The 54,641-nt window shown below is 43.6% G+C and carries 75 protein-coding genes, 1 tRNA gene and 1 pseudogene; 5 read left to right on the forward strand and 72 right to left on the reverse strand.

The window, feature by feature from the left end; translation table 11 throughout:
- Positions 1–187: 187 nt before the first annotated feature.
- Complete coding sequence (locus tag BCI01S_RS21390; RefSeq protein WP_061801003.1) at positions 188–1,003, reverse strand: helix-turn-helix domain-containing protein; 816 nt, start codon at positions 1,001–1,003, stop codon at positions 188–190.
- Between the two features lie 123 nt (positions 1,004–1,126).
- Between BCI01S_RS21390 and BCI01S_RS21395 the strand changes: the two genes are divergently transcribed.
- Together BCI01S_RS21395 and BCI01S_RS26070 are read left to right on the forward strand one after the other, a co-directional pair.
- On the forward strand, positions 1,127–1,333 hold the full coding sequence (locus BCI01S_RS21395) for a helix-turn-helix domain-containing protein (protein WP_061801004.1): 207 nt from the start codon (positions 1,127–1,129) through the stop codon (positions 1,331–1,333).
- Positions 1,334–1,388: 55 nt separating this feature from the next.
- A complete protein-coding gene (locus BCI01S_RS26070; RefSeq protein ID WP_235844550.1) occupies positions 1,389–1,784 on the forward strand; it encodes a helix-turn-helix domain-containing protein in 396 nt (131 codons plus the stop codon).
- A gap of 22 nt (positions 1,785–1,806) precedes the next feature.
- On the opposite strand, the gene BCI01S_RS21405 is transcribed toward BCI01S_RS26070, so the two are convergent.
- The 39 genes and pseudogenes from BCI01S_RS21405 to BCI01S_RS21585 form a co-directional block, all read right to left on the reverse strand.
- Positions 1,807–2,151, reverse strand: coding sequence for a YolD-like family protein (locus tag BCI01S_RS21405; RefSeq protein WP_061801005.1), 345 nt, complete (start codon positions 2,149–2,151; stop codon positions 1,807–1,809).
- Positions 2,144–2,308: a hypothetical protein gene (locus BCI01S_RS25695; RefSeq protein WP_167555744.1), complete on the reverse strand. Its 165-nt coding sequence runs from the start codon at positions 2,306–2,308 to the stop codon at positions 2,144–2,146. The genes BCI01S_RS21405 and BCI01S_RS25695 overlap by 8 nt, the downstream gene beginning before the upstream one ends.
- Positions 2,309–2,310: 2 nt before the next feature.
- Complete coding sequence (locus tag BCI01S_RS21410) at positions 2,311–4,929, reverse strand: hypothetical protein (protein ID WP_061801006.1); 2,619 nt, start codon at positions 4,927–4,929, stop codon at positions 2,311–2,313.
- A complete protein-coding gene (locus tag BCI01S_RS21415) occupies positions 4,911–5,144 on the reverse strand; it encodes a hypothetical protein (protein WP_061801007.1) in 234 nt (77 codons plus the stop codon). Before BCI01S_RS21415 ends, BCI01S_RS21410 begins: the two co-directional genes overlap by 19 nt.
- A gap of 20 nt (positions 5,145–5,164) precedes the next feature.
- Positions 5,165–5,515, reverse strand: coding sequence for a hypothetical protein (locus tag BCI01S_RS21420; protein WP_061801008.1), 351 nt, complete (start codon positions 5,513–5,515; stop codon positions 5,165–5,167).
- A gap of 149 nt (positions 5,516–5,664) precedes the next feature.
- The gene (locus BCI01S_RS21425; RefSeq protein WP_061801009.1) at positions 5,665–5,883 is read right to left on the reverse strand and encodes a hypothetical protein; all 219 of its coding nucleotides are present in this window, start codon (positions 5,881–5,883) and stop codon (positions 5,665–5,667) included.
- Positions 5,867–6,691, reverse strand: a complete 825-nt coding sequence (locus BCI01S_RS21430) for a ParM/StbA family protein (protein WP_061801010.1) — start codon at positions 6,689–6,691, stop codon at positions 5,867–5,869. The genes BCI01S_RS21425 and BCI01S_RS21430 overlap by 17 nt, the downstream gene beginning before the upstream one ends.
- A gap of 281 nt (positions 6,692–6,972) precedes the next feature.
- The gene (locus BCI01S_RS21435) at positions 6,973–7,230 is read right to left on the reverse strand and encodes a transposase (RefSeq protein ID WP_235844551.1); all 258 of its coding nucleotides are present in this window, start codon (positions 7,228–7,230) and stop codon (positions 6,973–6,975) included.
- Positions 7,231–7,358: 128 nt separating this feature from the next.
- Positions 7,359–7,766, reverse strand: coding sequence for a hypothetical protein (locus BCI01S_RS21440; RefSeq protein WP_061801012.1), 408 nt, complete (start codon positions 7,764–7,766; stop codon positions 7,359–7,361).
- A gap of 97 nt (positions 7,767–7,863) precedes the next feature.
- The gene (locus BCI01S_RS21445; RefSeq protein WP_061801013.1) at positions 7,864–8,052 is read right to left on the reverse strand and encodes a phage holin family protein; all 189 of its coding nucleotides are present in this window, start codon (positions 8,050–8,052) and stop codon (positions 7,864–7,866) included.
- 602 nt (positions 8,053–8,654) lie between these two features.
- A pseudogene (locus BCI01S_RS26470) lies at positions 8,655–9,224 on the reverse strand (glycoside hydrolase family 25 protein); the annotation flags it as partial.
- Positions 9,224–9,436 (reverse strand): BhlA/UviB family holin-like peptide, encoded by a 213-nt coding sequence (locus BCI01S_RS21455; protein ID WP_061801015.1) that lies wholly within the window; start codon positions 9,434–9,436, stop codon positions 9,224–9,226. The gene BCI01S_RS21455 and the pseudogene BCI01S_RS26470, both read right to left, overlap by 1 nt.
- 21 nt (positions 9,437–9,457) lie before the next feature.
- A complete protein-coding gene (locus BCI01S_RS25440; protein ID WP_156485477.1) occupies positions 9,458–9,637 on the reverse strand; it encodes a hypothetical protein in 180 nt (59 codons plus the stop codon).
- Positions 9,634–11,505, reverse strand: coding sequence for a phage tail spike protein (locus BCI01S_RS21460; protein WP_061801016.1), 1,872 nt, complete (start codon positions 11,503–11,505; stop codon positions 9,634–9,636). The genes BCI01S_RS25440 and BCI01S_RS21460 overlap by 4 nt, the downstream gene beginning before the upstream one ends.
- A gap of 6 nt (positions 11,506–11,511) precedes the next feature.
- Positions 11,512–12,675: an SGNH/GDSL hydrolase family protein gene (locus BCI01S_RS21465; protein ID WP_061801017.1), complete on the reverse strand. Its 1,164-nt coding sequence runs from the start codon at positions 12,673–12,675 to the stop codon at positions 11,512–11,514.
- 68 nt (positions 12,676–12,743) lie between these two features.
- The gene (locus BCI01S_RS21470; protein WP_061801018.1) at positions 12,744–14,453 is read right to left on the reverse strand and encodes an SGNH/GDSL hydrolase family protein; all 1,710 of its coding nucleotides are present in this window, start codon (positions 14,451–14,453) and stop codon (positions 12,744–12,746) included.
- Positions 14,454–14,469: 16 nt separating this feature from the next.
- Entirely contained in the window at positions 14,470–15,276 is an 807-nt protein-coding gene (locus BCI01S_RS21475) for a phage tail domain-containing protein (protein ID WP_061801019.1), read from the reverse strand.
- The gene (locus BCI01S_RS21480) at positions 15,277–17,589 is read right to left on the reverse strand and encodes a phage tail tape measure protein (protein ID WP_061801020.1); all 2,313 of its coding nucleotides are present in this window, start codon (positions 17,587–17,589) and stop codon (positions 15,277–15,279) included.
- Positions 17,576–17,959: a phage tail assembly chaperone gene (locus BCI01S_RS25445; protein ID WP_156485478.1), complete on the reverse strand. Its 384-nt coding sequence runs from the start codon at positions 17,957–17,959 to the stop codon at positions 17,576–17,578. The genes BCI01S_RS21480 and BCI01S_RS25445 overlap by 14 nt, the downstream gene beginning before the upstream one ends.
- Complete coding sequence (locus BCI01S_RS21490) at positions 17,905–18,270, reverse strand: tail assembly chaperone (protein ID WP_061801022.1); 366 nt, start codon at positions 18,268–18,270, stop codon at positions 17,905–17,907. The genes BCI01S_RS25445 and BCI01S_RS21490 overlap by 55 nt, the downstream gene beginning before the upstream one ends.
- A 44-nt stretch (positions 18,271–18,314) precedes the next feature.
- Positions 18,315–18,749 (reverse strand): phage major tail protein, TP901-1 family, encoded by a 435-nt coding sequence (locus tag BCI01S_RS21495; RefSeq protein WP_061801023.1) that lies wholly within the window; start codon positions 18,747–18,749, stop codon positions 18,315–18,317.
- Positions 18,749–19,096 (reverse strand): hypothetical protein, encoded by a 348-nt coding sequence (locus BCI01S_RS21500; protein WP_156485479.1) that lies wholly within the window; start codon positions 19,094–19,096, stop codon positions 18,749–18,751. Before BCI01S_RS21500 ends, BCI01S_RS21495 begins: the two co-directional genes overlap by 1 nt.
- 91 nt (positions 19,097–19,187) lie before the next feature.
- Complete coding sequence (locus tag BCI01S_RS21505) at positions 19,188–19,529, reverse strand: HK97 gp10 family phage protein (protein ID WP_061801025.1); 342 nt, start codon at positions 19,527–19,529, stop codon at positions 19,188–19,190.
- Positions 19,526–19,924 carry a hypothetical protein gene (locus tag BCI01S_RS21510; RefSeq protein ID WP_061801026.1) on the reverse strand — a complete coding sequence of 133 codons (399 nt, stop codon included), beginning with the start codon at positions 19,922–19,924 and terminating at the stop codon, positions 19,526–19,528. Before BCI01S_RS21510 ends, BCI01S_RS21505 begins: the two co-directional genes overlap by 4 nt.
- A 1-nt stretch (position 19,925) precedes the next feature.
- A complete protein-coding gene (locus BCI01S_RS21515; RefSeq protein WP_061801027.1) occupies positions 19,926–20,714 on the reverse strand; it encodes a hypothetical protein in 789 nt (262 codons plus the stop codon).
- The gene (locus tag BCI01S_RS21520) at positions 20,711–21,082 is read right to left on the reverse strand and encodes a hypothetical protein (RefSeq protein ID WP_061801028.1); all 372 of its coding nucleotides are present in this window, start codon (positions 21,080–21,082) and stop codon (positions 20,711–20,713) included. The genes BCI01S_RS21515 and BCI01S_RS21520 overlap by 4 nt, the downstream gene beginning before the upstream one ends.
- Positions 21,083–21,094: 12 nt before the next feature.
- A complete protein-coding gene (locus tag BCI01S_RS21525) occupies positions 21,095–21,271 on the reverse strand; it encodes a hypothetical protein (RefSeq protein ID WP_373694337.1) in 177 nt (58 codons plus the stop codon).
- A gap of 8 nt (positions 21,272–21,279) precedes the next feature.
- Positions 21,280–22,296, reverse strand: coding sequence for a major capsid protein (locus BCI01S_RS21530; protein WP_061801030.1), 1,017 nt, complete (start codon positions 22,294–22,296; stop codon positions 21,280–21,282).
- Between the two features lie 39 nt (positions 22,297–22,335).
- Complete coding sequence (locus BCI01S_RS21535; protein ID WP_061801031.1) at positions 22,336–22,695, reverse strand: head decoration protein; 360 nt, start codon at positions 22,693–22,695, stop codon at positions 22,336–22,338.
- Between the two features lie 24 nt (positions 22,696–22,719).
- Entirely contained in the window at positions 22,720–23,289 is a 570-nt protein-coding gene (locus BCI01S_RS21540) for a hypothetical protein (RefSeq protein WP_061801032.1), read from the reverse strand.
- 45 nt (positions 23,290–23,334) lie between these two features.
- Positions 23,335–24,903 carry a phage portal protein gene (locus tag BCI01S_RS21545; protein WP_061801033.1) on the reverse strand — a complete coding sequence of 523 codons (1,569 nt, stop codon included), beginning with the start codon at positions 24,901–24,903 and terminating at the stop codon, positions 23,335–23,337.
- A gap of 21 nt (positions 24,904–24,924) precedes the next feature.
- A complete protein-coding gene (gene terL / locus BCI01S_RS21550; RefSeq protein WP_061801034.1) occupies positions 24,925–26,631 on the reverse strand; it encodes a phage terminase large subunit in 1,707 nt (568 codons plus the stop codon).
- 16 nt (positions 26,632–26,647) lie between these two features.
- Complete coding sequence (locus BCI01S_RS21555; protein WP_061801035.1) at positions 26,648–27,082, reverse strand: phBC6A51 family helix-turn-helix protein; 435 nt, start codon at positions 27,080–27,082, stop codon at positions 26,648–26,650.
- Between the two features lie 62 nt (positions 27,083–27,144).
- Positions 27,145–27,699 carry a recombinase family protein gene (locus BCI01S_RS21560; protein ID WP_061801036.1) on the reverse strand — a complete coding sequence of 185 codons (555 nt, stop codon included), beginning with the start codon at positions 27,697–27,699 and terminating at the stop codon, positions 27,145–27,147.
- Between the two features lie 780 nt (positions 27,700–28,479).
- On the reverse strand, positions 28,480–28,866 hold the full coding sequence (locus BCI01S_RS21565; protein WP_061801037.1) for a helix-turn-helix domain-containing protein: 387 nt from the start codon (positions 28,864–28,866) through the stop codon (positions 28,480–28,482).
- Between the two features lie 252 nt (positions 28,867–29,118).
- Positions 29,119–29,361, reverse strand: a complete 243-nt coding sequence (locus BCI01S_RS21570) for a hypothetical protein (RefSeq protein WP_061801038.1) — start codon at positions 29,359–29,361, stop codon at positions 29,119–29,121.
- Positions 29,358–29,915 carry a hypothetical protein gene (locus BCI01S_RS21575; protein WP_061801039.1) on the reverse strand — a complete coding sequence of 186 codons (558 nt, stop codon included), beginning with the start codon at positions 29,913–29,915 and terminating at the stop codon, positions 29,358–29,360. The genes BCI01S_RS21570 and BCI01S_RS21575 overlap by 4 nt, the downstream gene beginning before the upstream one ends.
- Before the next feature lie 241 nt (positions 29,916–30,156).
- Complete coding sequence (locus tag BCI01S_RS21580) at positions 30,157–30,546, reverse strand: hypothetical protein (RefSeq protein ID WP_061801040.1); 390 nt, start codon at positions 30,544–30,546, stop codon at positions 30,157–30,159.
- Positions 30,543–30,908: a sigma factor-like helix-turn-helix DNA-binding protein gene (locus BCI01S_RS21585; RefSeq protein WP_235844553.1), complete on the reverse strand. Its 366-nt coding sequence runs from the start codon at positions 30,906–30,908 to the stop codon at positions 30,543–30,545. The genes BCI01S_RS21580 and BCI01S_RS21585 overlap by 4 nt, the downstream gene beginning before the upstream one ends.
- A 124-nt stretch (positions 30,909–31,032) precedes the next feature.
- Here BCI01S_RS21585 and BCI01S_RS21590 point away from each other — a divergent pair, with 124 nt between their 5' ends.
- Positions 31,033–31,395, forward strand: coding sequence for a hypothetical protein (locus tag BCI01S_RS21590; RefSeq protein ID WP_061801042.1), 363 nt, complete (start codon positions 31,033–31,035; stop codon positions 31,393–31,395).
- Between the two features lie 9 nt (positions 31,396–31,404).
- On the opposite strand, the gene dcm is transcribed toward BCI01S_RS21590, so the two are convergent.
- From dcm to BCI01S_RS21720, 28 genes are all read right to left on the reverse strand, one after another.
- Positions 31,405–32,673, reverse strand: coding sequence for a DNA (cytosine-5-)-methyltransferase (gene dcm / locus BCI01S_RS21595; protein ID WP_061801043.1), 1,269 nt, complete (start codon positions 32,671–32,673; stop codon positions 31,405–31,407).
- On the reverse strand, positions 32,674–33,222 hold the full coding sequence (locus BCI01S_RS21600) for a nucleoside/nucleotide kinase family protein (protein WP_061801044.1): 549 nt from the start codon (positions 33,220–33,222) through the stop codon (positions 32,674–32,676).
- Positions 33,215–33,664, reverse strand: coding sequence for a hypothetical protein (locus tag BCI01S_RS21605; RefSeq protein WP_061801045.1), 450 nt, complete (start codon positions 33,662–33,664; stop codon positions 33,215–33,217). Before BCI01S_RS21605 ends, BCI01S_RS21600 begins: the two co-directional genes overlap by 8 nt.
- A gap of 1 nt (position 33,665) precedes the next feature.
- Complete coding sequence (locus BCI01S_RS21610; protein WP_061801046.1) at positions 33,666–33,923, reverse strand: hypothetical protein; 258 nt, start codon at positions 33,921–33,923, stop codon at positions 33,666–33,668.
- Between the two features lies 1 nt (position 33,924).
- A complete protein-coding gene (gene thyX / locus BCI01S_RS21615; protein WP_061801047.1) occupies positions 33,925–34,713 on the reverse strand; it encodes an FAD-dependent thymidylate synthase in 789 nt (262 codons plus the stop codon).
- Positions 34,714–34,905, reverse strand: a complete 192-nt coding sequence (locus tag BCI01S_RS21620; protein ID WP_061801048.1) for a hypothetical protein — start codon at positions 34,903–34,905, stop codon at positions 34,714–34,716. It abuts the gene before it with no gap.
- On the reverse strand, positions 34,906–35,370 hold the full coding sequence (locus BCI01S_RS21625) for a pyrophosphohydrolase domain-containing protein (protein WP_061801049.1): 465 nt from the start codon (positions 35,368–35,370) through the stop codon (positions 34,906–34,908).
- Between the two features lie 24 nt (positions 35,371–35,394).
- Positions 35,395–35,682 (reverse strand): hypothetical protein, encoded by a 288-nt coding sequence (locus BCI01S_RS21630; protein ID WP_061801050.1) that lies wholly within the window; start codon positions 35,680–35,682, stop codon positions 35,395–35,397.
- Entirely contained in the window at positions 35,676–36,329 is a 654-nt protein-coding gene (locus BCI01S_RS21635) for a PhoH family protein (protein ID WP_061801051.1), read from the reverse strand. Before BCI01S_RS21635 ends, BCI01S_RS21630 begins: the two co-directional genes overlap by 7 nt.
- 159 nt (positions 36,330–36,488) lie before the next feature.
- Complete coding sequence (nrdF, locus tag BCI01S_RS21640) at positions 36,489–37,466, reverse strand: class 1b ribonucleoside-diphosphate reductase subunit beta (protein WP_082810120.1); 978 nt, start codon at positions 37,464–37,466, stop codon at positions 36,489–36,491.
- 19 nt (positions 37,467–37,485) lie between these two features.
- Positions 37,486–39,576 carry a class 1b ribonucleoside-diphosphate reductase subunit alpha gene (nrdE, locus tag BCI01S_RS21645; protein ID WP_061801052.1) on the reverse strand — a complete coding sequence of 697 codons (2,091 nt, stop codon included), beginning with the start codon at positions 39,574–39,576 and terminating at the stop codon, positions 37,486–37,488.
- Positions 39,551–39,922 (reverse strand): class Ib ribonucleoside-diphosphate reductase assembly flavoprotein NrdI, encoded by a 372-nt coding sequence (gene nrdI / locus BCI01S_RS21650; protein ID WP_061801053.1) that lies wholly within the window; start codon positions 39,920–39,922, stop codon positions 39,551–39,553. Before nrdI ends, nrdE begins: the two co-directional genes overlap by 26 nt.
- A 270-nt stretch (positions 39,923–40,192) precedes the next feature.
- Positions 40,193–40,516 (reverse strand): hypothetical protein, encoded by a 324-nt coding sequence (locus tag BCI01S_RS21655; RefSeq protein ID WP_061801054.1) that lies wholly within the window; start codon positions 40,514–40,516, stop codon positions 40,193–40,195.
- A 5-nt stretch (positions 40,517–40,521) separates the two neighbouring features.
- Positions 40,522–41,016: a crossover junction endodeoxyribonuclease RuvC gene (locus tag BCI01S_RS21660; RefSeq protein WP_268874881.1), complete on the reverse strand. Its 495-nt coding sequence runs from the start codon at positions 41,014–41,016 to the stop codon at positions 40,522–40,524.
- The gene (locus BCI01S_RS21665; RefSeq protein ID WP_061801055.1) at positions 41,013–41,228 is read right to left on the reverse strand and encodes a hypothetical protein; all 216 of its coding nucleotides are present in this window, start codon (positions 41,226–41,228) and stop codon (positions 41,013–41,015) included. The genes BCI01S_RS21660 and BCI01S_RS21665 overlap by 4 nt, the downstream gene beginning before the upstream one ends.
- Positions 41,228–42,226 (reverse strand): hypothetical protein, encoded by a 999-nt coding sequence (locus tag BCI01S_RS21670; RefSeq protein WP_061801056.1) that lies wholly within the window; start codon positions 42,224–42,226, stop codon positions 41,228–41,230. Before BCI01S_RS21670 ends, BCI01S_RS21665 begins: the two co-directional genes overlap by 1 nt.
- On the reverse strand, positions 42,227–42,853 hold the full coding sequence (locus BCI01S_RS21675) for a beta clamp domain-containing protein (RefSeq protein WP_061801057.1): 627 nt from the start codon (positions 42,851–42,853) through the stop codon (positions 42,227–42,229).
- Complete coding sequence (locus BCI01S_RS21680; protein WP_061801058.1) at positions 42,854–43,066, reverse strand: hypothetical protein; 213 nt, start codon at positions 43,064–43,066, stop codon at positions 42,854–42,856.
- Positions 43,063–45,264: a DNA polymerase gene (locus BCI01S_RS21685; protein WP_061801059.1), complete on the reverse strand. Its 2,202-nt coding sequence runs from the start codon at positions 45,262–45,264 to the stop codon at positions 43,063–43,065. The genes BCI01S_RS21680 and BCI01S_RS21685 overlap by 4 nt, the downstream gene beginning before the upstream one ends.
- Before the next feature lie 197 nt (positions 45,265–45,461).
- Positions 45,462–45,857 carry a group I intron-associated PD-(D/E)XK endonuclease gene (locus BCI01S_RS21695; protein ID WP_061801061.1) on the reverse strand — a complete coding sequence of 132 codons (396 nt, stop codon included), beginning with the start codon at positions 45,855–45,857 and terminating at the stop codon, positions 45,462–45,464.
- On the reverse strand, positions 45,857–46,012 hold the full coding sequence (locus BCI01S_RS25450; RefSeq protein WP_156485480.1) for a hypothetical protein: 156 nt from the start codon (positions 46,010–46,012) through the stop codon (positions 45,857–45,859). Before BCI01S_RS25450 ends, BCI01S_RS21695 begins: the two co-directional genes overlap by 1 nt.
- A gap of 16 nt (positions 46,013–46,028) precedes the next feature.
- Positions 46,029–46,823, reverse strand: a complete 795-nt coding sequence (locus BCI01S_RS21700; protein WP_061801062.1) for a hypothetical protein — start codon at positions 46,821–46,823, stop codon at positions 46,029–46,031.
- Between the two features lie 249 nt (positions 46,824–47,072).
- Positions 47,073–47,140 (reverse strand) — tRNA-OTHER (locus BCI01S_RS21705).
- A 139-nt stretch (positions 47,141–47,279) separates the two neighbouring features.
- Positions 47,280–47,480 (reverse strand): hypothetical protein, encoded by a 201-nt coding sequence (locus BCI01S_RS21710; RefSeq protein ID WP_061801063.1) that lies wholly within the window; start codon positions 47,478–47,480, stop codon positions 47,280–47,282.
- A gap of 185 nt (positions 47,481–47,665) precedes the next feature.
- On the reverse strand, positions 47,666–47,842 hold the full coding sequence (locus tag BCI01S_RS25455) for a hypothetical protein (RefSeq protein ID WP_156485481.1): 177 nt from the start codon (positions 47,840–47,842) through the stop codon (positions 47,666–47,668).
- A gap of 153 nt (positions 47,843–47,995) precedes the next feature.
- Positions 47,996–48,595, reverse strand: coding sequence for a sigma-70 RNA polymerase sigma factor region 4 domain-containing protein (locus BCI01S_RS21715; RefSeq protein WP_061801064.1), 600 nt, complete (start codon positions 48,593–48,595; stop codon positions 47,996–47,998).
- Positions 48,596–48,825: 230 nt separating this feature from the next.
- On the reverse strand, positions 48,826–49,002 hold the full coding sequence (locus BCI01S_RS25460; RefSeq protein ID WP_156485482.1) for a hypothetical protein: 177 nt from the start codon (positions 49,000–49,002) through the stop codon (positions 48,826–48,828).
- Positions 49,003–49,015: 13 nt separating this feature from the next.
- Complete coding sequence (locus tag BCI01S_RS21720) at positions 49,016–50,176, reverse strand: AimR family lysis-lysogeny pheromone receptor (protein WP_061801065.1); 1,161 nt, start codon at positions 50,174–50,176, stop codon at positions 49,016–49,018.
- Between the two features lie 132 nt (positions 50,177–50,308).
- Between BCI01S_RS21720 and BCI01S_RS21725 the strand changes: the two genes are divergently transcribed.
- The gene (locus BCI01S_RS21725; RefSeq protein WP_061801066.1) at positions 50,309–50,509 is read left to right on the forward strand and encodes a helix-turn-helix domain-containing protein; all 201 of its coding nucleotides are present in this window, start codon (positions 50,309–50,311) and stop codon (positions 50,507–50,509) included.
- Between the two features lie 51 nt (positions 50,510–50,560).
- Positions 50,561–50,770, forward strand: coding sequence for a helix-turn-helix domain-containing protein (locus BCI01S_RS21730; RefSeq protein ID WP_235844555.1), 210 nt, complete (start codon positions 50,561–50,563; stop codon positions 50,768–50,770).
- 17 nt (positions 50,771–50,787) lie between these two features.
- On the opposite strand, the gene BCI01S_RS21735 is transcribed toward BCI01S_RS21730, so the two are convergent.
- The 4 genes from BCI01S_RS21735 to BCI01S_RS21750 all read right to left on the reverse strand — a co-directional run bounded on the left by BCI01S_RS21735 (position 50,788) and on the right by BCI01S_RS21750 (position 54,525).
- Complete coding sequence (locus BCI01S_RS21735; RefSeq protein ID WP_061801067.1) at positions 50,788–51,783, reverse strand: toprim domain-containing protein; 996 nt, start codon at positions 51,781–51,783, stop codon at positions 50,788–50,790.
- A 409-nt stretch (positions 51,784–52,192) separates the two neighbouring features.
- Positions 52,193–53,539: an AAA family ATPase gene (locus tag BCI01S_RS21740; protein ID WP_061801068.1), complete on the reverse strand. Its 1,347-nt coding sequence runs from the start codon at positions 53,537–53,539 to the stop codon at positions 52,193–52,195.
- Between the two features lie 214 nt (positions 53,540–53,753).
- Entirely contained in the window at positions 53,754–54,335 is a 582-nt protein-coding gene (locus tag BCI01S_RS21745; RefSeq protein WP_061801069.1) for a YodN-related protein, read from the reverse strand.
- Positions 54,307–54,525, reverse strand: coding sequence for a hypothetical protein (locus BCI01S_RS21750; protein WP_061801070.1), 219 nt, complete (start codon positions 54,523–54,525; stop codon positions 54,307–54,309). The genes BCI01S_RS21745 and BCI01S_RS21750 overlap by 29 nt, the downstream gene beginning before the upstream one ends.
- Positions 54,526–54,641 lie beyond the last annotated feature (116 nt).

The following is a 54,641-nucleotide window of genomic DNA, read 5'->3' on the forward strand; positions in this document are numbered from 1 at the left end:
TATGACTGGATTCGCAAGCACTTTCGGTTCGTATTATTCGAACGTGGTGCGTACTATCCGGTTTATTGTCGATCATCGCGCGTCATATCATACGAAGCTATGTCGTTACGTAATCGAATCGTGCGTAATGAACAATTAATAATATATCATCACGCGTATGAAGTTGTCAACGGTTAATTTCGAAATTTTATTCGTCAAACCATTCCGCAAATCTACCCGCCATGCTGTTCGCCTTTTCGCGTATCCTTTTCGAAGTCAAGGTCGCCTGCTTCCAACTCGCAAATAAGTAATCGTCCATGCGTTTTACCTTGCGTTGTTTCGCTTTTAGTATCGTAGCATTCCACGCCTCAATGAACGGCGCTTCGTTATCTTCGATGACTACGGTCGGATCCACGCTTGCTTTTGCTCGCAATAGAATTCCGTAATATTTATAAATGGACTCGGCGTTATGAAAATATTTCACGATTGCGTTATATATTCCGCTAGGCAGCACGTTTTTTAATGCGTTTGGCTCCACCGCCGTATCTAATACGTAATTGCCTTTTAAAGGCTTAATAAAATTCGATGGTTCATTTCCGGAATTGCTTGCCTCCGCCTTACTCTCCGTTGGCTTGTCGCTGCCTGCCCGATTGGACACGCTCGACTGGACATGTTGCTCCGCACCATTATTTCGCTCGCCTCCCGCCGGCAATATCCGCAGTATATTAGCGCCTTTGCCTCCGTTCACCTTCCGCGTTGTTGCAACCTTTTCGATGATTCCTAATTCCGCCAGCTTGTTAACGATGCGCCTTGCCGTCTTTTCGCTGCGATCGATTAACTCGCTGATAGTTGACGCTTTTAAGTGGCACGCGCCTGCAAACTTAACGCAATAGCGAGCGATCATTTTCAGCGCCTTGCGGTCCGTTTCGTTTAATTCGTATGTATGATTGCGTATATGTTCGTATACTGCTGCGTTTAATTGCGCGGTAGAATCGAACGTAGAATGTTCCGCTAAATAGTGCATACTGGTTTCTCCTTTCGTTAAATACGTAATTACGTACAACTCATACATCTTATTATAATACGTAATTGCGTAATGTCAATAATTGTTTTATAATATTAATAGTATTAGATGGGAGTGGTTTTGATGGAAATATACGTTAAAGTTAAGGAGATTTTAGAAGAAAGAAATATTACACAATTACAATTAGCTGAGATGACAGGAATACGACGAGCGGGGATTAATGAGATATGTCGCAATCAGACTAAAGCAATCAATCGTGACCATATTGTAAAAATCGCTGAAGCTCTAAACATAAAAGATTTGTCTGAAATTATTGAATTAAGGGGTTGAACGCAATTACGTAATAGTGTACAATTAAGATATCAATTAATAGGAGGTTACGTTAATGAAGTTATCCCTTTCAGATTCCCAACATGAAACTACAGAAGTATATGTAAGAACTAGTAGTGGAGATTTAAGTTTAATTGGAGAGACTAACCTAACCAATGTGCAAAAAATTTATGATATGGTAGACGCGACACCTGAGGATAAACCTATTGTTAGAAATAAACATACTTTTAATATAGAATTACGTCTAAAAGATATATTAAAAGAGCGTAGAATTGAGCAACAGGACTTTGCTAGATTGACGGGTTTATCTACTCGTACGGTAAGTGAATTATGCACTGGAAAAATGAAAAGGTATCCTAAGGACGCGTTGGAAAAAATAATTACTGAGCTAAAAATAACAGACATGAATCTTCTATTTAATATAACCACAAAAGAAGCCTCTTCCAACTAAGGATGGGGCTTTTACACTAACATTAAATATCTAACACTTTAACGCCAATCACGTCCGACATATAAACCCGATCTAGCGATTCGTATTTGTCGAGCAACTTTATGCGGAAGTTCTTGCCGACGGCATCTACGTAATGAACGCGACCAACCGCAACGGAAACATAACCGTCATGCCAAGACGTAAACTCGACCGGATAGTTATATTCCATTGCGTATTCAATTAACGAATCAAATTCCGCTTGCTGATATTCGTCAATGATCGGCTTATCTGTGCGGTACTCTTCCTCGTATATTGCGTCGCGTAATTCTTCGATTAGTTCCGGTAGCATTATCGAAGTCCATTTCTTTGTTCCTCGGTCTTTAATCACGCCTAACACCTCCGAAGGCTTTTTCGTCATTATAACCGAACGTAAGTTCGCAGTCAAGGCGTCCGTGATTCACTTCGTAATAATAAATCATCTGCGCCACGTCTTCAGGCGTGAGCCCACGTTCTTCTAATATCGCAATGAATTCCGACCAAGTCATCGTTACACCTCCCCGCTTGCTAGTAGTTTTTCAACCGTTTGCCAATGGCGCCCATACATTCGCGAATGCCTTTTCGTTAAGAATGAATTATCGTATTGCTGCACACGTTGACTTGCCGGCGGTAACGCACGCATTAAGAACGCATTTTGCCTTCGACCTCCAAACCGTGCCAACACAATCGCATCGTACGCTTCGATTCGCAACGCTAAGTCAACGTCGAATGTCGGTTTCAATTGCGCTTCCAGCCGTTCGAACACCTTACGATTGTCATTGGCGAATAAGAACCAGTTAATGCCGCCGCTGATTAAATCGTCGTCTAGGCCGTATCGCAATAAATCGAAATGATGAAATGCGAATATGCCAGCGAGTCGCCACTTCGGTCCTTCGAGCACGATACGTTGCATTAGCGCTTTAAGCCCTGGCGTTAGGAATTGATGCGGTTCGTTAAATACGATGAATGCGCCGCCGTCGTTCGGATCCATTAATAGCTTCGTCATGAATATTTTTAGCGTAATCCAATGAATCAATGTTTTCGCCGACAATGCGCCTAGTTTCCGATTCGGCACGCGTAATATAACGACCTTGCCCTCGCGTATCCAATTTGCGAAATCAATATCCGCCGATGCTGGTTGCGCAAAAATACGGAACAACATATCGTCGCCAAGCATTTCGTCGAGCCGGTTGAGTATCGCGCTTGCTTTGCCGTCGATCGCCTTTTGACCGTCGCGTATTAACTTCGGATTGCCCTTTGCATCTACGCCCCATTCTGACGTGTATTTCTCGATGAATTCCGCAGTCCTTACGTTACCTTGTTGCCGTAGTTCATTCGCCTTTTCTGCACGATATCCCTCGTCTTCGAGCAATCGTTTAATCGCAAATAATGAGCCGCCACTTGCCTTCGCAAATTCTCGCAAGATTGCACGCGATTGCCCCATCGATTCCATGTCGCCAAAGAAGTCGATTAGTTCCTGCGCAAAACGATTCGCACCATTTGCGCCAAGCTGCTCGACTATTTCCGTAAGGTCCATCGGCACGGGGTATTCTGCGTCTGACAAATCGATATCAATTATGCGATCAGGCGGTAACGAATCCCGCACTCCGTCCGCAAATCCGCGTTCTCCGTCTTCCATTATTGCGTCGATAACAAACGAAGCTATGTCGTGCTGCAATGCGCCTTCAATGACGACATTTTTCGCTAATGTATCTTTACCCATTCGAGGCGCTCCGACTAACCCGTAACTGCGGAATGTTTCGTCGAGGTTGTTCGTCGGCAATCCAATCGGATACTGGATGCCCCGCACTTCGCTATGTCCGACGAGTATGCCGTTTATTTTACGGCGGTTTACAGGCAAATCAGCGCCTTTTCGCGTTATGTTACATTCGCCTATACTAATGCGGATTCCTTCTATTTCGACATATTTTTGCGCTGGTTTATGTAGCATCACTTTTGGCAGGTCCGTTTCTACTCGGCGATTTGTTGCGAGTTCTTCTTCGTAACGTTGTTGCACGATTGCAGTCGGCATTTGTAGCGCTACTTTCGCCAGTTCATCGCATGATAGCAACGAAACGTCCCCGTCGGCTCTTGTTCGCGCGGAAAGATGCAGCGTATTTAATTCGTCGAGTATTTCTTGCTTACGCGCTTTCATGCGAACCTTAAACGGAACCAATTCGTTATTGCCCGCTAATTCCCCAAACGCGCTACTTATCGTATTCGCTACGAGCTGACCGCGTAGAATTTCTTTCGTGCTAGCAACAACGCGAACGTGCGATTTCCAAACCGCTTGGTTTATTTTATCGGCAGACTTGGCACTTAATTTATTCGCCTGGATTTCTTCGATCAATGCGTCGGGCTTATCAATTGCCTTGCGCTTTTCAAAGCCGCCAGCACTTTTAAAGAATACGTTACTGATTGCGTGTAGTGTGTCGTTTACAATATCGTATATTTCGTTTAACATCGTAGCGAGCGCCTTACCTAGCGTTTTATACGCCTTGTCTGCCGTTAGTTTAGCACGTTGTGGTACTTTGCCCTTCGTTAACTTTTCATGCGCATATGAGGCGTTCTGTGACCACTTACGACGGTCTAGCGTTTCGGAACAAACGGACAGCCTTGCGTAATCTCCGTCTTCCGCAATATCATCGAGCGCGGTTAAAATTGAAGCGACCGGCGAAGTCTGTTCGGCTGCATTCGTTTGTAGAGCAAATATGTCATGGCGGGCAAGGCGCAGTTCATTCAGCGTTACTTCGTTCCCCGCCGGCACAACAAGCGCTGATTTGTCCGCAACTTCGACCGTTACATGCATAAAGTTTTCGACTATCTCGCGAAACTTCTTCGCCCATATTTGCGACGTACTGACGTAATACTCAACCGACTTCACGCCGGCAACCTGGCGAAACACTACGTCAAACCAAATCGTATCTTTCTCGCGCATCGTAAATCGAAATCCTTCGCGTGTTAAGCGCGTTGGCATGCGATCATATATTTCGTACATTTTATGCAACACTCGCCACATCTTTGCGTTTTGATTATTCGTTACATTGCTGTGTGGCGTGATTCGGTACGTTATCATTTCGTTGCGTTGATAAGCGAAGAACTCGCGCAAGCTCATGCGTTGAGTAGCCATATAATCGCACCGCCTACGCCGACCGCCATTCGCCCAAGCCATTTCGGAACATCGCCCGTTATCATTATCATAACGCCACAAACTAATACGACCCCTGCGCCTATTTCCGGCATAGTTGCCGTTAGGATTTCCGTTAAATGATTTGCGCCTTCTACTAACGCCTCGCCAATCGGTTTTAGTACAACCTTTTCGCTAAAATCTTCGAACCATCGCATTTCGTCCGCCTCCTTCGTATTTACAACGCTTTAAGAAAATTACGCATATCAATCGCATGCCTGGCGAGTATATAGCCGGCTGCCCCGCCGATTAACAATTCGAGTGCCTTCGTGCGGTGTCCGAACATCCACGACACGCCAGCGAATATAAATACGCCAACAACGATCCAGTCAACCGTATTCATAATTGCCGACCATATATTGCCGAACGTTGCGTCTGCCGTCGCTGCAAGCGCATGTCTTGGCGCCATAACTGCGAATAGTTTTCCGCCTAGCGCAATTACTTTATAAACGTTGGTGCCTTCGCTTCCTTTCAGTTCCGCCGGGCGCATAAACTCGCCAATAGTCCCGACCGTTTGTAACTTTCGCATTTTTCTTCGCCTCCATGAATACGTACGCGACTTAACGTACATACTATCATTATAACTAGCCGAAGGAGTGAGTCGCATGAATTTTCTTATAGGCGCTGGCATTGGCGCATTAGTTGGATTGTTTACGTTGATTTTCGGCTGATTTACCGTTAGATAAGACCGTGCAGCATATCGATATTAACACCGCCGTCCTCCACATCATCCGTCTGCTGCTCGTTACTTATATGACCGCCTTCCATGTCGCGTTGAATTAACGACTTTATATACGCCGAGTAGTTCGAATATTGTAAAGTGTGTTCGTATAACTTGCGTTGGTACGGGTCGTTAATATTAAACGAGACGGGGCGGTTTTTAATTTGTTTTGGCATATACAGCGCTCCCTATTGCGTATGAGCCAACCGCATTAGCAAATATCGCGTCGAGCCTTTCGCCCTTAAACATCGGCGTTATTTTTCTAGCGTTCGGATAATACGCTTGTAATATTGGCGTAAGAACTGTTGCCGCTCCACCCACTACGTAAATTAAATCGCCAGGATTCCATTTCTTCGAAGTTTGCGTCACAACTCCGCGCACTAATTCGTTAGGGTCGGCGTTTTTAACCGTGTTCAGTCCGAACGGCAACGTAAAGGAATCGCGGTCGATGAATCGCTTATTATTAAACGTTGCGCAATTTACCGTGCCACCGCCGACATCAATCACGCGCACAATGCCCGCTCTAGGTTCCGCTAAGAAAGCCGCTCCGCCTTCCGCCGCAATTACTACGTCGTTAATGCGAAAAGTCCGCTCGATATTATTCACCGCGATTTTGTGCTCGCCGATTAACATTGTCCGAATCGCTGCTTTTTCCGCATCGTCGTGTTTGCTTATCGGTTGATTTACGACGAGATTATATACGTTCGATGCGCCGAGTCTATGTAACGCAATTAACACGCGCAACTTTGCGTCTACGTGCGCTTTACTTTCGCCCATGATTGCACCACCGTATTCGGATTCATAAAGCGCTAGTGTGCCAGCGAATCCTTTGCGTCCTTCATATTCGTAGATAATGTCGTCCTTGCCGTGCTTCTCCTTAATATTGCGCTCGCGGTATTCACCTATTGCGGACGGAAATCGATCCACTCCGTAAGCACTTACCGTTTTAACATCGCTATTTCCTGCGTCTACTGATACTATCATTTCGTTTCACCTCGCGTTAAAGTACGGTTGATATCTAGTTGATAACCGATCGTTTTCGGTTGATACGTAGATGATAACCACCGCCTACTTTAAATATACGTGAATTCACGTACTCTATGCAAGTCCTAGTAAAAATATTCGCAAAATAAACAAAAAAAACGCCGTCTATCTTTCGAGGTAGACGGCGCGTAGTTCTCCTACGGACGCTTTATCGCGTTGCACTTACGCTAAAGCATATGCGGGCGCAGGCGAATTAATGCAAGTACCGGCGGATATTTTTATTATTTCCAATCGATAACGGTCAATTGACGACATTTTGAACACGTAAAATTTTCCGCTGTTTTTATAACTGGCGATTTCTTACCGCAATGAGGGCATGCGACTTTCTGCTTTCCCATTGCCGCGTAAATGATTCCGAGCGACATTCCGAATAATCCAATCGCAGGCAATATGCCGATAATCGTTACAAATAATATGCACGAAATAAGTACGCCTAATCCTCCGACGATAAAGCCGATCATGCGCCCGACGAATCCCATTGCGCTACCTTTTTTGCGTTCTACTTCTATTCTTGATAACTCCACTATTTCTCACGCCCCTTTTTCCGAATTATACCATAAGAACGCAAAAAATAGGCGCATAGTTTTTATACTATACGCATCCCATTTTATTTGTTTTTTAAAGGTCCTGTAAAATCATAATCACCAGGTTGTGGTATTTCTAATAACTCTATTACCTCTTCGTACTTCTCTTTTTCTATATAACTTTTAATTTTATATAACTTAGTAAGATATGATTTGTTTACGTCTAGTTTTTTTAGTTCATTGATATAATTATCGGTGAAATCTATATAAGGCTTATTTACCTTCGAAGAATAATTAGTTAATTGCGATTTAGAGAACGCCAAAATCGTATTTTCATAAGCTGCGGATTCTCTTTCATCTAAAAATACGCTTTCCTCATTACTTTGTGTGTAGGGCTCACCTTCTACAACATTGCTCTTTTTTATATCAGCTATTATAAATATAGCTATAGTTAGTGAGAAAATAATCAATATTTTATAGATATTCTTCATCACACAACACGTCCTTTTTCCCTTATTTTACCTCTATAACAATATGTACGCAAGAAAAAACAAAAAGTTTCGTTTTTTCTCGCTTTTTTTCGTTTATTTATTCGTCTTTAAATCCGCTTCCGATTGAAGGGTTATTAATTACCCCTGCAAGGATTAATACGTAAAGGATTTTCTCTACGTATCCATTAAATACCGTCGTGTCCGGAATAAACCCGAAGTCCACCAATGCCATACCAACAACCGCTGCCACTGCAATCCATAATGCGTAATTCTTAAAACGTTTCATTCCGTTTCCTCCTTCGTTTGTTTGCGTTACTTGACTCGTAATTTTTGTCCGGGATAAATCGTATAGTCACTGTCGAGTTTATTCCACGCTTTGATTTGCGCAGAAGTTGACCCGTATTTAACCGCTAATTTAGATACAACGTCGCCCGACTTAACGGTGTGATATTCCGCCTTTGCTGCCGATTTCTTTGCCGGCACTTTTAACTTTTGACCTGCGTAAATAACATTCGCATTTTTAATTCCGTTCAGCTTTTGCAATTCCGCAGTAGTCGTTCCGTGATTCGCGGCGATCTTACTCAAAGCATCGCCCGCTTTAACGACATATGTGTCGGTGCTGACTTTCGCTTGCGTCGTTTTCTTCGGCGCGCTAAATCGCAATTTCTGACCTGCAGCAATTACGTTTGGATTAGCGATATTGTTCCACGCAACTAAATTCGCAGTAGAAACGCCGAAGTCCGCCGCGATTTCGCCTAACGTGTCGCCTGCAACAACGGTATACGTGCCGTCGCTGTTTTTCTTGCGCTTAGACGCTGGCTTAGGAGCCGGCTTCTTTACGACTTCCGCTTCGACTTTCGTCGCCGGCGGTTTAACTACGCCCACTTTGCCGGTAAACCATTCGAGCGATTTATTGCCGTTTAGCTTGTTTAAGTCTACGCCACCATTTACGCCGCCAACTTTTCCGCTTTCGGTATACTGCCATAAGTCGCAAGGATAATCAGGCTTTTTCGTGCTATAGCGTGGAATCCACGTAAAGTCCAAGCCGTCCACTTTGTCGAGTCCCAGCGCTTTATACGTATGGTGTCCGAAGTAACCGCCGACTTTCTTAGCGCCTAGTTTACGTAACTCATCTACATATGCTTGCGTTCCTGCCGTCATATCACCCATCGTTTTTACTTCGACGTCGGCGACCCAAAACAACGCATCTTTGTCGCCTCGTGCGTAGAAATCTTGCGCCTCTTTGCGCGCGTCGGCAACCGAAACAAATCGGCAAAATGCGTAGTGGCCAAACGGAATGCCTCGTTTCTTTGCTTCGGCGACATATGTTTTGTATTCGCGGTCGATTACGGAACTACCGTCTTGTACGCGAATGATTACAAGCGCAACCTCTTTCGCGAATTTATCCCAATCGATTTTACCTTGCCAATGCGAAATATCTACGATTTTTTTCGTCATTATTCTTCGTCCTTTCCGCCGCTTAGTCGGCTTTTAATATCGCGAAGCTCGTCAATTACAACGTCATATTTATCGCTAAATTTTTCGAGCAAATCATGCAGGCGGGCTTCGCGCTCGGTATTGCGTTTCATTACGTAAAAAAGGAGCCATACGAATAACACTGCGAATGGCCCCTGCGTGATAAAAAATTCCGTTACATTTATTCCGTCCATGCTACACCGCCTTTCTGAACGTTATTCTTCAACTTTTACTACTGATTTAACGTCAATTCGCGAAATAATTACATCCCCGAATAACACAGTAATAATCGAGTTATTATTTATATCTGCATTTATTTGTACCGGGTCGTATTCTGCAACTTCACTTCTATAAACCTCACCGCTATGTGTTTTAATTTCCAATTTAATCATCAATAATCGCCTCCCCCGCGGCTTTGTAAGAACACTTGCGAAAATACTTGCGCTGTAATCCGTGCAAGTTTGTTCGGTTTAATTTGAATCGTATGCCATCCGCGAGTAACCTTTCCGCTTGAATCTACGTCAAGATACGGAATTAAATCGATAAGATCCGCGCTTGTCGATGTAACTGGAACGATGTTTCCGTCGACTATTATTTGCACCGCGGTTGCTACTTCGTCCAACTCGAAAATACCAAAATCGATACCGTGCGTATGATTTGGCAACGTAATTTCATGCGTATGATTCGGTACAGTAACAGTGTGGGTATGATTAGGAACGTCGAATTCATGTGTATGATTCGGTATCGTGACACTGTGGGTATGATTTCCGCTAGATCCTGCTGTGTAAATATCTCCACCGCTTCCCTCTACCTCAATAATGCCTCCACCATTAGCTCCTCGATATCTAGTAGGTTGAACAGGACCCACGTAATCGGCTGCCGTTAAGACTAAATGGTTATGATCTCCACCAGCTCCGGAAGATTCTACATTACCTCCACCACTTGCAGTCGATTTACTAACTCCCCCGCCGCTTGAACTTGTTTGTGTTGAACCCCCTCCGGCACTAGTTGTATCCACCGAAGCACCTCCGCCTTTAATTGCGCGTTCGTAGGCACGGAATTTATCGGTCTTATGCGACATAACAAGCTTGTTTATACGCACCAACTCATCCGGCAAATAAAATTTAATCTCCGCAGGATTGTCGGGATCGGCATTATCCGCAAAATTATGCGAATCGATATTCGTCGCACCTTGCGCATAAACTTCGTTGATTTCGCGCGATCTTTCCAAGCCGGCGATCGAATCGGCAATATCCTCGTATTTATTCGCAATTTCTAACGATACATCTTCCGGCGTACCTCTTACATCGCTTCGAGACTCGCTCACAATTCGCTGTTCGAATGTGCCGAAATCCGGGTCAATAATTCGTACGACTTTCCCGCATCTAAACTCGTCTGAACTAACGCCGGTAATCTTCGATAAGTCGGCAGCCGTTACGCTATACATTAATCTTGGCGTGCTTGATTGTTTCAATAACGCCTTTACCGTCGCAAATAAAGTCTCCGCATCTTCTACTGCGGTATCCGCATATACATACGATTTGAGACCGTATTTTTCGATCGATGCGTTATCTTCTACGTAAGGCTTACCGCCGTTTACTTTTTCGATGGTTAATTGATTTATACCCTCACCGTAACCTAATGCGTAAATCCGATTCGTTATATTGCTTGGATCATCTTCGCGTGTAATTCCGATAAGATTTTTCGCGTACCTAATTTCGCAAGTAGGCGTGCTGCTTGGCTTAATTAAATTCAACGTCCACGGATACGAAGATGTGTCGTATGTCCATTCGTAATTTTCATCGAATGGTTCCGCGATAGAATGTATCGGACCTAATAATCCGTTCTCATTTTCCCATTTATAGGCGAAATACTTTTCGAAAGCACACTCGCCAAGAACCCAATTCTTTGTTGTTTGGTGCGAAAGAATATATTCGATATTGTAGCGCGTTGTGCGATTCGTCGTTTGATGGTAGCGAAATAGCACATCGTCGAGCAACGTAGCGAGAACGTGTTCCAATTCGAATGTTATTGCGCTTGTGCTTTCGTTTCGTTGCGCTGAATTAGGCATAATTCGAAATAACCCGTAGTCAGGAATATCGACGTAATAGAACGGTTTACACTCCGCCACTTTCGGATCATTTAACGGCAAAGAAAAAGAAGCCGACGGAATTTCGTTCAGCTTCTTATCATAGGATACTGCGTATGCATTTTCGAGATATGCGACCGGTTGTTGGTCTGTGTTTAAAACTTTCAGGAGCAATCTTAATCACCTCTCGTTTGTTATAATTCTTCTTATGAATATATTCTTACCTTTCGTTGGTTTACCTTTATAATCAAAACCATATTCACCTGAAGCCTCAAGCTTAATGGTATGTTTACCTTTAGATAAATCATTAGATATTATTATTTGTTTCTCCCGTGGTTCAGCAGTATACGGATTGACTTGTTGTTTAAGTTCTCCATCAATATATACATTAATTAAACCACTATCATCAGTACCTAACAAAGTGAAACCAATCATGTTACCAACAAACTCTTTTTCAAGATACGAGCCCTTCTTATTACTCGTGAAGTAATTATTATTACTGAAGCTATAATTCTCAAACCCTTCATTAGTATCAAAGTTTGAATTAGATATTAGCTTAGTGTATTGATTTTCTAGATACATTAATTTTTGATTCAATTCAGCTGGTTTTTTCTTTTGATCTATACTTTGTTTAAGTGCTTTAAAAATTACATCAGCATAAATTTCATAACCCTCATTTGTCGGGTGAATTGAGTCAACAGTCATTTCGGCTTTAGTCTTACCATCAGCCCAAAATTCATCTCGAGTATCAATTAGGATTGTGTTATGTCTTTTGGATAATTTTTTAGCAGTATCTGCAAATTCTTCATCTTCAATACTACTTTCTATCAAGGAAACAATTTCTGCTTTTGGGTTATTCTCTTTAATACTTCTTATTAAATTTTCATAAAATATTCCGTAATCTTTTGGAGACATAACCGCTTGGTCGTTTTGTCCAAAACATATAAAAACTAGGTCATATGCATGTACAATATCTGTCGGAAAATAATTAACATAACCATCAAAAATTGTAGCTCCACCAGCAGTGATCTTTTTGGTAGTGATAAAGTTTATATTGAATTCTTTTTTTAACTTTTCATTTAGTAAGTTAAACCAAAAGTAGTCTTTATCACCAGTACCACTACTTTGTCCAATACTATCACCAATAATCAGATAGTTTATATCTTCCTTTTTAGATACTTTTTCATAAAAATCGGTGTATTCTATATTGTATTTTTCCTTATCAATATTAGAAACACCGCTAGGGTTCTTCGAGTTATTAAAATTTAGCCATCCTATTACGATAACAACGATTAGTAATAAAATTAGGATAGGCAGTAAAAAAGCTTTTATTCTTTTTTCCATAACTTCCTCCAATTAATATCTTGTAAGGAAAATTATACAATAAATATTTCTTTAAAAAAACAATCTTATTACAAATTCTTGATAAATGCCGCTATCTGCTTACCAATTTTTTCGTGTCCAACATCGTTAGGGTGTAGACCATCGACAGTTAATTCATCTAAATTTAAATCAGTAAAACCAGAAGTGTGATACAAATCTAAAACAGGGACAGCATACCTCGCACAAACTTCCTTAATTGCATTTACAACATCTACTAGTTTATATCCCAATTCATTAACTGTAGTTTCACTCCAACCATTCAATGTAGTGGTTGGACTAGTTTTAAAGTTTCTTTGTAAAGGAGTTATAAAGAACAATTTAGTTGTTGGTGCATTTGTAAGAACTGTTCTTATAATGCTATCAATCGCTCCATAAACAGTTGTTTTTTGGGTATCTCCTATTTGACCTAATGGTTTTGCTGGTATGTTTCCCCAATCATTTGTACCGCCACTTATACTAATTACATCTGCTGTAAAGTCCATGTTCGTTACTCTATACGCCATAGAAGTAGTATCATTTTCATCTGTAGAAGCTAGACACGTTCCACCAATACCATAATTATTTATCGTCTTAAACCCTATTACTTGGTTTATTACAGCTTGGTATTTACCTGCAGCAGTGATTGAATCTCCCATAGAATTGTATTTTTTTAAAAAGAATTGATTTTCTAACGACTTACCATTTACGGTTAAAATTGCATTCAACTTATTTTGATAAAAGTTATTTAACCAAAACAGTCCAATGAATAACAATGATTCAGAGCTAGCTGCTGTTGCAGTTCTCGCCTCCATTATTCCTGTATCACTGTTAAAAAATAGAATCGCAACACCTGAATATGAACTAAGATCTAAAGTACCTGCATATAACCTTGTTCTCGAAAGACCGCTTCCAAAAACATACGTATCACTCCAACTTAACGTTTTTGTTGTTGGGTTGTAATCTATAGGATCAGAAATAAAACAATACCGACCAAATGGAGTTCTTTGAGTGGATAGTGTTTTTACATCTACTCCATTAACAGTTAATTTGAAATTTAGCAAACTTCTTGTGAAGTTATTTAACCACAGAATACCTAAAGTAATGTGGTCTTCAGAAGCAGATTCCAATGCGCTTTTTGCGTTAATAGTTCCTGTTGAACTATTGAAATAAATTATAACCGAACCTGAAAAATTGGTTAAATCTACAGACCCCGCGTTTAAAGGTGTCCTAGATAGTGTGCCTCCAAATACGTAGGTTGCATTCCAACTTAGAAGTTTTGTTGTTGTGTTATAATCTACGGTATCAGGAATAAAAGCCCAGCGACCAAATTTCGATATTTGATCCGAAGTAATTAATGGAATACTCCCGTTTACTTTCAATTTAAAATTAAGGATACTGCTTTTTAAATCACTTAAATACATGATACCTAGTAAAATATCCGTATCTGTAGATGTATCGGTAGCGAATCTAGCAATGATCACACCATTTTTAGAGTCAAAAAATAAAACGACTGAATTATTTCCAAATTTAGTCAAATCGATTTCTCCACTACGTAAGGGAATACGATTTGACTTAGTGCCAAATACATATGTGTCTGGCCAACTAAGTATGTGACTAGTTGTATCATAATTCAAAGCATCTGAAATGTTTATATAGTTCCCAAGTACTTTATTCCGGATATCATCCATACCAAGAATTACGGTGTTAATCTTGTTTCTACCTACGTTTAACGAGTCCTGGGCATTTATTAAATCAGCCATCTACTTTCCTCACTCCTTAGATAAATTGATCTCGGAATTTTGTCGCGATTGTCAGATTCAGATTAGTTCCGCTGATACTTATGGAGTTATCTCCGTTGAGCAACTCGATAAAGTTACCGCTTAAAATTGAAAGTGAACTTTCTCCATTAACAGTCACAGTGAAATTTTCGCAATCAATAATAATTATTTTGTTTTCAAAAGATTCAAGTAACATTTCATTACCGTTTACACCTATTACTACATCAGTACCTGAACCTTCAATTGCAATAACAGGCCTAACCAATAGACCTTCTACGTACACATTGAGAGATGTGGCATTTGTGATTGTCACTGGTTTCCCTCCTCCGCTATTTCCTAAAGAATACTGCGACTCGAAGGTAATCTTTTCGCTTCCCCATGCAACCTCGTCGTTTGTTACCAGCGACTTGGCGTATGGGTCAAATGCAGTCATCGGCACAGTGAATTTCGCCGTATATGCAATCTTATCAACCGGAATATTCCCGCTATATCGCACATAATAAAAACGGTCAGGCTCCGATTCAAAACGAAGCTTAACCGTCTTTGGTCTTCCGTATCTATCAATTAATAGTTGCGTAAACTCCCGCACTTTTGTCGCTATTAGGTTATGATCACGCACGCCGGCAATGGCGCAATTTAGTTCGAAGTTTCTAACGCCTAATTCACCGCCTAAATCATACGCGCCAGGTCTACCTGGAATAACTACCGACCGATCTCTAGTAGTAGGTAGCGCAGGTTCCTCGCCGCCTACTAATACTATTACGCCGATATCTGGCAAATAAGTTTCGTCAATCCATACGCTCATTTACCTACGCCCCTTCCTGCGTTTTGCTTGTTGTTCTAGGCGGTGTAATTCCCTCGCCATTGTAAGCGCATCTTGCTCGCCATTTATGTTAAACGTAGCGCCGTCGAACATTCGCTCGAAGTTTACAATCGATTCTGACTGCACTTGTTCTGACGGATTAACCGTCGCAAATCCACTTACACTGCCAGTCGGTGTATCATACGCTAAGGTAGCGCTCATAGCTTCCGGCATTATAGCTTTCGACATCTCTTTCGTTGCCGCTATAACCGTCTTGATATTTCCGGTGATACCGTCGGCAACACCTGCCGGAATCCAACGTCCAACGTCTTTTTTCATAACTTTCGATGGTGAATTAATATCGAAGAAGGAAGTAAAGCCGTCTTTTATCTTTTCACCGATATTTGATACCGCATTTTTAACCGACCTAACCATCGATGAAATACCATTTATTAATCCGCCAATGATATCTGCCCCGATTTGGTACAAATCAATGCCTTCGAAATATCCAACGATGTTATTCCAAATCTCTTTCGCGGTGGACTTAATTGTTTCCCAAGCGCCTTTCCAGTCTCCTTGTATCAACTTCATCACCGTTTGTATAATACCGAGCACTAAGCTAATCGCCGTACTCACGACAGATTTTATCGTAGCCCATGCGATTTTAATAATACCTACAATTAACGGCCAAGCGACTTGGAAAACACCTTTAATTACGCCCATAACTGTTTTGATAATTTCGACTACAATCCCGAATGCTGTAGTAACGATAATCATAATCGCTTTCCCATTTTCGTCCCAAAACGCTTTTATCTTCGCAAGTTGCTGCGATATAAACTCGCTGATGTCGGCCATAACGAACTGAACAACACCTTTGATATATTCAAGCGCTATAAAGAATGCGTTCTTTATCCATGCCCACGCCGCATCTACCATGTCACGAAACCATTCAACTTTTTGGTATGCAATTACAAAAGCTGCCCCAAGCGCAATAACTCCTAAAACTATCCCCGCTACAACTCCTATTGTAGTAAGAATAGCTGCAGAAGTTGTTCCGAGAGCAATTGCAAGTGATCCTAGTCCACTCGAGACTAAACCTACAAAACCTAGTAATAATCCGAAACCTGAAATAAGTAGAGATATTCCACCAATAATCGCGGTTATTATCACAAGTGTTTTCTTCATACCTTCCGGCATTTTATTAAACCAATTAAGCAATTTCGAAAGCCATACCGCTACGGTCTGAACAGCTGGCGCTAATTGGTCACCGATTGAAATAACAAGCGACTCAATCGCGCCACTCATTTCCTCTAATGCGCCACCTATACCCGCTTTCATCTGATCCGCTGCTTTTTTCGATGCACCTTCGCTACCTTCTAACGATGCCGTCATTTCGTCGATTTTTTTCGGTCCAGCTTCCATCAAAGCTAAAAAGCCGGATACCGCTTCGGTTCCGACTAACGCAGCAAGATTGGCTGCTTTCTGTGTGTCTGTCATGCCTTCCATAGATTTCGATATATTATCAACTAATCCTGATAAACCTACGAAATTACCTTTTGCATCTGTTATTGCAATCCCCATTGATTCCATCATCTTCGAGTTCTTCTCCGACGGATTTAATAGCGCCAACATTGACGCACGAAGCGCTGTTCCGGCGTTCTCGCCTTTTAAACCAGCATTCGTCATTAAACCGATTGCCGCAGATAATTCTTCCATCGAAACTCCTAACGCTGCGGCTGGCGCACCAGCATATTTAAACGCATATTGCATATCTTCGATTCCTGCTGCCGTTGAGTTCGCTGACTCCGCTAACACGTCCGCAACTCGACTAGCCTCACTCGCTTCTAATCCCCATATGTTTAACGCCGAAGATACAGTATCAGATGTCATCGCTAAGTCTTCACCGGATGCCTCCGCTGCGGATATTACGCCAGGCATTGCGGCGATTACTTGATTAGCGTCGAATCCTTTGGCGGCAAGTTCTGTCATTGCGATTGCCACTTCGCTCGCACTTTTCGATGTATTGGCGCCGAGTTCAATTGCCGACTGTTTCATAGCGTCAAATTCTGCCGTGTTAGCACCCGCAATTGCGCCAGCTTTACGCATCGCAGAATCAAAATCTGCCGACTGCTTAACTGCAAAACCTAACCCTGCACCGATACTTAGCCCGACCGAACCAAAACCTTTCGCGATATCAGCACCTAATTGTTGCGTTCGAGAACCAAAATCGGAAAGTGTATTGTTTGCACTTCGGAGATTATTCGTCAAGTTTGATATATTTGCACCTAACTCAACGATAATACTATGGTCTGCCATTCGCTTCCTCCTTTCCGCTAAACTGCTCGAATTGGGATAACCATTCCGATGCGTGTTTCGCTTTTTCTATGCCTTCTTGGAGTTCTGCTTCCGCTTTTTCGTCTGCTGGCCGTTTGAATAAGTCGGTTGCTTTAATTGACTTTTTCGCATTCTGCGCCTTTAGATTCATGATTGCAAAATGAGATTGGCGTTCATATTCGTCATACTTTCGTTCCATTTGCGCACCTAATAGCAACCGAAATTCTTTTGGCGTTAAGTCGTAAACTTGTTCGGGCAAAAGTTGTAAGTATCGCCAACCGTCCGAAAGGATTTTATCTATCCTAAAATCTCTTTCATCATCTCGAACGTTTTCGGATCTTTCTTCGCTAATTTCGCCACGGTTTTCTTGAAGAAAAAACTTTCCACAACCACCTCGTTAGATATTTTCAAAATTGCATCCATATCGAGTTGCTCTGATTCGAATGCTTTTTCGATTGCTTCTTCAATTTTTTTTAGCGAGAAGTTTTCGCCAGTATGAAATAATCCTGCATGGACGATGTTTGCGAATGTATCTAAATCGCCAGTCATTGCTCGCCCGATGAGTTCAAGCGCTCCGCCATCGTACAAACTTCCTAAATGTCTAACACTAGCGAATGTAAGTTTTACTTCATACTCTTTCCCTTCTACTTCAAAACGTGCCATCTATATCATCCTCTCGGTAATTTTCGAAATTAAAAAAGAGCGCGTTATTGCGCTCCTTCCGGTATTGTCGTTAACGTTTCCTCAGTAACTTCTCCATTTAATGTTCCGCTTAGTGAATACGTTGCAAAATCACTTGTTCCAAACGATCTCTCGAATGATGAAATCATATACATTCCCCATTCCGCTTTTTTCGTTCTCGTATCCACTTCGTAAATCTTAACGAATTCTTTAGCTCTTATTGCTTTCTTAATATACGTAATAAACGGGTCTCCTTCTGAAATAACTCCTTCCAAAGAAACCTCTTCCGTTATTTTTGCGTAATCCGATCCCGATTTATCTTTTGTGTCTAAATCAATTGAATCGGCAGAGATATTGGTAGACCCCGCAGTTTGGTTGAATGGTCTATGCAACGTTTCTTCGGACGTTTCTCCTGGTATCGCTACTACAAAAAGGATCTCTTCGCCTTTATATTCGATCACTAATAACTCCCCCTATTTTTCGTTAGTTCCACCGATATATCGAAATACATGTGGTGGTATTGCGTTGTGTTACTAATGTCATCCGCTGGTATTGGCGTTTCTGTGGCTACGTCAACATAAAAAGAACCGATAGTTTGCGATGGAACTGTCACAGTGACTAACGGTATCTCGTCGAATAAAAATATTTCTTTTACGGCGTCTTGTAATTTCGCACGCTCACTCGAACTACTCGCAAATAAACCAACTTGAAATCGGTACGTTGTCGCCATAGTTTCGCGCAACTTCGCAACTTGCGTTATATTATTCTGCAATTGTTCTATCGTAAGAAACGGCTTAGTCTTCGGCAACTCAACCCCATCGAACACCCATACGCAGTTCATTCCGGTTTTATTCGCAAGCCAAGTACGAATAGAGTGCTGCAGTTCTATCTGCATGTCATCACCTTCCTAAATCGCGAACGTATCCGAGTATTTTTTCGCGGTAAGGTTCTTCGTTATTCCAAACTGATTTACGGATAAATGCCTTCTTCGTCTTATTCTCGTATTCTTGTTTTCGTGCATAATCAACGTTCGATCCATACTGCCAATGAGTTTCATCTATTTGTTCCGGACTAGCAACGATAGAGTTTCGCAATATACCATCTTTGACTGGCGCCATTTCCGCAGCTTCATTTGCAGCTTTGCGCGTATATGCTTCTGTCGTGTTTGCGACATCCCGTACTAAATCGTCATATTCCAACGAAGACAACACTCGGTTTAATCCTTGGATGCGAATAGTCATGACCACTTCCTCCCTAAAAACTCGATTCGATTCCGTTTGCCAATCCCTTTCTTATCGCTCGCTAATATTTCATAGTCAACTCCGTCATATTTTACAAGCGTAATAGTTTTCGCTACGTCTTCGATTAAATCGATGTTCACCGAAAACCAAATGTCACCTGTTTCAATTAGTATTCCGTTTATTAGTTCACGTTCACTATTCGCTGAAGCAGTCGAAGATATTTCCGTCACAACTGACGGCACAATTCGTTCGCCAGGTACTTCGCCAATTGGCTCGTTTGTGATTGGATCGTATGAAACTTCACCGGCATAATAAACGGTTATATCATGCGTACGTTTGGCGGTTATTTCCGCCCGGTTTTGCTTCATAAATTCGATATCAGCATCCGTTAGCATCTTATAACCACCTTTCGTTTAGTACGTACGTTAAGAATCCGGTGCAATTCGGATGAGGATTATAAATCTCGCTTGCTGTTGGCGGATATATTCCAGGACCCATTCCGTAAGAATCTGCCTTTTCGAGAATTGTACAACGGTGATTAGGTCGGTCTGCTTTACCGTGGTGTACTCGCATCGCCTTGACTACTTTGCTTTGTTGCGCCGAATATGCCGCTGCGGTACGAAATGCCGTATTGCCTTCCGTCACAACCAATCGCTTAATTTTCCACGTTTCGTTTTCGTAAACTTTTCTAACCGCCGCAATCATCGTTGTAACAGCCTCGCCGCGAATGACGCCCGAGCGAATTGTTTTCGATAGTTCCTCGCGTTGGTCGCCCGCTAACTGCCAAACGCGATCGGAAAGAACAAGACCGTCCTCTCCGAAGCGATTGACTACATAGCGAAATACATTTGCGTTTACTTTATCGAAGGAAATTCCGTCGGCAATAATCGAAGCAGCGATGCCGTCCGTTAAAGCCGACGCCGATTCCTTAATGATCGATTCCAGCGCGTTCATGCCGTTCTTGCGGACCGCTTTTTCAATCGTTTCTAATTCGCGTAATAATGCGTTTAAACGCTGTCGTTTAATTATTCCGTCGCTATCTGCATATTCCGCTAATTTTTCGACTAACTCGGCCCGTACGCGATTAATTTCCGCAACTGCAAAGCGTTGCTGCTTGGCGTTAAGTTTAATATATTTATCGGAAAGACTTTCGAGCAGCTTGTCGAGTTTCTCTTGGTTCGTCATAAACGATCAACTCGCTTTAAATGGCGGAAATTTGAACCGCCTGTAACTGCCTTTTTCTGCTCATATTGCGAACGTAAGTCCGACGCTAATTTGCGATACTGTTCCGATATCTTAGTTTTATCGACTTGTTCTTCACCGTCACGATATGAGAAGTAGTGCGCAGTTGCTAAAGCGATTTGTCCAGCGCCTTCCGCTTGTGCATAAAGTAAAATTAACGAGTCCTTTTCGGAAGGGATGTTATCCGACGTTTTATAGCCGTGCTCCAATAACGCCTCTTCCGTCCAATCAGTCGCGTCGGTAATTGTTATATTAGGTACGCCTTTGAAACGTTTGAATAAACGTTCTGAAAGCTCGGTTAAATTCGCCATGATTACGTCCTCCTATTCCGTTTTTTTGCGTCTTCTTGTCGCTGGCTTTTTCGGTTCTTCCTCCGGATCTTTTTCTTGCGGAAGAATTTCGACGTACTTTATAGCTGCGAGGTGTTTCGCTGATTGTTCGTCAATTTCGATAATAGAACCGGTAGTGCTCCCATCCACTACCGCGTTCAGTACTTTCACTTTTACCATTACGCAGTATATACGTCTGCGTGGAAGATTAAGGACGGTTTTTCCAGCGCTGGGAACCCGGCAGCAACCGCACGTAAAATTGATTGAATTGGCTCGTCTTTGTCCTTCGCTTCAAGCACGATACCTGGTTGGAAATCGTTCTCTACGGTTGGACCTAGTAAAAATTCGCCAATACCTTCGGACAGCATTACGATTCTGTTAGCAGGCATAAATTCGATAACTTCGTCGTTTCCTGTGTAAATATCTTTTACCGTAACTTTGCGATCAGTAACAACTTGAACTGGTGGTAATCCAAATCCACCTAATACTTCGTTTAGTTCCGCTTGACTTACTCGAGTAGAACCGACCGGGCGACCTGCTTCTGTAACGATAATCTTATTCGTTAGCAATTTCGCTTGCGCTTCGCGACTCATTAAAATAACAGACGGCGATTGACCATTAGTTGCTTCGTAAGTGGCTACGAATCCAAGTAAGTCTGCAATTACATCGCGATCTGCTTCGTTCCAATCTGCACCTGCTGTTAACGCAACCTTATGCTCGGCTGGCACTCCGAAATCAACGGAAACTTTAACACCATTTTTGTTATATGCGAAGTTACCTTTCGTTAGTGCTTCCATTTTAATAACGTCGATACGTCGTTGGATTGCGTTAACAAGGTCAACACCTTTAAGCGTTAACTTATCAACCATTGCAGCATGCTCGCCATCATTACGCGCTTGATGTAACGCAAGTAATTCCTCTTCCGTAGCGATATATTTTAAACCCATTTTCGCGATTTCGCCCATTTTAGAAGCAACTGCGTCACGGTCAACAACTGGTGGCTCTGAACCGTAACCAATCATTGCGCCAATATATTTATTCGTTTTGATAATGTCGTATGAGAAAGTATTTGAGTACGTATTAGCATTCGGTAAGAAACGATCTCCTAACGTTGGAACTGCGTCTTGAACGGATGCATCAACAAGTCCGCGAAGTGATGGTTTTTGAAATTCTTTTAAGTGTGTAATACCTGCCATTATTATTTCCTCCTAAAATTGAGTAGTTTTATTTGCTAATTAAATGTGTTTTACAAAACGGATATTAGGTACTTCTGCTTTAAATGCGTCTGTTGCCCCAACTAATTTAGCGTCATAAACAGAACCTCTAACAATAACTTCACCAACAATTGCGTCGTAAGTTGTTGCGTCTGCGTCGACATTAAGAATGCCAAAATCATCGTAATTAGCAACGTCTGCATCTACGAATTTTACCCATTTACCTGTTGAAGTTTCACGAGCAATTGCCTGACCTACTGCAAGAGCACCTTGCCCCGCTTTAAGGGTTACGCCAGCCTCAACGAATTGAAAATGTTCGGAAGCTAGAATGTTTTTTCCGCCTTTGAATGACGTTTGAGAAGTTTGTAAGTTGTATGCCATTTCGGTTTTCCTCCTAGTATTGTTTTATCGGCGAATTTTTCCCGCCGCTTTTAATCGTTCGTAAAGTGAACGTCCTTCTTCCGCTGGGTCTTTCGCTGGTGGTTGTTGCCTTTGCGGATTACTAACGCTAGGGTCAACGCCACCGAATTTCGGCGGAATGTCTTGCTTTAATTCTTCGAGTGATGCTTTTATTGCATCTTCGTCGGCGCCAACAATATATTTGCGTACGCGTTCTAATTGCTCGCCAGTGTAGCCGGCATTAACGAGCAAATTAGTTTTGAGGGATTCGATCTTACTTTGCTCCGCCTCTTTGCGGATTTGTTCGAGTTCTTGTTTCGTAGTCTCATATAGAGACTTGAACTCATTTTGCTCTTCTAACTTCCTACGTTCTGCTTCTTGTTTTGCTGTTTCTAATTCGGCTAACTTACGTTTTAATTCGTTAGCTTCATCGACCTTCTGCTTAAAGCGATCGTAAGGAATTTTGTTGTCGACTTCGTTTGTATCGGGTTTTTGCGCCTCCGCAGGCTGATCGTCGACTATATCTTCGGAAAAGTGTTGTAAATTTAGTTTTAATAACTTAATTGGTTGTTTCATAATAACCTCCGCTTAACGTCTCTCGGACGAGAATTTGACGTCAGTTTATATCGACGTATCGTCACCGGTCGAATTTACTTCACTATACGGGTCTTCTGAAATTCTTCGCTGTACAGATTCGTTATTTACTTCTTGTTTCTTGGCGTTTACATTCTCAACCCCTAGGCGATTCATTGCACCCGCGATTGACTCGAATCCTGCGCTAGTTTCTAAAGTTAGTAACTCGACAAGTTCTTTTCGATTGTCCGGTAACGGCAATACGAATTTAATTTCGTTCTCATAGTCCGTTCCGATAGATTTAACGACTTCACGGTCGTAACCGAATTTCGAACGATCAGTACGAGCCTGCAAATATCGAATAGTCTTTTCGTGCAATTCTTCCAATCGAGGACCCCAAGACAACCAGTGTTCTTCCGTTTCTTGAATAATCTCTTGAAATAAAACATGCAGTGCATCCGCGTTTAATCCCCCGAAGTTTAACTCTTGCGGAACAATTTGCGGAAGTGATGTTATCTCATGCAAAGCTGACTTAACGCGTGAATATTGATCCTTAAACGCTTCTTTCCACCGAAATCCGCCTTCGATTTTCTTGATATCCGGTGTAGCACCTTCTATCGATCCTTTTGCTTCGACTGCTCCACCCGGCTCAATACGAACCTTATCGATTGTACCCTCCGGAACATTTAAGAACGCCGTCATAGAAAACATTTCGAATTTAAGCGAATCTATTGCGTCTTCGTTCATTTTGTTAAGTACGTCCGTTTGCTCTTTCATATCATCGATTTCCGTGCTATCCGCTACTTCTCCGCTTAAATCAGATACCGGAAACAAAACGACAGGAATGAAATCAAGTTCCATCGATTGCTTTTTCGTAATTGTTTTCTGCAATGTCAAATCGGTCGTATATATACCTTCTTCGAGATAACAGACACCATTTTCGATACTGAACGTTTGTTTTTGAATTACTTCGATATCCTTAATCGTCTTAAACGTGACGAAGTGTACTGCGATTAATTCTTCGAAATCATCATCGGAATAAACAGGAATAATTTCCGTATCGGGGCGAAACACCCACTTTATTTTTCCAGTATTCGGATTGAACATGATTTTACAGCCAACTCTACCGGCGATTAAACGGTCACGAGCAGCTTGTAGTAACTTTTCGCGCATTTTATTTTCGCGCCAAATCTGATACAACAATCGTTCATAGTTTTCCGCTCGGTCATTTTCGCTTTTTTGCGCTTCACTAGGCGTATATTCCGGTTTAACCGCGTCGATAATGCTGTCGATTTGTTTAGGCGATACGGAAATTCCGTGCTGACCACCCATTTGCCATCGTGCTTTACGCTTAATGAACGACTTAAAATAATTCGTGGCGTAGCGTGTTGGGTCATAATCGAGTCCTGGCGGTCTTTCCAATTCGGACGCCTTAACGAGTTGTCCTGTCCTTGGATCAACGTGCTGCTTTCCTTCGTAGTATTCATAGTTTCTTATTTGTCGTTGCATGCGCTCAACTGTCGCTTTACCTAGTGCTTGTTGATACGGCGAGAATAATAATTCGTCCATATCCGGCGCGGACATTAAGTTATAATCCGCTAGAACATTAAATGGCATTTAAACGCCTCCTTTCGCTTGTTATCGCGTTCTTTTCGCTATCGACCGTACTGATACCTTAGTACCCTTAGCGAGCTTATATGCGTCTGCTAATGCGTCTGGACCATCGTCATGATTATGGTTCGGGTACAGTTCGAACATTTCGAGTAATAATCGATGCTCTTTCTTAAATCGGATACGACCGCTTTGTACGTCGGGCAATAACGCCTCGATACGCAATGCCTTCCGCGTTTTTTGCTTAACCTTGCTAAGTCGTGTTTGCGCGGGATAGCCGTGTTTTTGTAATTCTTCTTGCAGCTTATCTGCGAACCATTCCTGCGCTTGTTGAGCCTCAACCGCTAATCCTTCATATTGATACTTCAACGTTCTTTTAACGATTTCTTGCATGAATTTATCCGGCTTTACTCGCTCTAAGAAACAATCAATAACGTAACAAACGCCGGTATCTTGTTTTCTTGCGATTGAGATAAATGCCGAGTAATCGCCTTTTTCCTTACCCATCGCAAAGTCTGCCGCGGCATATAAGTCACATTGTGTTAAATCTAAGTCGTAGTCTTCGTAGTAAGTAAATTCGTCAATTTTAAATATCTGCGATTCCTCATCGACTGGATTGCCGAGATATTCTTGGTTGAAAGCTCGCGCGCCCATCGATTCGCGTTTCTCCATGAAATATTTATAACTATACGCTTGTGGCCAAAGGACCTTCGTGCCTCGATCCATTTCCGCTTTGTTTGCTTCGTAAAACGAATCCGCATTTATCTTCGCGTCTTTATCATCAGCGTTATAAATCTTGCGCCATTCTTCCCATAAATCTTCGCGTTCAGACCACGAAAGGATTGCTGGGAACTTCTTTGATACGAAGTCTTTGCGTTTAGTTAGTACGTGATTAAGGAGCGAATCGTAATGAACGATTGTACCCATGTAAATACACTTGCCGCCAAACCCCAACGCCTCTAACATTTCCGAACGGAACCAATGCAAGTTCTTTGCACGTAGTTCGGGCGTATTCGTATTCTCGCCGCTTTCTAAATCGTCCAGGATGAAAATTCCAGGGCGTTCGGAAAGATGGCGGAGTCCTCTCATTTGCGTTCCAATACCTTTCGCTTCCACCTTCGTACCCGCCGACGTAATGAATTCGTATTTATTATCGACTTCATTCATCGAAGGACGCGGATGCAATAAAGGACCGAAATCGTCGCGAAGCTTTTCGTTAAACTTCAACTGATTTACGGTCCATTTAATAAAGTCGCCGGCAACGTCGGTCGTTTCGGAAACTTCTACGATGTATTTTTGATGCCTAAACGCGCATTGATGCGCCAAGTAGGAATTCGATAAGTAAGCCGTTTTCGCATGCCGTCGTCCTACCGACCAGCCTACGTTCGTTTCTTGTTCTCCGCGTGTCACTTCGTCGAGCAGCGAGCAAAGCGTTACGTGAAAGTCCGCCGCATCTTCGTATCGCTGTCCTTCCGGAATCAAGTTCGACGGGTTTTCCGGGTTGCAGTCCGCGCTAAAATATTCGTACGTAAAGTAAAGTAAATCGTACTCGGCGCGATGTACCCGGTTAAGTTTTTTCAATTCCGCCGCGTCTTGCATCATGATATCGATATGTGATTCGGTCGCATTGCCTGTTTCGTATAATTTGCGAATTTTAAGCACGCGTTCCTTTAACAAGTCGATACGAGCTTGACGGGCTTCTCGGTCGAGCCATTTTCCGTCTATATACGCCATCCACCCGTCACCTCCCTTATTTGTTTTCGTCTTTAAGCAGCGAATCTAATTCCGCTAGCTGGCGTTTAATTTCGGCCTCACTGCGTTGGGCGTTGTCGTTATTCTCGACGATCGTCTTATCCGTCAGCAAACTAAATCGGCGCATAAACAAATCGATTGCCTTAACGCTCGGCTGATCGCTTTCGATTAGCTTCAACAATTGTCCGTAAACCTTCGACCGCTTTTCGCTAAGGAAATCGTCGCTGATTTCGTTTTTATATTCGATAAAATTGCGATTCTTCGTTTTCCATTCCCAAATCGTTTTATAGGTCACGCCTACCTCTTCGGCAATTTCAGCGTAAGATAATTTCGATTCATCTTTGTTCGACTTCAAATCGTTTTCGACGAGCATATACGCTGCTTTCTTTTGCTGCTCCGTTAATTTTGCTGCGAGTTCTTGTAATCGGCTCATTTCGTTGCCCCTCCTTCGGTTTATTTTTGCGCATAGAAAAAGGCAACCGGCTGTGCGTCCGATTACCCTTTGCGTTCTTTTAAGTATTTGTATAACGTTGTTTTTCCAATGCCGGTCATTTCCGTAATTTCCGGCACGGTATAGTCGCCACTGTCATATAGTCGCAGCGCTTTGTCTACTGCGTCATTCTTGGCGCTTGGTCGTCCGCCTTTGCGTCCGCGTGCCCTCGCCGACTCTAAGCCCGCCTTAGTACGCTCGCTTATGATATCGCGTTCTAATTCCGCAATAGAAGCCATTGTGCGAAAGAAGAACCGCCCCATTGCCGTTGACGTGTCGATTTTATCCTGGATTGATTCGAAGTCCACTCCGGCAGCCTCGAACGTTTCTGTCAATTCGATGAGATGCTTCGTTGACCGTGAAATACGATCGAGTTTATATACGACTATCTTGTCGCCTTTTCGCATCTTGCCGAGCATTTCGTTTAACTTCGGTCGGTCTTTCTTTGTGCCGCTTATTTTTTCGACGAATAATTCGTCCACTCCGATTTTAGTTAACGCATCAATTTGCAAATCCAACGATTGATCTTCCGTACTAACACGCGCATATCCAAACAACATTTCCGACGCCTCCGTTTTCGTTTCTTTTCGTCTGTACTTCGTTTATAATTCGATTGTACACGAAACGAGTGATTGCGTCAATAGATTTACGGACGTTTTACGGAAGATTTATTCGACGCCCCGAGTTTGAAAATTTTGCGAGAAAGTTTCCGGCACCAGGAGCGATTTGTTTTTCTGGACCGCCCCGGCCCCTTCCGCTTTCATCGTTCGTTTAACGGTTTGCATTTCCGAACTCCGAACGTTGATTAACGAACGGCTTTTCGAACTGTATAATCGGCATTAATGCGTTACAATCATCGTGTTACTCATTCGTTCAGTAAACGGTCGTTAAACGAACGATTATACTTTGCAATACGTGAGCAACCCCGTGAGTTTGACAAGCGTCTCTCCTTCGACGACCGAAAGCTGGTTGTAGTTACGGTAGATAACCGCATAGCATGCGTATTATTCCGAGTTCCTACTATTATATTGTATGCGTATATACGGGCGTAATATGGTGCGTTATTTCCTACCATACTTTACACGATATTTATGCGCCTAATTCCCGCTCATAGGAATCGGGCGTCATATTATTCTCTTTCATCGCTTACGCTCTTTTATTTGCAATAAGATATATGCAATAATAACTACAGCGTCTATTTACGAAAGTAAATGGGCGCAATCTTTATTATTATTAATTTGTTCTTGTTAATTTGTTCTTATTATATTCCCGTTCATAGGAATTGATTAATTCCCATTCGTAGGAATCGAATGATTCCCGTTGGTAGGAATCGGGCAACTTTACGCCTCATCTTTCCGTTCATACAACGGCATATACATTTTCTTCGTATGTCCATACCACGGAATCTTTCGCGTAATCATTACGCCTTCACTAACGAGTATGTCGAATAATCCTTTTATGCGGTCTTTATGAATGCCGGTATCCTCTGCGATCTGAGTCACGCTAGGAAACGCCCATAAATACGCCTGCTGCTCGCTCTGTCCATTTACGTAGGCATGAACGTACATATACAGCGTAAGGCAATCACGGGCTTTCTTACCGTCGTATTTCGTCTTTAATTCCGGCAATAACTCACGGTAAATAAAATGTGGTATCGGCGCATAACCGCCTTTCAACACGCGCTCTTTTTGGCGCATGGCTTCGAGCTGTTCCTTCGATAGATTCATCGTATCGTCCTCCGTTTATAAGAATTCAATTTAACGCGCTGGCTGATCTGCGGCTTGTTACGCGGGTCTTTTCGCAGCCCATTCGCTCAACAATCGATGTAATTCGTCGGTGCGTTTATATTGCCAAAACTTACGCATTGTCTTTTCGTTTAGACCTGCGCAAATATAGCGCTGGTTGTGCTCCGTTAGGAATGCGTGTAGCTTAATCGAATAGCAATAGTAAAATTCGTTCATGTAAATACCTCCGTTAAATTAAACTTTTTCGTAAGTTTGCTCGAATATATCCGGTTTGCACGGATAGCGTTCGCCTTTCACACCGGTAATAATATAATCACCTGGAGAAACGATCATATCGCCTTCAAGCGTTTTAATATACGGTTTCATTACCACTCCACGGACGTTTTCTGCTATAGGCGCTAATGTAAAACCGTCCTCTAACCCTTCTCGATACAGTTCCGCTTCGACTACGACTGGTTTCTTTCGATATTTACTCATTCGCTGCCACCTCGCACAGGAAAGTTACCTTGTACTTCGTTTATAGTCGAAATATATACGGTATGATTTTTACCGTCAGTTACCGTATATCCTTTAGTCGGATGATTAACGTCTTTATCTGCCGGAAATACGTGCCCATTTCTATGACGTCCTTGCATAATCGCTTCAACGACCTTTTCGGCGTCTTCCGTGCTAATCGGAAGTGAATTCGCAATTATGTTCGCTAAGTTAAATTGCGGCGCTTCTTCCAGTTCGCGCAATACTTGCGAAGAACTTTCAAGTTCGCGTAGTTCTTTTGCGGCCTTTTTCGCTTCACGTTGCAGCGCTTTAAGTCCGGTAAGTGCTTCGGAAATGTCTACGTCAACCTTACACGTTAATTCTCCGACTGTTTTTACGTTGTCTTCCTTGAGAAAATAACGACTATCGTTAATGTATAACGTTATCCCCTTCGGTTCTTTTTCTACGCCATTAACCTCCGGATAATTCTCGTCTAATACGACCTTTTTTAATACGTCCATTACTACTTCGCGCGACGTTTCGTTTTTGTCCGCCATGTTCATCGTCTCCTTTGCGTTAAGTAAAATAAAAGCCCGCCGAAGCGAGCGTGACAATATGCGGAATGGCTCCGAAAGGAATCCCGAAGCTGGATTTTAGCGCCCTAACCGGCGTGATACCATCCGCCTAGTATCGATTAATCTACGATTTTAAGGCGATAATCGTGAACGCAGTTAATTTTTTCGCTAAAAGGGGCTTACCCACTTTATATACCGCGAAACTAAGCGAAAGTAAGACGAATCACCTTAAATAACTCGCCGACTTGGCGCTCTGCATCGTATTGTCTGCGTCTATAAACGTCGTCGCTCGCTTGCCGGTTATGTGTGCCGGTCCTATTTCGATTTCCTCGCGCCACCATTCGCGCTTTTTCCTGCGGTCATACTGGCGATCACTAAGAACCGGCTCGTCTTCGTGCGTCATTTTATGCTCGTTCGGGTCCGTCACTTCCTCGTACAGACACAACGTCGCCAATCGGTCCAATGCGTTTACTGGCGGTCTTTTCCCATTCGCCGCAATATATTCCTCCGTAAGCCTTTCGATTGCTTCAAATCGTGCACCACGCGGTAAGTTGCCCGCTTTTGTCTGCGCCCATAATTCGTCTATTTGCGCGTTTAGTTGCTCGTTGTTCATACTTCCGCCTCCACTGTCGTATTTTCATCGCTCAAACTGTAACCCTCACCGCGCCTGCTCCACGCCTCATACACGCGAGCAATCTTCGTCAGCGCCACGTTTACCAACCGATTCACCGTTTGCTTACTTACGCCGAGCTGCTGCGCCGTATCCACTTGCGACAAGTCCTGGCGAAACACTAACGTCAGTGCTTGCCGTTGCCTTGTCGTTAAGTCCGCACGCTCGATTGCCGTTTCTAAGTCGGCAAGGATAACGCAAGCATCGTAATCGCCTGCATAACGCCTGCTGACTAGCGCGTGGTAGTCGCCGAGTAATATGCGAACTCCGTCGGCATTGTCGAGCGCTGGGTATTTCGCTTCCAATGCGCGCTCCTTTGCGTGTAAATCCGTTTTGACTGTTCCGATAGCAATCAGTCCCCTTTCGCGTTGTCATTTTCGTTCTAATTGCGTATAATGTTCGTATAAATCAATGATTGGACGTGTTATTATGCCGTTTACTCCGTTAAATTTCGGCGGTCGTGGCGAAGTCGCAATGACGATCGATGTGGCCATGCGCTTGCGATTTTCTGCCAAAGCCGTTAAAGAATTAGCGTTAACTCAATTTACGCCTGTTGTCGTAAGTGTCGACGTTGAAAATAAGCGAATCGGCGTTGCGAAACAAGAACTTGCGAAGGTGCCGAACGCCTCGACTGTGCGCCCTGACAAACGCAATTACCTCGGCACGAAAGCCGGTAAGGACGTTTGCGATAAATTAGCGCTGACCAAGGCGGACTTGCCAGCGACGTTTAAATACGTAGGGAAAGTCGACGAAGGTACCGTATTTTGGCACGCGTTTGAACTAAACCGTTAGGGTGATCCGTTAATTTAGGTACGTGATAAGTCGCTTGCCTATTGCGCTTATTACGTTGACCGTGACGGCATTGCCCGCCTGTTTATACAATTGGCTATTCGAAATGCCACCTTCGACTAGCTTATCGAACTCGCTATCCGGAAAGCCTTGCAGGCGGAAACATTCGCGCGGAGTTAGCTTGCGGATGCGGTAGTGTGGTGCGCTCGTTATTCGGTTGCCTTCGCCCTTGTTTGTTGTAAGGGTCGGCGCTAATCCCGCGTCTATATCGTAAACTTGCCCGTTCATTCCGCTGCCAGACGGATTGGTGTTTCCGATAGATTTTACGCTAACCTCTTCCGCACCGAGCATTTGCGGTTCGACCACGCCTTGATTAATTCCGCGCTTTGTTGCTTCCCTGATAGGTAAGCCCTCTATAATGCCGTGTCTATCCTTGACAGTCAGAGCGCTCATAGGCTCATCATTGGATTTTATACGAGTTCCATTCTGATTTTTAGTAACTATTTCAGGTGAACAAATCGCATTAATATCCTTATCCTCTCTTTTTTCTAGGACTTCGATTTCTCTACCGCGCAATTTAGCCACTAGTTTCGCTGTCTTCTCTTCGCTCAAATAATACTTTTCATCGACGTTATCCTCGAGTATATCTCGCAATCTAGTCGTTACTTCTTCCTGCGCTGGCCAATCGAAATTAAACGTCTTAACGCCTTCTATTTCGCTTATTCTTTTCTTTCCTTTCGCTACAACGTTCGACCCTTCGATTTGCCACGGTTGGTGTTCGATTAAATCGTCCCTTACTGCGATGATAAAGATACGCTCGCGATTCTGTGGGACACCGAAGTATTTCGAATTCAGCACGTTAAAATCAACGGTGTAGCCGATATCAGCCAACGTTTGAATAATCGTATCTAGCGTTTTGCCTTTATCGTGCGATATAAGACCTTTCACGTTTTCGAGCAGTAGCGCTTTTGGTCGCTTCACTTTCGCAATACGTGCGATTTCGAAGAATAACGTTCCGCGAGTGTCATCGAATCCTAATCGCTTACCCGCAACGCTGAATGCTTGGCAAGGAAACCCGCCGACTAATAAATCGTGATCCGGCACATCTTCCGGAGCGATCTTCGTAACGTCACCGACTGTTGGGTGTCCGTATAATATTTCGTACGATTGATTCGCATATTTATCTATTTCGGAAGCCATTACGCAAGTGCCACCGAGTTTATTTAACGCTTGCTCAAACCCGCCTATGCCGGAAAATAAAGATACATAATTAAACGTCATTCAATCCGCCCCTCTCAATTCGCTCATCATCGCGTCAACTTTCGCGTGTAATTCGTAGATAGTCCCATCGTTAACTATTTCGTAATCAACCGCAAACCCTGCGACGTGCTGCTCGGTATCATGCGCCAAGTCCTTTGCGTCAAATTGGTCGCCAGCAGCTTTCGCCCGTGCCAAGCGTAGTTCAGCCGGCGCTGTTACCCTTACGATAATCCAGCCGTTTGCTCGCGCCCATTCATATTCGTTCGGCTGGCGCAAGTCCGTAATCAGCACGCCGTCGGGTCGTTTCACGCGTTCGTAAAACCCTAACATCCGCTCGGCATGGCGTATCCATATATCTTCGCCGAATTGTTCGCGGGCAAGCTGACCGAATTGCTGATAGCCGGCGCGCGGTTTCGGGTCGGTCGGCACCCACGGCAGCAATTCGTGGTAGAGTCGTTTGAGCGCGTCGCCGAACGCCAGCTTTTCGAAATAGTCATGCGTATGGTAAATGCGATTGGCTACTTCGTCCTTGCCGGCGCGTAGCTGACCGCAGATGGCAATTTTAATCATTGGCGCCAACTCCTAACGCTTTGATGATTTCGGCAACTTGTTTCGCTGTGAACTTTTCGCCCGAACGATTTGCTACGTCGCGAAATAGTGCGTTATATTGGCTGACGCGTTGTTCCAATTTGGTCACTCGGCGCGCAAGGTTTCCGAGTAATTCGATTATTTGGTCGGGATTGTCTGCGCTTGCTGTTACGAATTCTTCTTCTTCGGGCTCGATCGGTTCTAGTACGCGATATTCGTCGTGTAAAATCCCCGCCAAATCTCCATCATCATCTATTACATCAAGAAAACTATCGTAATCATTATTAATTACTTTATATATATTACCTATGGTAAATGAAGCTTCTCCTGCATTTTCTAGATTAGTAATGATGACATTTTCACCGACTTTCGCTTCTCGCTCAACCTCAACGTATTGCTTTCCGTCAATTGTGTGTACCTTCATATTAAACTGCCACCTTTCGTAGTTTATAGGTAGTGTGTTTTGTCATAAAAATAATGACACTATCTTTTTCTAGGTATTCAATATCTTCCACGCGAGAAGTTACTATCGATTTGGTATGATCGTTTTCATGCACCAAAACAGCACTTGCATTGTGTTGAATCAGTGCCGGGATTACACGTCTACCTATTCGCATTAAATCGGCGTCTATCTCACCGGCTTTTCGCTCAATCGATTCGATTACATACACGTTTTGTGTCATATTACTTCGCCTCGCTTTCGAAGAATTGTGCCGTCCACGGTTCAACGGCTGTTACCGCGTTCTTTAATTCCGTTGCTAAGTCCGCTATTTCTTTCTGCGCACCGTTGCCCGGCTTACGTTTCGAATAGAATTCGAGCAGTCCGCGAAGGTTAGCCGTCATTACTAGATTCGTAGCTGCTGCGTTAGGTAGGACTGCGCGTGCATCTTCCGCTGGAACGCCGGAACTCCTTAAAGCATCATAATATTCTTGCGCAGATATCATCGCAGTTTCGAATATTTCTTCGGCACTATGGTCAGTTACTCTCGATTCAGCAACGTTATAAAATGGCGTTTCCTTTTCGTTCTTTTTAACAGTATCCGGAATTACGTAACTCATTCCACCACTCCGATCGCCCGACCCGAATCGAACATAACGCTGTGACTGAACGCTAAAGGAGAAGCCGACACGATGGCGTGTTAACTGCGCGAGCAACGCACGGCTCACGCCTTCTATTGCGAATGTGAACGATAAGTGCTCCAATGTTGACGTGTGCCCGCTGCTAACAATCATGCGGAATAGTCGGTCGGCTTCCGTGCCAGCTTTACCGTCGGTTGCCTTTGCGCCAAAGTATTTCGCTCCTTCCTTCGCAACTATTTCGCTAGGAAGTCCCGGCGAGTAACACGTACGTATTGCGGTAAGGGCAATCGCTTGACCATCGGAAGGTAAGATTGTTGTTCGTGTCTCATCGGATAGAAGGTAATCACAAAAACTCTCGCTTAATTGCGTATGTGCCAATAATTTAACGTTCATTTATTCGCCCTCCAATATTAGTATTTCGCCAAGTTTCTTACTGATTTTGTTAAGTTGCGTTCGTCTCTTTGCGATTTCCCTATCGAGTAAATTAGCGATATCTTCTTCGGTACTAAACTTTCGAACTTCCTCTAACGCTTTCCATTCGGATTTAAGAGTCGCATATAAATACGCTAATTCCCTTGCGGTCATTTATTCCGCCTCCTGCTCTTCAATATAAATCGTCGTTTCCGTATGATAGTCGGATAGTTTGCGAGATTCCTTCCGCAACCCTTTTGCCTGTCGTTCAATTTCCGCTTGCAGTAACGGTTCAGGTCGAACGAACGTTGGCGGCTTTATGATTTTTCCCGTTTCGGGATCCGTATGCGGTTTTCCATCCGGCCATATCTTCGACATATTAGCTTCGTGAACAATTTCGAATAGCTTTTCGGGCTTTACACCGAGCTCAACCATCGTACCTATTGCGAGATAAATTAAATCTATCATTGCGTCCGCTTGATCGACAACTTCGCTCGATTCCATAAACTCTGTCAATTCTTCCGCCATATACGCGTATCTATCCTTTTGTCTTGAACGGTTCATAACGGTCGGCTTATCCGCTACCGGTTGCCCCATTTTCGATTGAAATTCGCGTACCATTTCGTATTGTTTATTCATTCGTTTGCCTCCTTTTATTGTGTTTCATCGTACCGACTCCTTTCGGTCCAGGCGTTCCATGATGGCGAGTATTTCCGTGGCGCCTTCCGGTTTGTTGCGTTTAACCCATAAGCGCAATTCGTTCCAACGTAGCGCATGATTTTCGGCGCGAATATGGTCGGCATCGCGTTTCCAATAATCGGCAACCTCGCGAACTTTACTGTAGATGTCATGGCGCGATTTATCCGAAAGGTGGATCGATTCGTTCGTTTGAACGTGATAGACGATTAGGGACGCGGCGTGCTCGATGCGTTGGTCCTGCGCCCTTACCATGTTAAATCGTCTGCTTTCTGCGCTAATTTGCCGCGGAAGTTCTTCGTAAGTTCGACCGTTTTGCAATACGGTTCGTCGGCGAAGTGATTAATATACGGTACAAATCCGCTTTTCTTCGGATCGGGCAAATCGCATTGGCCATCATGACCGATCATAATAACGTTGCAACTATCGTGTATGCGCGTTAGTAATTTCTTTAATTCGCCGCGTGTAAAGTTTTGGCATTCGTCTATAATTACCGTATATTCTTCCATGTTCGTGCCGCGAGCGAATATATGCGATTTCGGATAAACCCAAACGTGCCCTGCTTTGAGCGCGTCCGGGTTATCTTCGCTATACATTACTTTCGAAGGGTTCTCGTTGATTTTCAGCAACGCATCGACTAACGGCTGGTAATATTCGTTTTCCTTTTCCGCTTGCTTGCCAGGTCGGTAGCCCATCGCCTTTTCTTGCACCGGCGCGAATACGTATACTAAAGGCTTGCCGATTAACTTAGCGCATGCAACTGCTAACGTTGTCTTGCCGGTACCACTTTTCGCATTAACTATCGTAAGTTGATTATCGAAAATTGAGTCGACGTAAATGCGTTGTTCGTCCGTTAATTTATTCGCGAATCCAAATAGCATATTATCTTTCGGCAATGGCATGATAAGATCGCTCCCTTTATCCGTTTATTTATAATAAGTGCGGTCGGTCGTTGTCGCGCAGTTTATAACCTGTTTGATTAATAATACCCGCGCCACTTTAATGTCGCGCAACGATTCGCTTATACTAGGTGATACAATTTACGGCGGTCCTTCGCACATTTATGCGTCAGCAAAATCGAAATCGTCATCCGATAAGTGCTCGACCTTTGTCGCTTTGACATAGCCGTTTCCTTTTACGCTAAAGAAATCGTGATTCTTCGTGTCGGTTTTCAAGCCGTTTTCCACTATCGGATTAATTGGCTCGCTCTCAAACGCAGGCGCAACTCCGAGACACATGCACGCTTTATTTGCGTTGTAGCGAATGAAGCGATTAACTTCGTCGACTAAGCCGATGTCCGCGTAAAGGTCATGCGTATATTCCAATTCGTTGTTGTATAATTTCGTTAGCAATTCGGCGCGTTCTTGTTCCACTGCGTCTTGTACGTCCGGCGGCAACTGTGCGAATAGTTCCTGCGCAAGTAAGCCGACATATACGCCGTGTATCGATTCATCGCGTAAGATTAAGTTAATCACCTCGCCCGACGCCGTTAGCTTTCCTTGACCGGCAAGATACAACGGATAAAAGAATCCGGAGTAGAAAAGGAACGATTCAAGATAAACGGAAGCGACCATCGCCATATATAAATCGGACTTGCTAATCGTTGGCTTGAACAGGCGCATGTAGTAATCGCTGACGATTTTTCCTTTGCGTTGCAATTGCGGGTGATTATGCACCCACTCGAACACCTCGTCGATTTCTGCGTCGGTTGCAAGCGTTGTGAATATCGTCGAGTAGGACTTCGCATGTATTTGCTCCATCGCCCCCATGAACGCTAACACTCCTTTGCGTTGTAGCCCTTCGACGTGCATTGCGATTAACGGCATGCCCTCGCCGCCTTGTTCCGTGTCGAGCAGCGTTAGGCCGCCGAGCACTTTTTTATACGTTTCTTTTTCCGCTGGCGTTAATTCCGCCCACGTATTTTTGTCGGCGCTAATGCTGATTTCTTCCGGCAGCCAAAACTGGCGTGTGTTCTGCGTATAAAACATTTGCGTAAAGTCGTCTTCGTGTAAATTCCAATTAACGGCTAATTTAGTCAATCCGTTCCCTCCTTTTCGTTTAAACCGCGCATGACGTACAATCCTCAATCGCAAGGTTTCTCGTTCGCGTGTAGTAAAGACCTTTCAATCCGATTTTGTCGGCGTAAATGTAATATCGTGCAATATCTTTCGTCGACGCATCCGCATTAACGAATAGAATCGTCGAGATACCTTGGTCGATATGCTCCTGCGCTGCTGCGAATAAATCCATCACGCGGAATTGATTCATGTCGAACGCCGATTTATAAAACCACATATTCGTTTCGTCCATAAACGGCATTGGATAATACGTTGTGCTATTTGCGTATGTGCGTGATTCGATTTGATTAACGATAGGCGCAATCGAAGCTGTGGCGTTTTGAATATAGCCGATTGATTGTGTCGGTGCGATCGCAAGTCTATATGCGTTATATAAGCCGTGCTCTTTTACTTGCGTTGCTAATTGCGCCCAATCTTCGCGTGTTGGTACGTAAATTCCCTCGAATAATGCTTGCGCCTTTTCCGTTTTCGGCGCGTAGTCATTTTGCGTATACTTTTCGAAGTAAGTGCCTTTCGCATATTCGGACTTATCGAAGTCTTTGAACGTTTCGCCTCGCTCTTTCGCAATTAGCATCGATTTTTCCAGCGAGTAATAATTCATCATCATGAAGAACGTTCGCACAAAGTCGCGTGCTTCGGCGGACTCATAGGCGATTTTATTTTTCGCAAGGTAGCCGTGCAGGTTCATTGCGCCAAGACCAACCGCATGCAACTCCTCGTTCGCCTTCTTGACCGACGGCGCGTTCTGTACTCGTGAAATGTCCGAAACGGTCGTCAGCGCTTCGATGCCTACGTGAACGGAATCGCGGAAAGTGTTGCCGGGCTTCATTACGTTTGGAATATTCAGCGAGCCGAGATTGCAGTTGATATCGCGACGAATAACGTCATCGACGCCGTAATCGTTTATTTCCGACGTTTCCTGTAGCTGGTATATTTCGGTGCAAAGGTTACTCATTTTAATCTGACCGATGTCTTTCAACGCATGCGCTTCGTTCGCATTCGATTTATTCATAAAATACGGATAGCCCGATTCGAGCTGTATTTGCGCAATCTTTACGAGTAGTTCGCGCGCAGTCATTAATACGCGTTTCTTTACGTTCGGATTGGCGACTAACTCTTCGTACATATCGTCCATTCGCATATCGTCCATGTGTACGCCGTATTCTTTGTATACGCTATATGGAGCGAATACGTATAAGTCTTTGTCGGCGCGTGCTAATTCGAATAATTTATGCTCGACAATTAACCCGATCGATAGCGTTTGAATGCGCGATTTCTCGTCCGCGTTAATTTTCTTCGTATCGAGGAATTCGCTAACGTCCCAGTGGAAAACGTTAAGGTAAACTGCGCCTGCCCCTTTTCGCTGCCCTAATTGATTCGCATAGGAAAACGTATCTTCGAGCAGTTTCATGACCGGCACGACGCCCGACGCCGCATTGTCGATGCCTTTTATTTGCTCGTTACGTGCGCGTAATTTCGAAAGGTTTAATGCCACGCCTCCGCCTATTTTCGAAAGCTGGCCAGCAGTATTGATATTATGGAATATCGAATTAAGCGAATCGTCCATTTCGAGCAGGAAGCACGAAACCATTTCGCCTCGTCGACTGCGCCCTGCGTTTAAGAACGTTGGCGTTGCCGGCTGGTATCGCTGTTCCATCATTGCGCGAATATACAAAATTGCTTTATCGACGTTGCCTTGCGCTAAGTATAACGCTACAATAACTACGTGTTCTGCATACGATTCGAGGTATTGCTTTTTATCGTCCGTTTTAAGTGCGTAGTCTTTATAAAACTTCGAAACTGCCATGTACGATTGAAATTCGAAATTGTACTGATACGCTAACCAATGCGCCTTTATTAGAAACGACTCTTCGTACTGTTTAAATACATCGTAGTAAAAATCGTTATCTACTAAATACCGTAGTCGCTCGATTGGGTCCGCAAACTTCACCGTGCGTTCTTCTACTTCGCGCATGAATTCCGCCACTGCCTCGCGATCCTTTTCCAGCCGGTAAAATCCGTTATCCTTACGCTGTGTTATTTCGTTATTTAACTCGATATGTCTCGTCAATACATCGCACCCTTTCCGTAAAATATTTCGTATCCTCTTCCGTGCCCGACAATTCGAATTTAAGTATGATTGGCACGTTATATTGTTCGCTGATTAAATCGGATGCCCTCGCAAAGTTGGCGCCCCAGTTACGATTTCCGCTGCTCGCAACCGCAATTAAATGGCGGTGGTTATTGCGTAGGAAGGCGGATACTGGCGCAGGCACTTCGCCGAATCCGAGCGTATTCGTAACGAGGACGAACGGCTCGGCTGCGATAGTGCTTGCGGTGAGTAGTTCCGCGTCAAGTTGGCAGTTTGCGAGAAACCGACGAATGTTGCCGGCGATAGAATAGTAGTATATTTTCATTGCGACTGCCTCAATTCTGCGATTGCCCTTTCGACGGTGGCTCGGCGAGCGATTAAGTCCGCCCTTTTTTCGTCGACGCGTTTAATGCGGTAGTTTATGTCTGCTAGTTCGCGTAGGTTAGCTTCGAGTAACTGTTTGTTTAGGTTCATTCGCCTTTCTCCTCGATTTCCTTTTTCGCAACATATTTACCGAGATAGAACGCGGTGAAAATTGCCGCCATGTATATAACCACCGACAAAATATTTTCCCACAGGAACATACGAATCACTCCTATCGCAATTTACTTTCGTCGTAACTATCGAATACTATCTTAGCTGGACAACTCTGCATTTTTCCGTCCTTGAAATATTTAACCCATAAATCGCCGGACTCTTCGCCTTCACCTCTCAGCGTGAACAATACTCCCGGAAATTCCTTCGAAACTTCTTTCATATCCGTTTCATGATCGTACCACTTATAGCCATCCCAAGAGTTTCCATCCGCGTCGAAAAGACAATCAAACGTTTCACTATACGAGTTAATTTCCTTTTTGAGTAATTCTTCCATTACTTCCGGAACGTCTGTTTCTAATTCGAATCGTGTATAATAGCCCATTCCGCTCACTCCTTCGTTATTATTTTCGAATTAATTAAATACGCCAATCCTATCGCAACAGCATCGCTTTCATCATCGCAAGCAAATTCGCCAGTATAACCGGTCCACTCCCGCACCGCTGCAGCTACTTCGTCTTTTTCCGCCTTGCCTACGCCGACCACCGCTTTCTTAACGGCGGACTGCGAAATAGCTGGTGTTGTAAAGTTCAAGCCGAATTTGTTCAGCGCCTGGTCGATCGCTCCCCATGCGGAGTAAACTGGATGCGCTTGTTTGCTCGTTCGCCCAACGAAATCTTCGCGCACGATTACGTCGAATTTAGCGCCGTGTTTATGGATAAAACTGACCGCCCACGCCTCGACTATTTCAGCACGAAGACCGTGCGGTTGGCTCGCCGTTGTTTTAACGTGGCTGACTGCTAGGACTTTCGCTTTGCCGTTTTTCACTTCGAGTAAGGCAACTCCGGGCGATGACATGCTAGTGTCAAACGCTAGGACTCTCACAACGTTTCGCCCCGAGTTTCTGCGAATAATTTATGCGCTAATTGTACCATCCCTTCTCGGATATCCTTCGGCGATGTAGTATCAAATATATCGCGATATTGAATTAAGATTTCCTCTCGCTCTTCATCCGAAAAGCACTCTTCGTAATTAGCTTCATGTATAAGAAAGTCATCTATTGCGCTAATAATTAATATCTTTTCTTTCAGCGTCATCAAACCGCCTCCCCTTTCGCTCGCGTCTCTTTTATAAATTCGTAAGCGTCATAGATTTCTTCTTTATCGCTCTGACGCATATTTGATCGTAATACTCGTTTCGTATATTCCTTCAATTCCACCATTTCTTCTTCGGAAAGGTCTTTAGCACACGCAGTCTTGAAATTATTGAATGTCCATTTCGTTAAGTCTAGCGCCGGTGGTTGTTTCGTTTTAGCACATTCAAGTATATCAACTAGATAATCGTACAACTCCACGCGATCATCTTCCGTAAACGAAAGTCCAAACGCTCGAATGTCCGGCGTTTTTGCGAAATCTTCATCGCTGATAAACCAGGACTTCTTCGATGCGTTAACATAGAGAATGATATAATGGTCCACGTTGTACATTTTCGAATATCCGACCGTTTGCTTAACGTGTTTAATGTCCGGCTCTTTAAGCGAAAACTCCGACGTCTTGGCTGCGCTAGTTTGCTTACTCTTTATTTCGAGCCCAATCCGCAATACTTCGCCTGTTTCCGGATCAACATAACGCATGATACCGTCCGGGGTTCCGTAAAGATAAAACTTATGCCCTCGGTGATTCACTTCCGCATTTGTTTTCGCAAAGTCCTCGAACATCGGGCGTCCTTTTGCGTCGCGCTCAAACGTAAATGATGCAGGTTTTCCGGTTAGGCGCTCGAAGTGTTTCTCGGCGAATAGCAAGTCGCGTTGGATAATGTCGCCGATAGCCGTTCCAATACGTTGCCATCTCGACTGGTATGGACGTCGTGGGAATGCGTCTTTTTTAGCGCCTAACGTTTTCATATACAATTCGCGCTTGTCGGAATTCGCAGCAGATGGCGAGAAATAAGGACGCTTCGGCCAAACGTTTTCCACTTCGGCATACCATCGATGAATCTGTGCGTCGAGTGCATTGTCGTAAACTTCGGGAAGCGAATGCCATGCGTTTAAATAATCCGTAAATTCTTTCGCGATACGTTCAATGTTAACCGTCAATTAATCACGTCCTTTTCTAATCGGTAATAGTAACGCTAATAACTCATCGTTTGGTCCTGCGGTTAATGTGAACGGACGGAATGCGCCATAATATCGGAATGTAACTTCCTCTGCACCAGCGTCCTTAAACAACGAAATAGCATCAATAAAATATTGCGTGTTAAATACTATCGGCTCTCCTTCGCCTTCAACGGTGGAAATCGGCTTATAGTGCGCTTGGGCGATAGGATTGTTTGCGGAAAATAATACGCTCGCCTCGTCGGTTACTTCCGCCTCTACATACACGTTTTTCCTATCGTGGATTTGATTGATTTTCAATAACGCTGCAAATGCGTCGCTTGTTTCTTTAACGGATAACTTAACGGTGTATTTCGCATCAGAAATATAGGGTAATAATCGCGACACATCCGGGTAGTTACCTTCGATTGTTCCCCCAGTTTTCGGGTCGATAATATCGCCAGCAGTATTTGCGTGTGCATTTTTCGCTATATACAAACGGTGCGAATCCGTGACAGCAAGCGATCCATCTTCCGCGTGGTGAACGCCTTTTAATACCGGTCGACTTGCCGGTGCTGCTTTCGTTACTTTTTCCGCATGCTTCATAAACTTTACGTATGGAATAATCATCTAATCGTCCTCCCCTTCGTCTTCTACTATTCGCCATGTATGAAACGGCTGTTCCTCCGCTTTCACCGTAATACCTTCCGTCAGCACGAACCGCGCTACGAAAAGCAGTAACGTAATGACTGCCGATTGCACGATCGTCGGCTCGTACGGAAAGCCCATCGGCACAATAAAATATACAATAAGCATGACGGTCATAAATCCGATTACTTTCATACGTTCGCCTCCTTCGATTTAAACCATTCGTCAATTGGTACGCCTTCGCCCCATCTGCGCATTACCTCGATATCGGTTCCGTTAGGCACAACGTCGCCCCATACGTAGGAATTCAGCATAATGTCGCGAATGTCTTGCGCTTCTTCTTGCGTAAAATCTTCCGGCACTTCGAATATCAATTCGTCATGCACGCTACACCATAACGACCAACCCGGCTTATTTGCGCAATATTCATGCGCCTTAATCATCGTTACTTTCGTTTGAATTGACGATGACCCTTGTACGCGAGCATTCGTCGCTTGTCGCATCGCTCGGTTTTTCTTGGCGAAGGTAGGATCGCCCCAACCTTTCAGTTTCAACTTTGCGTCGGGTAGTCGGCGTTTACGCGCTTCTTTGTCCGCCCATACATAGCCGTTACGCTCGACGAATTTCTTATTTGCTTCAATCCATGCGTTTAGCTTCGGCATACTTTCGAAAAGGTCCGTTTGAAACTGCACGGCTGCCTTCACATCTACGCCAAGCATTTCTGCCAGCGAATATTTACTCATGCCGTATAGTGTCGCTAGCCATACGACTTTCATTTGCTTACGCTCTTTCGTATCGCTTCCGTCAGCGTTCTTGTATACTTCGTCATAAGGTCGCTTATAGAAGTTCGATGCCATCATTGCGTATGGATCGCGTTCTTCCAGGAATGCGTTAATTAAAACCGGCTCGCCCGACAAGTACCCTACGCAACGAATTTCCTGCGCTTTAAAGTCGGCGCCCACGAGCACTTTTCCAGGCGACGCAACGAACATCGGCCGTGCTTCCGGCGGTTGATTCTGCACGTTAAATTGACCGTCATTCGCTTCCTCTTTGCCGGAACTGAATCGTCCGGTCACCGTTCCCATCGGATTAAACCGCGAGTGCCAGCGCTTTGTGGTCGGATTTTGCTTTAACGGTAACGAGTCGATATATGTGCCGCTCAACTTGACGATTTTCTTAAATTCGAGCAAGTCCGCCACGATTTGGTGCTCACCTTTTAACGGTTTCAGCGTTTTCTTTGCGTCCATATTCGGCAGCTCCTTGCCGATTGCTTTCGATAGTGCTGGTCGCATTTGTTGCGTAGAATTTAAGTTAATCGGTTCGTCGCCGTCGTGGTATGGCGTTAATTGTTCGACCAAACTCACTTTTAACTCTTCGGCACGATTATTTAATTCCTCACCGTATTGCTTAGCGAAATCTAAGTCGAGCACATAGCCGTTTGCTTCTAACGCAACAATTACGTAAAGCAACGGCACTTCCACCGTTTCGTAGTAGTGTAAAATCGTCGGCATCTTCGCCATGTGTGCTCGCTGAAACTCGTATAACTTCCACGTTAATTCCGTATCCTTTGCCGCATACACTAGCGCAATATCCAACGGAACTTCGCGAAACTGTGCGTTCTTACCGAAAAGCGTATCGAAAGTATCGGATGCCACTCCGAGGTATTTCGGCGCTAAATCTTTCAGTTTAAACGACTCTTCATTTTCGTTTAGCAAGTGCATCGCCGTCATCGTATCCCACTTAACGCCAATTAAGTCGGAGCCATGTCGACGAAACATTGCGATATCAAATATTGCGTTGTGTAAAACCTTGCCGATGGACTCGTCGTATAACACGTCGTGCAATCCTTCGAGCACATAGTCGCGACTTAACTGATCGCAATTATCGTGTGCAACCGGAATATAAACGTGCTTGCCAGCGCGTGGCAGCGAAAAGGATATGCCGACTATTACGTCCGTGTAAACGTCGACGCCTGTTGTTTCCGTATCGACTGCAATTATTTGCTCGGCTGTCAATTCGGTTAGTAATTCGCGGAATTGCCGTTCCGTCGTTATTAATTCGTAATTGCTCGGCGTTTCGTCCACCATCTTGCGCAAGGTTGATTCGCGCTTCGCTTCCGCCAACGTTTTGTGCAATCGCAAGGCTTCCGCTTTGCTGAAACGTTTGGCAGCCGACGCGGGTTCTCTGCCTATCAGTCCCGCCGTCATTGCCGCCTGTACTTCGATTAGTTTCGCTTGGTCCGTGTCGCTATTTTTCATCGCAAGGATTCGCGCCCAAGCCTCGTCGACTGTCTCCGTCGCGGCTTTCTTTCGTTGTGCCGCCGCTTGGATTCTTTCGTTCGCTTGCTGCGCCTCCACTTCGCTAGGTTGCGCCACGTTTAGCCGTAATCTCAATCGCCAATCACCTCCGGAATTAACTCGCCTTCGTCACGTTGCTGCTCAACGTAGCAATGATCGTCGCAATAGTAACGTCCGGTATTAACGCATTTTACGTATTCGATGCTTGCGTACAGGTCACCGTGGCAACATGCGCATTTTCCTGCGATAATTGGTTCTGGCGGATTTAGATGTGATTCGAGAATCATGCCGTTTCACACCTCCGCTATTTTTAAATTTTCGATTCCCGTTTTTAAATGCGTCCATTTTGTAGCTAAGTCTTTCGCAGCCACCCAATACTCCGAAATGCCGCGATTGTCAAACAGGTACACGTCGCCATTCAGCACCGCAATGAACATGTCGCAATCATTGGCGTCGTAAGGCTTGCCGTTATTCTTGCGTGCGTTACATACGATTTCGCCGTTTCGGTCGTCACGAACTCTTGCGCTCTTAATTTGAATCGTGGTCCATTCCGCCGATCCAGGCGCTCGGGCTACGAGGTCGAACGGTTCGGGCGCCACCGGTTCACATACCTCCCATCCGTTCGCTAGTAACGCCGTTTGCGCAAGGAGTTCCGAATGGCGACCTTTCGTAATAGTTTCATGCGCCATTATTCCGCCTCCAATGCTTCTGCTATGCTATACGCAATAATTAAAATCATAGGTATTAACGCATCTACCAGCGTGATTGGTTTGTCTGATACGACGAGTATAACAACGTTAATTGTCCACATTATTGCGATTAATATATTTAAGATTCGGTACACTCGCAATCACCTCCGTTTAAAATACGTCCGTTGGATTTACTTCGCTTGCCTGCGCGCCTGCACCAACCGTTAAGCCGATCAGCGAAATGTCAAAGCCCGCCGCGACTAAGTTTTCCGTTTGTGTCTTTTCGTCCGCTTCGAACAGTAAGCCTTCGAATAACTTAACGTTAAATTCTTTGCCGACGAACTTTTCGAAGTTTGCGCGTTCTTTGTCCGTCAAGTCGTCGTCCATATCAAGCACCGGCGTAATCGTAATTTTCGTATCCTGCCTTGCGCCTGTCTTTTCGATTTCAAACGCAACTTTATCGCGCTTGCCATCGAATTTCACTAGCGCAGCCTTGATGATTTCTTCGAATTGCTTCTTCGTAAAGTCCAGCACGATTTCCTTGCCGACTTCTAAATCGATGAAGCCAACGGCATACCGGCGCTTCCCGCTGTACTTAAATCCTTCGCTGCTTAACGCTTTGTATTCCGCGCTTTCCTTGATCGCTTTTACTTCCGCTTCGTCCGTTACGTCTTTAACCATTTCGTAAGCCTTATCGTAGTAATACTTTGACGCTAAGTCCCACGGCGTATGATTCGCTTCGACGAAGCCTTTTTCGTTGCGGTCTGACGGATTCTTTGCGATAAACGTATTCACTTTCTTAAACACGCCATATCCGTAGTAGCGCATTACGTTTTGCAAACCGGTTAGTTTTACTTTCAGCGATGTACCGCTCGGTAGTTTTGCGAATTCACCACCGCCAGTTGAACCGCCTCCGCTTGCGTTTGTTTCTTCGATTGCGTCCATTCCGAATTTGAATTGACTCATTAAATCGCTCCCTTTCGTTTTGTTCGTCTTTCGACGTAAGTCGAACGCTGGATTGTTCCCGCGCCCGCTGAACCGCCAAATTCTACGTAGTAACCTTCGCAATCAGCCCTGCTGTTCTCGGTCGCGGGGAAAATTGCGCCGGTAATTTGACGGTTTAGCCGACGCGGAGTCGACCTCGTATATCCACCGCAGACAGTTGCCTAGACCAATCTCCGGAACATATACGATAATTAATTTACGGCGCAGTAATGAACGTGGCGGAATCGAACCGCCGACCTTTTCCGGATAAGCTTGCTCTACCACTGAGCTAACGTTCCTGCACCGACCGAGCATAGCGTCCTACGCCCGTCGCAAAGCACGAATCTCTACAGCCGAAACCAAACCGGCAATTAATTGCGGCAGCTTGGCGACCACTTTACCAAACGACTGTCTTCGTACTCTCCGACCGGCGCAGTTTTACTTTCCGCCAGTTTTTAAACGCTCCACTATGTCGGCGAACATTTCGTTATCGGTTACCATTACGTATATAGAGATAATAATAAACGCAAGTGTAATGATATTTAATTTTGCTTCGAAAAGGATATCTAATATAAATCCGATTAACACTCCGATAGTTACTGCGATTTGAAACGCCTCAGCTAATATTCGAATATTCATTTGGCACCAACCTTCGCATAACTGTTTCCGTAAAACGCAACGTATTGTGCTTCGATTTCTTTGCGTCTGCGTTGCGCTTTTAACTTCGCTAAATCGATTACGTTAGTTTTCATCGCTGCCAGCCGCCTTCCATACCGTTGCGATTATTGCGATGAAGTATATTGCGAATAATAATGCAAAAAAGTTCATCCGAGGCGCACCGCCTTTACAACCGGATAGTCGTGCTCGCCCGTACCTTCGTATAGACGTACCGGATCTTGTGCAATTCGTTGAAATTTTTTCGCTAAATAGGTTTTATCGCCGAATAATCGGGCATATTTATTAGTAGACGGCTGATATGCCGAATTAGATTTACGTTTCATAGTAATGCGAACCTCCGTTCTCTCTTGCGGAATTTGTCGAAACTTGTTATGATTACACTATAGTCAATGGTTACTAAAACTTTGACTTTCGTGTATAATAAAACCGTGGTACGCCACACGACACAGTGCCTAAGTGCCGTGTAGTCCACTAATTTAAAGCGCAACTAAATAATCGCGGTGTGAACCGTATTGTTTAGAATCGAATTTGCTCGCCAGCTTTTCGAGTTTGCGTATCACCGTTGAATGATGCAGTCCTAAGCTTTTACCGATTGCCGTCGGTGTAGGTTTCGGATGTTTCAAGAACGTTTTAACTACGCCAATAGTTAATTCGTCCGCGTCTTTCAGCAAGGAGTCGATCAGCGCCAACTGGTCGGCTTCTTTAATTTCGCTAATTTCTAAGTTTGAGGATTCGTCTTTGATTTCGAATAACTTTCCGTCATCCGATTCTAGTTGGTGTATTTCGTTCTTCAAGCGATTTCCGTTTTTTAGGTAAACATCGCGTCTTGCTCGCCAAATACTTCGTTTTAACAAATTCGTAAAGTTTCCTCTTCCATCATACACTTCGATACACCTTAGTAGAGTATCTTCGTATATTGCTAACGTCTCGTGTTCGTCTGATCGTATCGACTTTGCTACCGAACGAAGCCCTCTCCATTCCGCTGAAACGATACTATATATCTCGCCAAAGATAATATCGCAATGAGTCTCTTGGTAAGAAATAACTAACTTATTTAATTTTTCGTTTTTATCCAATTTAATACTCCCCTTTCATTTACATATAATAATAAGGTTATTAATGAAGTTTCGCGCAGCTTTTTTTTAAAAAATTAAATATTTACTTCTTACCGTTATATTACAACAATTTCCTTTAATTCCCTTAGTTTGTGACTGATTTTATTTTCTGAAAATAGTTCACATAAGTGAACATAAAAAAAGTCCAATGGGGAATTGGACTGTTGATTTATTATTTATATTAGCGGTTATCAGCCTCCCCCGATACCTCCACCACCGCCAGGAATGTACATAGGTGACATTACTCCCGACTCTACTTGACTGCTCTCTTCTTGAGATGTAGGATCTGTTTCTTCTGCAGAAACTACTGGTGCTGTTAATCCGATAATAATTGAAAGTGTTAATAGTAATGCTGCTATCTTTTTCAAGTTATCTTCTCCCTTAAATAATATTTAGACTACTTAATAACGGAGAAACGATTTGTTTATGGGAATCATCTAAGTAACTTAAAGGAAGTTTAGCGAATAATTTATTACCCGAATTTAGTAATTTCCCAATAGATTTAACTAGATAATCTGTCGACCCTAACGCTAGACCTTTATAGCACTCAAAGAATGGATCCCCTTTATCTTCTATACCTTCTAATATCTCTAAGGCCAAATCCGTTTCACCAATCTTCGCATAAAAATGCGCTTGTTCAATCTTAGACGAATCTTTAATTTCAGTTTCGGTATTTACTCCCCAAAAAGTACGTAAAAAAGGATAGTCATTTTCTAATACATACATTAACTTATCCTCAAGATTATACTCTTGTAAATAACCAACATATTCATCTAAGTATTTAACCGCCATTTCGTAATCTTCAAAGAAATACGAAAGGCTCATATTATAATAAGCGAAAAAGTTGAATCTCGCGCATGTTAGTGGTGAAAGAATTAAAGAATTTAAATAAAATCTAGCTTTCTTCTCTTCTCCTTTTGCAAAAAGATACACATTTGCTAAAATCTCATTTAACCTCAATTGAAATGTCTCTTTTAAATAATCATTCATTTTCTTACTTTCTAAATTTAAAGTAATTTCCACAGACATCTCAAGAACCCTTTTGTAATGACCTTTCTTATAATACAAATATGCAACTAGTATCTTTTTAAAAATCACCATGTCATACGATTTGACTTTAATGCTATTTAATTGCTTTTCTATATCTTTAATTGATAAATCTTGAGTTTGAAATTTATAGGCGATACTATACACTTGATGCCACTCTTTACAGGTTGTATTCGATGTATCCATAGTCTTCAAAGCTTTGCCTAACTCATCCAATAAACCATTAATAGATAAATACTCAAGCGAAAGCCTTGTGTTTTGTTGTTGTCTCTCTACGATAAAAATTTCTATCGCTTCGATCATTAACTTTTGCTCGTTATTTGGATTCAGAAATTTAAGTGATTTTAATACATTATAGAAAGATAAATCATTTTTATAGTTAAAAAACTTCGAAAATGTACTATGATGAACATTAATATTTGCTGCTAACTCGGTTGAATTAATATCATATGTAACGCGTTCCATTTCTGATAATAAGAGTCGACGAAGTGGCATATTGTTTATCTCCTTTGTTTTAAATTAACCTAGGTAGGTAGAAATAATTACAAATATCTGTTATATTTATAGTATACTACAAATGTTCATATATGTGAACATTTTTGTCCAAAAAATTAACGGAGGTGTAAGATGATTAGTTATGACCCCTTATTTAAAACTTTAAAGTTTAGAAATTTAGTCATTAGTGATTTAAGGAATAAACCTTTACATCCAACTACAATTGCTAAAATTAATCGCGGTGAATCTATATCCCTTACTAAAGTTGATGAACTATGTAAGGTTTTGAATGTAAAAATACAGGATATAGTAGAAATTATTATAGAAGATTAAATCAATTACATAAATATGAGGTGAAGCGCCACGAAACGGGTCGGAAGGTGCTTGATCGGCGACTATCGTAAGCGTATGAAACTAACGCAAACACAACTCGGCGAACTAGTCGGCATGGATAAGTCCCGCGTATCGGATTACGAAAACTTGCGCTACGTAATGAAAGTCGATACCGCGAAACCATTTGCCGATGTATTCAATTGCTCCATCGAAGAACTTTACGAATGGGTCGACGACGAATCAAGCGACACGGAAGGGTAAGCGAATTAAAACATTACTTACCCGAGGCGCAATGTACTCAAATTCACGTACAAAGAACTACGACCTTCCGCCCGAGCAACCGCATCCCTCAACGAAGCCACTCCGAACTTCATCAACGCCTCATTCGCGTCCTTCACCCGCTGATCCACTCGCACATGTCCGATTCGCACTCGCCCTTTCAACGCCTGCTCTATTTCCGCTCGTAACTTTTCGCCAGCCTTATCGTTATCCGTTGCGATGAGTAATTCTTCGATTGGCGACGTTAAAATTAAATCGCGCTTAAACTCGTTAAAACTTGCCCCGCCAGTAGCCAGCGCATCGTAGCCAGCAACGCGCCAACTTAACGCATCAATCTCTGCCTCGCAAATTAATGCGGTCTTGCCTACTCGGTCGATTCCGAATAGCAACTCACGGATTGGCCACGCTCCTTTCGCATACCAAAACACCTTGCCGCGTGTTTGGCGATACTTTACGTTCGCAAGTCGGCCGTCCGCTTGTCTCCACGGTATCACGACCGCATGACTTTTCGCATCGAACTTTATTCCTATTTCCGATTGGAAGTTCGCTCCAATTCCGCGCGACTCTAAATACGAATAATCCTCGGCGTATTGCGCCAGGAACTCGGCACCCAACGCTTGCCTAATGCGCTGGGGCTTTACGTGTATTTTGCGCAATTGGATCGGCGCATTTTCGTCGGCTGCAAACGGAGCATATTCCGCCAATAAATAGTCTTCCGTTTCTTCCGCCGTTTCGTTGCGCAGGAATGCGAGTAATTTTACAAGGCCGCCGCTGGACCATTCGTTGTCATAGGCGCCGCTGTCGTGGAAGGTGCCCGCCGGATAGTCACCGTGTTGTTCGAGCCGCACGAAAAAGCTAGGCGTTCGATCATAGCGAAAAGGACTGGCTGCGATTAACTTGTCGCTGGACCAATTCGGTCGAGTCCATGCGAATTGTTCGAGTTCCGTACGTACGTCAATGTCAACCGGTTGATTGCGTATATATACCTCCGCCAATGGTAACGCCTCCTTTGTAATAAACTTGTAATAATATCTTACAATAACAGTACACATGTACGCAATAGAAATGTTCGTAATAGCGAATTTTGTCGAATCTTAGTTTCGTGCTATTCATTAGTTTTCTTATAATCATCTGCACATTCTTTACAACAAAACACTTTTCCATATTGTTTGTAATCAAGACCTAACAGGGTTAAAACTTCACTTTTGCAATATTCACATTTAGTACCATCAGAAAAATTCATTCATACCATTCCTTCACAATAGTTATCTACTTCTTATTTTTCAATTTATTTTCATAACGTACAACTACCTCACATGCCCTGCAATAATAACTAACTACCTTTCTGTCCGGGTATTCTCGCCCGCATCTTTTGCAAATCTTCTTTTCCATAAACGCTTTCTCCTAAAATGCAAATTGTTTCGCCGCTTCCTCACCGGTTGGCAACTCTCGCAACACTCCATAATCGAATAATGCCGTCAATTCCAAGCGAAAATCCTCTCCGCCATTACGCCCCTTTTCGATACCTAACATCGCTATATGCTGCTTCTCTACGCTGTCAAATCCGATTAGATTCGTCGCAATATCGAGCAATCGTTTCGATGTTTTCACTTGGTCACGCGTCGGCATTTTCAACTCGCGTTCGCCAGCATCATCGGTTTGTTTTTTCTCAACGGTCGCCTGCACGGTATAAAAGCCAACGACATCATGATCGCCGATTATCTGCTCGAATCTAGTTGCCGCATATTCTGCCGCACCGCCAGCCGTTTTGTTTGCGTTCTTTCCATATACATCAGTCAGTCCGTAGAATGGGTCGATAACAACCGCATCCACTCCGCCTTGCATTAATTCGCGTTCTAAATCGTCGAGTGTTCTCGTTAATTCCTTTCCGCTTTTCCCTTGAAAGAATAACTGCCCCGGATAATAGGAATCCAGCGTGTCAATCACTTCTATGAATTTATCGCGAACAATATCGTCTAAATTTCCGCTAAGGATTTTCTTGTTCGGAATTCCTACCTTACGCCCTAATTCGTCGACCAATAACTCGTCGGTTGCCGTTGCGATAGATATTAACCTCGCAATAGAAACGTATTCCTTTACTTCGTAAGATTTCCATAAAACTTTCGCACCTTGACGCAATAATGAGTCGATGATTTTTGCGCTAAGGTATGATTTACCGCGACCTGATTCGCCCATGATTCCGTAAATGTCGCCGCTGAACCATCCGCCAATTTCCTGCGTAAGTCCTTTAAACGGCGTGTCCCAACGCTTGGCGGATTTCCCTTCTGCGCGCTTTTCATACTCCGCCTTGACGTCCGATTTAATTTCGGTCAGCGTTCGGCCAATTGATTTTCGAACACTTGTTCTCATTATAGCCGATGATAGGTCGTCTTGCAACCACTTTAGCACGTCAACTCCGTTCGGAATTTCTTCGAGTTTCTTCGCTAGTTCGCCGCTATTTACAAGGTCGATTATGTGATTTTTCGCTGCTTGCCCTTTGATTTTACCCGCAAGATATTCGTATTGATCGCTGACCATTGGCGTATAATTGAACGACGGGCATTGCGCCACCACGTTCGCATAGGAAGGTGCAGCGCCGCCGTTTTTCGCCGAGTAGTCCGTTATGAATCGATAGGTTGCCCGCTCGCCGTCCGTTGTCAGGTCGCGTTCGGTGATGCCGTACTTGACGAGTGCTTGCGGGTTATTTTCGTCGATGATTTTCGAAAATAGTAAGTTTGCGTGTTGACTCATTTCGTCAGCTCCTTTCGGTTGCTTATCCGTTTATCAGTACTTTATAACAAGTGATTATTCTTGGCAATACCGCCTAAATCGCTGTCCTTAATATCCATTGTTTACCAGCTATTGTTCTTATATGAAAGTATATTGTTCCACCATTAGATTTCTGTTCCACTCACCCCAAATCACAGAACTAGGCCAAATATCACATTTTAATATTTTTTTTTATTCATCGTTTGATTTCGCATATCTTCTTCAATTCCGCTTCCACTTCCGCAATCTTTGCCGCATACTCCTGTTCGCCAGTCTCCGCGAACTTCTTACGATTCCAATTCGCAATATCCAGTAAGTTATCGATTTGGTCGGCGCGTTCCTTTCGGGCTGCCTTTCGCCTTTCCGCTTCCTGCGCTGACAATTCCCTTGCGGTCGGCTTGCGTGGTTCCTTCGGTTGTTTCCCGTACAGCATGCGCATCTCCTCCATTCCTCTATTAAACTCTCGCTCAATAATCTCGCTTTCTCTTTCGGTTAATGGCGACATGTAATCCGTCAAGTCAATCGTCGGCTGTCCGACCGTGGTTAAATATTCATCCGCGTTGGCTGCCGGCGCAACTAACGTTAAATCTTCGACGTCTGCTTCGAGCCATTCCAGCGTAAATGCTCCATGCAATTCGTATACCATTTCGGTCCATTCTTCGTCGGGATATTCGTAATGTTCTTTGCGTCGACCATCTACGACGAATACTTGCGGCCAGTAGCCAGCGACACGGACCAAATCGCCGAAGTTAAATTGCGGTTTCTTTTCGTTGGTCATTCGGTTGCCTCCTTATCGTTGTAGCTATAGCGTTTAATAATTCATTGAGACTTACTTCGACTGCAATACGACTATATGTGAACGAATCAATTACTTCTTTTCTATGACGGAAGGTTTCGCCGACTCCCAATCCAGTTTGAATCGCGAATTGTATTAAGCATTTTCGTTCAAACACTATATCCTTGGTCATTCGACGGACTCCTTTCTGAACGTTGTGGAAATCGGAAACACCTCACGCCCATCATCGTTTATTATTTTGAATATTAGTTGGCTATGTGACGGATGAACTTGCGTAACTGTGTATGT

This window comes from Niallia circulans NBRC 13626 (assembly GCF_001591585.1).
Taxonomy (GTDB): domain Bacteria; phylum Bacillota; class Bacilli; order Bacillales; family Cytobacillaceae; genus Niallia; species Niallia circulans.

What these genes read in the sequence shown, in the direction of transcription:
- BCI01S_RS21390 (WP_061801003.1), bottom strand. Translation starts at nt 1,003, where the DNA reads ATGCACTATTTAGCGGAACATTCTACGTTCGATTCTACCGCGCAATTA.
- BCI01S_RS21395 (WP_061801004.1), top strand. Translation starts at nt 1,127, where the DNA reads ATGGAAATATACGTTAAAGTTAAGGAGATTTTAGAAGAAAGAAATATT.
- BCI01S_RS26070 (WP_235844550.1), top strand. Translation starts at nt 1,389, where the DNA reads ATGAAGTTATCCCTTTCAGATTCCCAACATGAAACTACAGAAGTATAT.
- BCI01S_RS25695 (WP_167555744.1), bottom strand. Translation starts at nt 2,308, where the DNA reads ATGACTTGGTCGGAATTCATTGCGATATTAGAAGAACGTGGGCTCACG.
- BCI01S_RS21410 (WP_061801006.1), bottom strand. Translation starts at nt 4,929, where the DNA reads ATGGCTACTCAACGCATGAGCTTGCGCGAGTTCTTCGCTTATCAACGC.
- BCI01S_RS21415 (WP_061801007.1), bottom strand. Translation starts at nt 5,144, where the DNA reads ATGCGATGGTTCGAAGATTTTAGCGAAAAGGTTGTACTAAAACCGATT.
- BCI01S_RS21420 (WP_061801008.1), bottom strand. Translation starts at nt 5,515, where the DNA reads ATGCGAAAGTTACAAACGGTCGGGACTATTGGCGAGTTTATGCGCCCG.
- BCI01S_RS21425 (WP_061801009.1), bottom strand. Translation starts at nt 5,883, where the DNA reads ATGCCAAAACAAATTAAAAACCGCCCCGTCTCGTTTAATATTAACGAC.
- BCI01S_RS21430 (WP_061801010.1), bottom strand. Translation starts at nt 6,691, where the DNA reads ATGATAGTATCAGTAGACGCAGGAAATAGCGATGTTAAAACGGTAAGT.
- BCI01S_RS21435 (WP_235844551.1), bottom strand. Translation starts at nt 7,230, where the DNA reads ATGGGATTCGTCGGGCGCATGATCGGCTTTATCGTCGGAGGATTAGGC.
- BCI01S_RS21440 (WP_061801012.1), bottom strand. Translation starts at nt 7,766, where the DNA reads ATGAAGAATATCTATAAAATATTGATTATTTTCTCACTAACTATAGCT.
- BCI01S_RS21445 (WP_061801013.1), bottom strand. Translation starts at nt 8,052, where the DNA reads ATGAAACGTTTTAAGAATTACGCATTATGGATTGCAGTGGCAGCGGTT.
- BCI01S_RS21455 (WP_061801015.1), bottom strand. Translation starts at nt 9,436, where the DNA reads ATGGACGGAATAAATGTAACGGAATTTTTTATCACGCAGGGGCCATTC.
- BCI01S_RS21465 (WP_061801017.1), bottom strand. Translation starts at nt 12,675, where the DNA reads ATGGAAAAAAGAATAAAAGCTTTTTTACTGCCTATCCTAATTTTATTA.
- BCI01S_RS21470 (WP_061801018.1), bottom strand. Translation starts at nt 14,453, where the DNA reads ATGGCTGATTTAATAAATGCCCAGGACTCGTTAAACGTAGGTAGAAAC.
- BCI01S_RS21475 (WP_061801019.1), bottom strand. Translation starts at nt 15,276, where the DNA reads ATGAGCGTATGGATTGACGAAACTTATTTGCCAGATATCGGCGTAATA.
- BCI01S_RS21480 (WP_061801020.1), bottom strand. Translation starts at nt 17,589, where the DNA reads ATGGCAGACCATAGTATTATCGTTGAGTTAGGTGCAAATATATCAAAC.
- BCI01S_RS21490 (WP_061801022.1), bottom strand. Translation starts at nt 18,270, where the DNA reads ATGGCACGTTTTGAAGTAGAAGGGAAAGAGTATGAAGTAAAACTTACA.
- BCI01S_RS21505 (WP_061801025.1), bottom strand. Translation starts at nt 19,529, where the DNA reads ATGACTATTCGCATCCAAGGATTAAACCGAGTGTTGTCTTCGTTGGAA.
- BCI01S_RS21510 (WP_061801026.1), bottom strand. Translation starts at nt 19,924, where the DNA reads ATGCTAACGGATGCTGATATCGAATTTATGAAGCAAAACCGGGCGGAA.
- BCI01S_RS21515 (WP_061801027.1), bottom strand. Translation starts at nt 20,714, where the DNA reads ATGACGAACCAAGAGAAACTCGACAAGCTGCTCGAAAGTCTTTCCGAT.
- BCI01S_RS21520 (WP_061801028.1), bottom strand. Translation starts at nt 21,082, where the DNA reads ATGGCGAATTTAACCGAGCTTTCAGAACGTTTATTCAAACGTTTCAAA.
- BCI01S_RS21530 (WP_061801030.1), bottom strand. Translation starts at nt 22,296, where the DNA reads ATGGCAGGTATTACACACTTAAAAGAATTTCAAAAACCATCACTTCGC.
- BCI01S_RS21535 (WP_061801031.1), bottom strand. Translation starts at nt 22,695, where the DNA reads ATGGCATACAACTTACAAACTTCTCAAACGTCATTCAAAGGCGGAAAA.
- BCI01S_RS21540 (WP_061801032.1), bottom strand. Translation starts at nt 23,289, where the DNA reads ATGAAACAACCAATTAAGTTATTAAAACTAAATTTACAACACTTTTCC.
- BCI01S_RS21545 (WP_061801033.1), bottom strand. Translation starts at nt 24,903, where the DNA reads ATGCCATTTAATGTTCTAGCGGATTATAACTTAATGTCCGCGCCGGAT.
- terL (WP_061801034.1), bottom strand. Translation starts at nt 26,631, where the DNA reads ATGGCGTATATAGACGGAAAATGGCTCGACCGAGAAGCCCGTCAAGCT.
- BCI01S_RS21555 (WP_061801035.1), bottom strand. Translation starts at nt 27,082, where the DNA reads ATGAGCCGATTACAAGAACTCGCAGCAAAATTAACGGAGCAGCAAAAG.
- BCI01S_RS21560 (WP_061801036.1), bottom strand. Translation starts at nt 27,699, where the DNA reads ATGTTGTTTGGATATGCGCGTGTTAGTACGGAAGATCAATCGTTGGAT.
- BCI01S_RS21565 (WP_061801037.1), bottom strand. Translation starts at nt 28,866, where the DNA reads ATGAATCTATCGAAGGAACAGCTCGAAGCCATGCGCCAAAAAGAGCGC.
- BCI01S_RS21570 (WP_061801038.1), bottom strand. Translation starts at nt 29,361, where the DNA reads ATGAGTAAATATCGAAAGAAACCAGTCGTAGTCGAAGCGGAACTGTAT.
- BCI01S_RS21575 (WP_061801039.1), bottom strand. Translation starts at nt 29,915, where the DNA reads ATGGCGGACAAAAACGAAACGTCGCGCGAAGTAGTAATGGACGTATTA.
- BCI01S_RS21580 (WP_061801040.1), bottom strand. Translation starts at nt 30,546, where the DNA reads ATGAACAACGAGCAACTAAACGCGCAAATAGACGAATTATGGGCGCAG.
- BCI01S_RS21590 (WP_061801042.1), top strand. Translation starts at nt 31,033, where the DNA reads ATGCCGTTTACTCCGTTAAATTTCGGCGGTCGTGGCGAAGTCGCAATG.
- dcm (WP_061801043.1), bottom strand. Translation starts at nt 32,673, where the DNA reads ATGACGTTTAATTATGTATCTTTATTTTCCGGCATAGGCGGGTTTGAG.
- BCI01S_RS21600 (WP_061801044.1), bottom strand. Translation starts at nt 33,222, where the DNA reads ATGATTAAAATTGCCATCTGCGGTCAGCTACGCGCCGGCAAGGACGAA.
- BCI01S_RS21605 (WP_061801045.1), bottom strand. Translation starts at nt 33,664, where the DNA reads ATGAAGGTACACACAATTGACGGAAAGCAATACGTTGAGGTTGAGCGA.
- BCI01S_RS21610 (WP_061801046.1), bottom strand. Translation starts at nt 33,923, where the DNA reads ATGACACAAAACGTGTATGTAATCGAATCGATTGAGCGAAAAGCCGGT.
- thyX (WP_061801047.1), bottom strand. Translation starts at nt 34,713, where the DNA reads ATGAACGTTAAATTATTGGCACATACGCAATTAAGCGAGAGTTTTTGT.
- BCI01S_RS21620 (WP_061801048.1), bottom strand. Translation starts at nt 34,905, where the DNA reads ATGACCGCAAGGGAATTAGCGTATTTATATGCGACTCTTAAATCCGAA.
- BCI01S_RS21625 (WP_061801049.1), bottom strand. Translation starts at nt 35,370, where the DNA reads ATGAATAAACAATACGAAATGGTACGCGAATTTCAATCGAAAATGGGG.
- BCI01S_RS21630 (WP_061801050.1), bottom strand. Translation starts at nt 35,682, where the DNA reads ATGGTAAGGGCGCAGGACCAACGCATCGAGCACGCCGCGTCCCTAATC.
- BCI01S_RS21635 (WP_061801051.1), bottom strand. Translation starts at nt 36,329, where the DNA reads ATGCCATTGCCGAAAGATAATATGCTATTTGGATTCGCGAATAAATTA.
- nrdI (WP_061801053.1), bottom strand. Translation starts at nt 39,922, where the DNA reads ATGAAAATATACTACTATTCTATCGCCGGCAACATTCGTCGGTTTCTC.
- BCI01S_RS21655 (WP_061801054.1), bottom strand. Translation starts at nt 40,516, where the DNA reads ATGGGCTATTATACACGATTCGAATTAGAAACAGACGTTCCGGAAGTA.
- BCI01S_RS21665 (WP_061801055.1), bottom strand. Translation starts at nt 41,228, where the DNA reads ATGACGCTGAAAGAAAAGATATTAATTATTAGCGCAATAGATGACTTT.
- BCI01S_RS21675 (WP_061801057.1), bottom strand. Translation starts at nt 42,853, where the DNA reads ATGATTATTCCATACGTAAAGTTTATGAAGCATGCGGAAAAAGTAACG.
- BCI01S_RS21680 (WP_061801058.1), bottom strand. Translation starts at nt 43,066, where the DNA reads ATGAAAGTAATCGGATTTATGACCGTCATGCTTATTGTATATTTTATT.
- BCI01S_RS21695 (WP_061801061.1), bottom strand. Translation starts at nt 45,857, where the DNA reads ATGGCGCATGAAACTATTACGAAAGGTCGCCATTCGGAACTCCTTGCG.
- BCI01S_RS21700 (WP_061801062.1), bottom strand. Translation starts at nt 46,823, where the DNA reads ATGAGTCAATTCAAATTCGGAATGGACGCAATCGAAGAAACAAACGCA.
- BCI01S_RS21710 (WP_061801063.1), bottom strand. Translation starts at nt 47,480, where the DNA reads ATGAATATTCGAATATTAGCTGAGGCGTTTCAAATCGCAGTAACTATC.
- BCI01S_RS25455 (WP_156485481.1), bottom strand. Translation starts at nt 47,842, where the DNA reads ATGAAACGTAAATCTAATTCGGCATATCAGCCGTCTACTAATAAATAT.
- BCI01S_RS21720 (WP_061801065.1), bottom strand. Translation starts at nt 50,176, where the DNA reads ATGCCACTTCGTCGACTCTTATTATCAGAAATGGAACGCGTTACATAT.
- BCI01S_RS21725 (WP_061801066.1), top strand. Translation starts at nt 50,309, where the DNA reads ATGATTAGTTATGACCCCTTATTTAAAACTTTAAAGTTTAGAAATTTA.
- BCI01S_RS21740 (WP_061801068.1), bottom strand. Translation starts at nt 53,539, where the DNA reads ATGAGTCAACACGCAAACTTACTATTTTCGAAAATCATCGACGAAAAT.
- BCI01S_RS21745 (WP_061801069.1), bottom strand. Translation starts at nt 54,335, where the DNA reads ATGACCAACGAAAAGAAACCGCAATTTAACTTCGGCGATTTGGTCCGT.
- BCI01S_RS21750 (WP_061801070.1), bottom strand. Translation starts at nt 54,525, where the DNA reads ATGACCAAGGATATAGTGTTTGAACGAAAATGCTTAATACAATTCGCG.